This is a genomic window from Gracilibacillus sp. D59 (genome assembly GCF_052246695.1).
Taxonomy (GTDB): domain Bacteria; phylum Bacillota; class Bacilli; order Bacillales; family Amphibacillaceae; genus Gracilibacillus.
In genome coordinates, this window is record NZ_JBQQCK010000013.1 from 1 (window position 1) to 57,671 (window position 57,671).

Genomic DNA, 57,671 nt, shown 5'->3' on the forward strand with positions numbered 1-57,671 from the left:
GCCTTGAGCTTCCTTCCGATTCCACGTCACCGTGGACACCGTTGCTTTTGGCTATGTGCTTACCGCTACTAGGTCGCACTCAGGACTTTCACCCGTTAGAGTTCGCCCATGCCGGGCGAACAAAAAGAGGACAGTGATTCTGTCCCCTTGGTTTTATTGATATTTTTTGAATGCGAGTGTAACGTTGTGACCACCAAAGCCCAATGAGTTGCTGATGGCGATATTGATATCTTTTTCAATCGCTTTATTTGGTACGTAGTTGAGATCACATGCCTCGTCTGGTGTTTCATAATTGATTGTTGGCGGTAAAATACTATCTTGTATTGCTTTGACACAAGCAATAGATTCAATAGCACCCGCTGCACCTAATAAATGTCCTGTCATTGATTTTGTTGAGGAAACATTCATCTTATAAGCATGGTCTTTAAAAACGGTTTTAATTGCTTCCGTTTCAAAAGAATCATTGTATTCGGTACTTGTTCCGTGTGCATTAACGTAATCTACGTCTTCTGGAGATATTTCAGCTGTATCAAGTGCTTGCTGCATAGCACGTGCTGCTCCTTCTCCTTCTGGTGCTGGAGACGTAATATGATAAGCATCACCAGACGCTCCATACCCAACGATTTCAGCATAAATGGTTGCACCGCGTTTTTGGGCAGATTCTAATGATTCGAGAATTAATATACCTGAACCTTCTCCCATTACAAATCCATCACGGTTTTTGTCGAAAGGTCTGCTTGCCGTATTAGGATCATCATTAAAGGACAATGCTTTCGCCGTTGAGAAACCTGCAAAAGCCATAGGCGTTAATGGTGCTTCTGCACCTCCAGTAATCATGTAATCGGCATCTCCACGTTCTATAACCTTAAAAGCGTCACCGATTGAGTTTGCTCCTGAGGCACAAGCAGTTACGGAGCAGTTGTTAATCCCTTTTGCACCCAATTGAATAGATACCTGGCCAGCTGCCATATCCGGAATTAGCATTGGTACGAAAAACGGACTAACACGACGATATCCCTTATCCATAAATTTTCTAAACTGTTCATCATATGTCGACATACCACCAATACCAGAACCAATCCATACCCCTACACGACCGGCATTTTCATCCGTGATTTCAAGGTTGGCATCTTCTACCGCCATTTTGGCAGCAGCTACTGCGTATTGTGTAAATAAATCCATACGTTTAGCATCTTTTTTCTCCATATATTCTGTTGGATCCCAATCTTTCACTTCTCCTGACACTTTAGCAGGAAAATCGTCTATATTGACTTTAGTCACATAATCAATTCCAGAAGTACCAGATTTTAAATGATTCCAAAATTGATCGACGGTATTCCCTAAAGGTGTCACGGCACCCATACCAGTAATAACCACTCGATTTTTACTCATTATCGATTCCTCCCTTTTATTCTATTTACCCCATTTTAATGCAACAGCGCCCCAAGTTAAGCCTCCACCGAAACCAACTAAGACAACTAAGTTATTATCCTTTATTTTACCGTTTTTCACACCCTCAGATAAAGCAATAGGTATTGATGCTGCAGAAGTATTACCATATTTATTAACATTGACAGCCATACGATCTTCTGCAATACCCAACCGCTGTCTAGCAGCCTCCATGATACGGATATTTGCTTGATGAGGAATTAAATAATCTACATCCTCTTTAGCATAACCTGCTTTTTCGACCACATGTACAGATGATTCAGGCATTTGTCGTACAGCGAATTTGAATACTTCTCTTCCATTCATAAAAATATAATCATCATTTTGTGCTAAGTGTTGTCCACCGCTACCATCGGCTCCTAGCTCAAACGATAATACCCCTTTATCTTCACTCACAGGCCCCATTACAGCTGCACCTGCACCATCTCCAAAAAGAACACAAGTATTTCGGTCAGACCAATCTGTGATTTTCGATAATTTTTCAGCACCTACTATTAAAATGTGTTTATATGATTCCGTTTCGATAAATTGTTTTGCGGTAATCATTCCATACATAAAACCAGCACATGCCGCACTTACATCCATTGCTGCCGCTTTATGAGCTCCTAATCGGTCTTGCAATTTGCAAGATACAGTTGGAAAAGGTTGATCTGGTGTAACGGTTGCGACTAGAATTAAATCGAGATCTTCTCCCACTATACCTGCTTCTTCCAAAGCTTGTTCTGCTGCTTTATATGCCATATCAGATGTATCTTCATTGTCATGAGCAATTCTTCGCTCTTCAATTCCTGTTCTTGTTCGGATCCACTCGTCACTTGTTTCAACGATTTGCTCCATATCTTTGTTTGTTAACACTTTTTCCGGCACATAATGACCTGTACCTAGAATACCTGCTTTCATATTTATCCTTCCTCTCAAGGAATTGTTATCAATTATTAAGACTTGGTACTAATTTTATAGCATGATCAGTTTTTTTTCAAGTTTATTTTATTTATCACGGTGCTAATCGTCCGTAAAACCCCCACTGATTAAAGTCTCACTTTATAGTTTTACCTCACTTGCTTAAATATAATGAAAACTTTCCCAATGAACCCAAACATCCTAATGGTTATTCCCATAAGTTAAAAATAGGAGGGATGAGATATGGAAGAGCAAAATCGATTTGATGATTTAATGTTCGGTAAAAAGCAAAAGCCAGAGCCAGAAGAAGCTGAAGAAAGTGAAAAATCATTTGATTTATTTCAGACGGTAGAATTATTAAATGACACTTACCAGAAATTATCTCCGATCAAAGATATTTTTAAAAATATAAAAAAATAGCTGTCATATTCATTCGACAGCTATTTTTTAATTTGATGAGGTAATAAACCTGTTTCTTTATACTCTTCAATAAGTTCATTCAAATGGTCTGTAAAACTTTCTGATAAGTGTTCACTATAAGGTCCCATTGTAATAACTTCCTCTTTAAAACCGAAGTTATAAATGCCACCTTCTAACTCACCTTCTAGTAATTGCTCTATGGCATACAAATATAATTTATCGACGTGCTGAACCGTACTCGTTAATACAGACTGACTGCCAATGGGTTGCTGATCATTAACATACCCGATTGAATATATACCGTCATTCATAGCAGACTCAACAATTGAAACACTATAAGCATCACCGGCAGGATAAATAATATCAGTTTTTTGACTTATCATCTTTTGGTAATGCTCCAAAGCAAGATCCTTTTCATCCCAATCATAAACATATTGGATATCTACGTTTACATCTTCATTTTGGTAGAGAACGCCCTCATAAAAACCCTCTACCTCTGGCTGCCATTCATATGCTGCTATGATACCCACACGATTTGTTTCCGTCATTTTACCTGCAACCATACCAGCAAAAAATCCCATTGCTAAAGAATTAAAGTTTAAACTAATCAAGTTATCTGCTGAATAACCACCATTCACATAGATAAATTGAATATCAGGATAAGATGCTTGTAAACGATTAAAAAATTCACCAAAAGTACTGCTGTGCCCTATAATAACCTGCACTCCTTTATTTGCGAATTCTTCAACAGCTATATTTACTTGCTGCTGTGTCTGTACTCCCTCACGGAAATAAACATCCATATTATATTCATCTTGTATTTCAAGCAAACCCCTGTACCCTTTGCTCCCCCAACTTTGGTCATTTATCGTGTTTTCTATCAGCATTCCTACACGCTCTATTTTCTCACCGCTTGCATTGTAGCTGCAGCTAGATAATATCGGAATAATTATAATAAATGCTATAGTGAGCAAGATAAGTATTTTTTTCAATATCCGCACTCCTTAAACAATGGCATAGACGATCAGACTATCCTTAGGACTATTTTATCGTTTACTCGACATTCCGTAAACCGAGAAAACATTACAAATAGATTACAATCGTATTGAAACCCTTATAACACTAGCACAAAACGATTACAATTTTTCTTTTAGCCAAGATTTTTGTTTATTTTATAATTGAAATTTGATAGAATAAATATGGTGAAAACGTAAGGGTATACATAATTCATAATAAATGGTATGAAGATGCATAATAGATAGAGAGGTGAGACAATGAAATATTTTGCAACCATTTTTTGGGCAATCATTATTTTAGCCGTTGTATCATATGTATTAACAAGTATGGGTGGCCAAGATTTTAACATAGCTTCTGCTATTTCGCTCGCAGCTATTTTTAGTATCGCTGCAATTATCTTAGGTGACGGCATCTTGACAGAAGAGGAAGAATAAAAAAAGTCTGATCACTTTCGACTTTACTACTACAAACCCTTGTCAACAACAGTGACAAGGGTTATCTTTATGAAAGGCCGATTTTAGGGGGATACATAAAATGGAAGAAATATTTATATTGATCAAATATTTATTTTTAGGGTTATTACAAGGTTTTACAGAGCCAATTCCGATTTCGTCCAGTGGTCACTTAGTACTTGTCCAAGAAATATTCGATGTGGGTGTAGGTGACAACTTATCGTTTGAAGTTTTAGTCAATTTTGGTTCCTTAATCGCTGTTTTGATGATTTATTGGAAAGATATTGTCCATATTGCTAAAAATGGGATTAACTACATCATTACAAAAGATAAAGCTAATCATGATGATTTTATGTTTATCATTTATCTAGTTGTTGCAACAATCCCGGCGGCAGTAATCGGCCTATTGTTTGAAGATTATATTGAGGCAACCTTTGCGGGCAGAGTAAAAATGGTTGGTATTACTTTAATAATTACTGGTATTGCTTTATGGATCATTCGAAATTTACGTGGAAACAAAAATGATGGAGCTTTAACGATGAAAGATGCGATTATCGTTGGTTTTGCCCAGTCCGTCGCTTTATTACCTGGTATAAGCCGTTCTGGTGCTACAATTGTAGCGGCCATGTTATTAGGAATGAAACAAGAAACAGCATTACGCTTCTCATTCTTAATGTTTATTCCTGTAAGTGTTGGTACCATGATATTATCTGTCGATGAGGTGGTAAATGATCCAAATTTTAATACTCTTTGGATTCCATATTTAATCGCCTTTATCGCAGCGATCATTGCTACCTATTACTCTTTACGTTGGTTTATGAATATCATGGCTAAAGGGAATTTAAAATATTTTGCTTTTTATTGCTTTATCGTAGGTATTATTGCTTTCATTGCAGGAACGTCTTGAAGAACACCCCATTAGCAGTTTATTTTTTTGCACACAATTTTATGTTTTCTTCACTAAAAAAAGCGCCTTGCTAAAAGGGCGCTTTTTCTCTTATTAATCCGGAATACCAAGTGCGATTTTTGCATATCTTGACATACGGTCTTTTGACCATGGCGGATTCCAAACGATATTCACTTCCGTATCCTTTACTTCAGGAATATCATCCATTACACGTTTTACATCTTGTTCAATGTGACCTGCAAGTGGACATCCCATCGCGGTAAGTGTCATTGTAACAGTTGCAATACCTTCATCATCAAGGTCCACACCATAGACAAGACCTAAATTCACGATATCTATACCAAGCTCTGGGTCAATCACATTTTCCAGTGCTCCCATTAAATTCTCTTCTAATGCTTGATCCATCTCTCTATCCCTCCTTCGAACTCTTGTATTTATTATAAAACAAATCAGATACTTTTTAAATGATTTCTATCATAGTTGATATTCTAACCAATTTACAAATTCTAAAATCGCAAAATGACTAACTTTATGTCCCCGACCAATTTCTTTTAAGAAGCGAATATTTTCAGGATTTTTATAGTGATCAATTGCTTCTTCATAAAAACTATACGCATGATCAAATGGAACGACCATATCCTCTTCCCCATGCCAGAAAAATAGCGGTCTTCCGAATAATTTCTCCATTTGTAACGATAAATCAATTTCTTTTAATTCATCGATTAATAAAATAAGCTGATCATCAGGGATTGGCAGTTCTTTCTGTTGGGTTTTCATATAACTAATTAATTGTTCTGCATATGCGGTGATTTTCGGGGAGCCCATTAACACACCGGCTGTTTTAATCCACGAGAATTGTGTTAAGGCTGCAGCAGTCGTAATTCCTCCCATACTTGTACCTGCTAATCCAAAACGATTTCCTTCCACTAATTCCTTACTAACTAATTCTTGATAAATGCTTTCGATATCATCTAAATTTTGCTTAACAATATCAAAGAAACGTAATTCTCTCTCGATATCTGTAATATCCGTCTCTCTCTCTCCGTGTAACATTGCATCTGGTAGCAACACACGGTATCCTTTTTCCGCTAATAAGTATGCTAATGGTAAGTTATGCTCTTTAGCACTAGTAAAGCCATGTATGTAGGTTAATGTTGGCAAAGCATGACCTTTCTTTTCTTGGTCAACGACATGTAGTAATGGGATGTCGTTCCAAAATTCTTTACTTATCGCTATCATTAGTACAGTCCTTTCTCGTGTCTTTTCTTACTTTCATGATATAACTTCTTCATCCAACTTGCAAAATATAGAAATAAAAATATACAAGAACTTTACACCATAAAGAAAGATCTATAAACTATAATTACAATAGTGAGGTGAAAGTATGCAGACAAATAGACACTTGGTTGCGTTAGATTTAGACGGAACACTGTTAACTGATCAGAAGCAAATCAGCCCTTTTACAAAATCGGTAGTTCAACAAGCGATCGAAGAAGGACATATTGTCGTGATCGCCACAGGACGACCACATCGTGCAAGTATTATGTATTATCAGGAACTTGGTTTACAGACTCCGATGGTTAACTTTAACGGTGCTCTTATCCACCATCCAACTGATCACAAATGGGACGTATTGCACACTCCACTCCCAAATCGAACTGCAAAAAAAATCATTCAAACCTGTTACGATTTTGAAGTCGATAATATTTTTGCTGAAATTCGAGACAATATGTATTTAGATCAATTTGATCAAAAAATTATCGACATGTTTTCTGATCCAAATCAACAGGATTTAATTACAATAGGCAGTTTAAAAAATCATTTAAAAGAAGATCCTACATCATTATTAATCCACCCTAAAGACGATCATATTGAAGAATTACGTCAATACTTAGATGATAAACACGCATCAATTATTGAACACAGAAAATGGGGTGTCCCCTGGAATATAATTGAAATTGTCCGAAAAGGAATTAACAAAGCGGTCGGATTGAAGAAAATTGCACATTATTTCCATATTCCTGTCGATAACATTATTGCTTTTGGTGATGAAGATAATGACTTGGAAATGATTGACTATGCTGGAGTTGGTGTAGCTATGGGGAACGGAATCGATGAATTAAAGCGAATTGCAAAATATCAAACAAAAACCAATGAAGAAGATGGGATCGGTAATTTCCTTGCTGACTATTTAAAATTGGAAGCAAACGTTAAGGTTGGCAAAGATCTTTCAGAATAGAAATGCGTAATTAATCCATAATAAGCATGAACATCACATTGGTGTTCATGCTTTTTCCTTAAGATTTAGTTCGGTGGTGAAATGATACAAACAGCAAGGAAGACATTAACTGGAAGAAAAAAACTAATAAGGGAAACAGCATTATTCTTCTTCTAGTTTGTTTTCTGTTTTTCTTGTAACCACCACCAAGCAAAAGTCTACTGAAAAAGGATCATGATGGTAATCCAATCTTGATAAGCCTAGTGATTCGTACAGGAGGATTTTTTATGCAAAATCAAATGTTTCAGCAAGCAAGAAATGCCGTCAATCGCTTAATGAACCGTGCAAACGGGGCTTTGAATGAACAAGATAAGCAAGCAGCACAAAACGCGATTCAGTCTGCCTATACAAATGCAACAGCTGAGGAACAACAAGAATTACGCGAATTGGAGAACCAATTAAAGCAGAAGAACGAATTAAAGCAGAAGAACGAATTAAAGTAAGCTCCTCTGTATAAAGAAGGTATACGATCTGTATACCTTCTTTTTTTATCGAAAGAGTATGACAGACATGTTTTGAATTCCTTTCATAATCAATTACATTTTGATATGATTGTGATAAGGTACGTTTTACGAGGAGGAAAGACAATGAGTATACATGTAGAAGCTACACCAAATCCAAATGCAATGAAATTTACTAGTGACAAAATGATTTTTGAAGGTAACAATAGTATCTCGGTCATGCCTGGTCAAACGAGTGATCACGACATTTTAAATGAACTAATGAAACTTGATGGTGTCGATAACGTATTTGGCTTCCAACATTTTATTACAATCAACAAAAAAATGGATGTCGAATGGGACGAGCTTACCGGTAAAGTAGAAGAAGTCATAACAAAATATGGGTATTAAGAAAAGCACAGAGCGCCCGCTTAGAAACGTAGCGACTGGAGCGAATCAACTGAGATAAAGGAATCACGGTGAGCTTGCGAGCCGATGATGACTTTCACCTAAAGGTATAAGTGCGACTATGCCTCTGGTTATCACCAATCGGCAAGTCTTCTTTATCGTAGGGAGATTCGTGAAGTCGCCTAGTTTTTGGGCGCTCGGAGCTAGACATCCGCGCGAATTTTATACTTTCTTGTCTAAAGAGAAGGAATCAACCTTCTCTTTTTTCTATGGCGTTACTCCTAATTGTACTGGCAATTGTTCAGTGCGATTTTCTGTATACAGTAACATAACAACTGCCCCATTTTCTGGTAACAGCTCCTTTGCAATCGATACATTTATCTCAAATTCTTGCCAGCCCTTACCATCAACGGGAATTTCAGTTTGTTCGATAAAATAATTGTGACCATCTTCCACTTCGTAATACGTTTGACCAACACTGGTATCAACCTCACCTGTTACGGTATATTCACCGTTTTCTCCTTTCGCTTCCACAGAACGAAACGGACCTTCCGTACTATTATCAGCTTTCATTTCCTCTATTGAGACAGTAGTCGTTTGTTGTAGTGGTTCACCTTCAACTTGCTGGCCATTAATCTTATCAGGTAGAAGCGTCATCTCTACTTGGTACTCACCTGGTTCCAACGTTTGTGATATTTCCCAGGATTCTGACCATTTTTTTAATTCACCTGGTGCTAATGATTCTTCTACTAATGATTGTGTGAACATTTTCCCATCAGAATATTGATAAATTAATTGATCCGCTTGATACAACTTAATTTCAAATTGTTGACTTGATGTGAATGTTAAATCAACTGTATCCTTATTTTTGTTGATTAACTGAAATGAAAAGTCAATATTTGAACCTTGTTGTTCTGCAGCAACCTGTAATTCTAAATTATCCATAATAGCTGAAAGATCCTCCATTTCAGATGATACTTTCTCTGTGGAATCACCCATATCAGAATTCGTTGTATTTTCTGGCTTCGTTTCAGATGTGCCACAAGCCATTAACAAAAACAATGAAACAATCGATATGAGCAAGAAATATTTTTTCATATTTCTTCTCCCCCCTTACTAGTTTAGACGTCTAATGTGAAGAAAGGTTTCAATCATTTCTCCGAAAGAACCCATACACACCTGCCGTCTGAATGACATTCGTAAAGGCATTCTCGTCTACCTCGTGGATAATCCGTTCTAAATCATATAACTCGTACCTTGTTATGACTAAATATAACATATACTTATCTTCTTTTGTATAAGCACCCTTGACCGGCAATATCGTAATACCACGAATCATCGTATCATGAATTGCTTTTTGCAGTTCATCTGCTTTTTTTGTTACAATCATCGCTGTTACTTTTTCATGACGTGTATGTATACCATCAATAACACGAGTCGTTACATACAATCCTACTAATGTATATAGTGCATTCTCCGGTTCGTTTAAAATACCTGCGACGACGATAATCATCCCATTTATCGCCATTAAATAACCACCAATAGGCTTGTCCTTCATCCGAGATAAAACCATTGCGATAATATCAGATCCACCTGTGGAAGCACCCCATTTCAAGGTAATCCCCACACCGAGACCTGCAATAACTCCACCAAATACTGCATTAAGCAAAATATCATTAGATAAATTAACAATTGGCAGTACCTCTAAGAAAAAAGAGGTAGCAATAACAGATAGAAAACTGTAGATCGTAAACCCTTTTCCTACCATTAACCAACCAATAATAGCTACTGGTATATTTAAAATAAATAGAATAATACCGGTACTTGCAATATCAATTCCTAAATAATCCGAAAAAATGGTAGATAAAATTTGTGAAATACCTGTAAAGCCACTTGCATATACATTTGCACCAATTAAGAAAAAATTAAGTGCAACTGCGTTGAGTACCGCACCAACAATTACAATTATTATTCGTTTAGCCTCCATTAAAAACATGCCGTACTTCCCTCCTGTTAACGGAACCCCACATGATTCCATACCCTTTTATATGATTAATTAATCTTTTTTGCACAAGAATAAACTATACTAGAATCTGAACTCGAAACCAAGTGTTTTGAGTGAAAAATTTAATAAATTTGTTTTGACGTATCTGCCCGTTAAGCTTACACTTATATTAAGCTAAAACACGATCATCATACATGATCAAAAAGGAGGGGTTAGATTGACTGTAAAAATTCTCGCGGATTCTGCTTGTGATCTTTCATCTGAAGATGTAAAACAATTTGATATCGAAGTGTTAGCTTTGACAGTCCAATTAGATGGTGAAGATTATGAGGACGGTGTTTCGATCTCATCTAAAAAAGTATATGATGCAATGAGAGAAGGCAAGTCTCCCAAAACCGCACAAGTCAGCCCACAAGTTTTCAAAGATACCTTCGAAAAACATGCCAAGGCAGGAAACCAGGTCTTATATTTAACTTTATCATCCGAACTGTCTGGTACATATCAAGGTGCAAAATTAATGGAACAAGAGGTAAAAGAGGAATATCCTGATTGTGAACTACACGTTATCGATACGAAGTGTGCGTCATTAGGATATGGACTTGTGGTGCTTAGAGCTGCTGAATTAGCTCAATCAGGAGCAAGATTGGATGAAATACTTGAAGTGAGTAAGCATCACTATCAACATATGGAGCATATTTTCACCGTTGATGACTTAGAGTATTTGTATCGCGGAGGTCGTGTAAGTAAAACGGCAGCTTTTGTTGGTACATTATTAAAAGTAAAGCCTTTGCTTCACATGGAAGACGGAAAGTTGATACCTTTAGAGAAAGTCAGAGGTTCTAAAAAAGTTTACAAACGCATGATCGAAGTGATGGAAGAACGAGGTAAAGACCTCGAAAACCAACTAGTTGCGATCAGTCATGGTGATGCACTTGATACAGCAGAGAATATTGCGAAAATGATCCGTGAAAAATGGAATGTGAAGGATATAAAAATTAATATGATCGGTTCTTCCATTGGTGCACATGCCGGACCAGGTACAATCGCTCTATTTTTCTTGAATGATTCTCCAAAATAAAAAGAGCTGATAATTTTTACTGGACACTTTTTGGTGTTTTCTGGACACTTTGAGCGATTTACTGGACACTTTCCGGTGCTTTCTGGACACTTTTGCTCATTTACTGGACACTTTCATAAATTTTCTGGACACTTTTAACAATCCTTGCTTCCATTCGGAGCAGGGATTTTTTACGTATGTTGTTCTTTATTTTTGCCATACTAGGAGAAAAAGTTTCTAGGAGTGTAAGTAATGTCAGCAAATCAGAAAAAAGAAGTATTACCTAAGCAACATCAAGATCGACAACCTGGCTTTGAATATAAGATGACTCCGCTTCCTGTTTCCTTAAATGAAAATTATCAAGGGAGTAATAAACTAAAGGATAAAGTAGCGATCATTTCTGGTGGGGACAGTGGAATTGGCCGTTCTGTTGCAATTCACTACGCAACAGAAGGAGCAGATATAGCCATTATCTATTTTGATGAAGATCAAGATGCCAACGATACGAAAAAAATGGTCGAACAACAAGGTAGGGCATGTAGTTTATTTCGAGGTGATATCTCTCATAGTGATTTTTGTAAGGATGTAGTAGAAAAAGTGATAGGTGAACATGGAAAAATAGATATCGTCGTAAATAATGCTGCTGTTCAATATCCGCAACAGGATTTTCTCAAGATTACTGATGATCAATTAGAAAAAACGTTTCGAGTAAACATTTTTGGTTATTTTTATTTGACGAGAGCGGCACTCCCTCATTTAAAACAAGGTAGTGCAATCATTAATACTTCCTCCATTACTGCTTTCCAAGGTAATGAAAGTCTAATCGACTATTCCAGTACTAAAGGAGCGATCACGACTTTTACGAAATCACTAGCAAAATCATTGGTTTCACAAGGAATTCGCGTCAATAGTGTGGCACCTGGACCAATCTGGACACCACTTATTCCAGCAAGTTTTGATGAGAATCAGGTTGCCACCTTTGGATCTGATACAGAAATGGGGCGTCCAGGAGAAACATCTGAAGTTGCCCCAGCATATGTCTACTTAGCCAGTAATGATGCAAGCTACGTAACAGGTCAGACGATTCATGTTAATGGTGGGAAAATAATTTAAATTTAAGTAAGTAGTGCTCTTTTTTTGGCATAATGCACATAATTTGTTGGTTCACCTTGTTGATGAAGCGTCACTGATATATTTCCACGATGACATACTGAACTAGATCAACAAGTGTGAACCTCCCAAATACCATATTGAGGATGCCCAGCAGTGATGGTGTGCTCGTGATTAAAAAAAGTGGTGATACTCGATTGAAAGTTCATTGTACGACACTTCTAATTTCAATTAATTAATTGTTCCTTTAAATTTCTCCGGTTTTTTTACGTAACTTTCTATTATATAACCACACTCCGTACAAATAATATACTCTACTTCTGAACCGAAACTCATTTTGTTTACAGGTTGCATCACTGCATATCCATTATGCTTACCTAGTCCCAACTCCACTTCACCACATTTTGGGCACTCTTTTATTCCTTTATAATACATATAAGAATAACTCCTATCCTTTAAAAGGTTATAGTAGATATACGAGCCAAATTCACCTACGTTTCATTATTTTTTCACTGCTTCAAAAAGCCAACCACTAAAAGATAAAACCGTTTTCTTTTTCCGTTATTTAGTGTAAAGTATTATTTTTAAGAAACAAAAAGTGGAAGTAGGAGCATAATGAAACAGTCAGAGACAAAAAAATTAAGTTTATTTGCTTTAACATGGCCTATTTTTATTGAAATTTTATTACATATGCTAATGGGGAATGCAGATACATTGATGTTAAGTCAGTATTCTGATCATTCAGTCGCTGCGGTTGGTGTATCTAATCAAGTATTATCTGTTGTGATTGTGATGTTTGGCTTTGTAGCTGCAGGAGCATCGATACTCGTTGCCCAAAATCTCGGGGCGGATCAGCCGAAAACCGCTGGAAAAATTGCCGTTACCTCAATTAGTTTAAATTTATGGTTTTCGTTAGGATTAAGTATTATTTTATTTGTTTTCAGTGATTTTATTTTACGTTTAATGGATTTGCCTGCTGAATTAATGGATGATGCCTCTACTTATATGAATATCGTTGGCGGATTTATCTTTGTTCAGGCATTGATTATGACCGTTTCAGCTATTTTACGAAGCTATGGTTTTACAAAGGATACTATGTTTGTCACGATTGGGATGAATATTTTAAATGTGATTGGTAACTTTTTTGTGATTTTCGGTCCGTATGGATTTCCGGTACTTGGTGTCGAAGGGGTTGCCTATGTCACGATGCTTAGTCGTTTTATCGGATTTATCATTTTATTATTTATTCTGGCATGGCGCAGTGAACGACAGCTTCCTTTCAGATCCTTTTTCCGTTACGAAAAGAGTCACGTAAAGGACTTATTACAAATTGGCATACCTTCTGCAGGGGAACAGTTATCATACAATACAAGTCAGATGGCGATCACCTATTTTATTGCCCAGATGGGAACGATTGCGATTACAACAAAAGTATATGTACAAAACTTAATGATGTTTATTCTACTGTTCTCCATCGCGATTGGTCAGGGTACTCAAATTCTGATTGGTCACATGATTGGTGCGGGAGATATTGAAAATGCATATAAACGCTGTATCAAAAGCTTGAAAATCGCGATTGTGATCGGTACATTAATGGCAATTATTTTCTATAGTTTTAGTTCAACATTACTTGGCATTTTCACGAATGACGACACTATTATTGAAAAAGGTATGTTCCTTTTACTCGTAACGATCGTTCTTGAACCAGGTCGGGCATTTAACCTAGTCGTCATTAACTCATTAAGAGCTGCTGGAGATGTCAAGTTTCCGGTTGTAATTGGAATTGCCTCGATGTGGGGCGTCAGCGTTACTTTTGCATGGTTCTTTGGTATCTTTTTAGAATTAGGGTTACTAGGTGTTTGGATTGCCTTTATTGCCGATGAATGGTTAAGAGGTATATTAATGCTGGGAAGATGGCGATCCAAGGTTTGGGTAAAAAAAGCATTTGTCAAAAAAGAATCAGAAATTGCAACGGAATAATGAGTTTTCACTTTTGCAGTGGAAAATCAAATAGCAAACCAATATACATCAATTGGTTTGCTATTTTTTATGATTTTTCCCTAATATATTTTATTATAGTTTTGGAGCATTATAACTAGCTATCTCTGTTTTTTCTCGATTGACCTTCATTATAACCATTGTAATATCATCCTTTTGTGGAAGACCTTTTGTAAAGGATTCCAGGGAATGAGTTACAGTGTCTTCCAGTTCTTTAATGTCTAAATCTAGATTTTCCATTAACGTTTGTTCTAATCTCTCAAGCCGGTACATGTCTCCATTCTCGTTTTGTGCTTCTGTAATACCATCTGTATAGAAAAATAACAAATCCTCTTCTTCTAATTTTACTGTGTTTTGATTATATACTACGTCTGGAAGTCCACCTAGCATCACTCCTTTTGCAATGGGAATGTCTCGAAGTTGTTGGTTGGATTGAATAACAAGTGGTAAGCTATGACCTGCACTAGCATAACTTAATTCCTGACTTTCAGGATCCCAATCCGCACATAATACCGTGACAAATGATCCTAAAACTCGAAGGTCTTCATACATGGCATTATTCATCGCTGTAAGTGTATCAGCAGGTCCCTTTGTACTTTCGGCAGCACTCCGGAAGGCCCCTCTTGTTAAGATCATTAACATTGCCGCTGGAATTCCCTTTCCCATTACATCACCAATAATTATTCTCAGCTTTCCATTTGGTAATACATAAAAGTCATAATAATCACCACCAATTAATCTTGCTGGAATTGATATACCTGATACTGTTCCGTTCTTGATGGTAGGTTCATTTCCGTTCAATAATTTCATTTGTATGCTACGTGCTAATTTGATTTCTCTTTCTAGTGTTCTATCGACTTGTTGATTAGAAGTGTCTTTTTCAAAAGATAGTTCTCTTCTATACATTTAATCACCAACCTCAAGAAGGGATTCCATTATCTGATAAACACCTAAGGTATCAAATAAATCACTTATTTCATCATTCATACCATCTAAACTAACCTTGAATTTTTTATCGTTTGCTTCATGCACCAAGTTAATAATAGCCCCTATTCCAGTTGAATCGATAAACTCTAGCTTCTCGAAATTAACAATCACCTTTTTTGAACCAGTTTCTATTTCTTTAATTTTTTTAATGAAAGGGTCCATTGTAGAATAATCTAAGACCCCTGTAACGTATAAAGTACAAACATTGCCTTCTGTTTTTTTAGATACTTCTAATGTATCATACATGTCATGACCTCCTAATTGGATTTATCCTTATAATCCAATGTAAACTGCTCTAAATTCTCCAACAGTTTCTTTGAAATATCAGAGAGTGATTCTGATTGATTATGCAGTGATTTTAATAAGTCTGATAAAGTAATCGTCATTTCCGTTGTCGAATTGGAACTATGTGTTATTTGTTCCCGAAGCTGATTAATAAAGGTCAAAATCTCTTGATCCTCTACACGCTCTTCGGACATTTTTTTCTCAATTTGGTCAAGCACATAGTTCATCTCGTCCATTTGTTCTCTTGCTTCAGTTGTAGTAGACATCGACATCGTATAAACCTTATCAACAGAATTATTCGCTTCAGACTCTAGTAAATAAGCATGTTTTTCCGTTTGAATCGCTTGATCACTAGTTTCGGAAAGCACTCGATTTAGAGTATCAGCAAGCTTGTTAGTACTTTGTGATAAGCTTTCTAACTCACCTTTGTCTTTTACAGAACTTTGAACTGTAAAGTCTCCTTTTTCCATTTGAAGAATTTGATCAATAATTTTTTGGATGTTTTTATAAATATTATTAAAGAAACGAGTTGTAAAGAAAAGTAAAATAACTAAAGCCAAAATACTGATTCCGATTAATATAAATAATTGTTTATACATAGGAGCTTTCATTTTTCCATAATCTAAAGCAACATATAATACTTTATTTTCTTCAATAGGAATAAAGCTTTTGTAAATTTCATTACCATTATATTTCTTAATATAGTTCTCACCTTTAGCATCATGAAGCATGTTAACTAATATTTGCGTATCTTTTTCTTCCTCATAATTGAAATCACCATTTACAATTTTAGTTAAAGGTGGGTAAATATTTTCGGCTAATGAGGGATCATCATAAACTCGTGGATCCAGTACGGCTATTTCTTTAGCAAATTCACTTGTTTTTATGACTTCATCGATCCATTTTTCGGGACCAATATTTTGGGTGAATTGATACACTTCATTTGCTTCGATGTATGGATCAATTACATAATTTTCTTCAGGTATTAAATGGTAGGCATATTTATAAAACATAGGCGTATCTCCATGTGAGCCAGACTGTGCTGTAAATAAAGTTATCACATCTTCATCGGAATAACTAAGGACATCTTTTGCTTCCTCTGGCAAGTTTCCATCCATAAAAGCATTCAGAACTTCATATCCATACGGACTTACTTCACTTAATCTGAATCCTATCTCATCTTCATCTGTTGAACGAACACCTACAATCTCATTTTCTTGTTTTTGTAGTAAGCTGATACCTGCAATATCAAGTTCCTTACTAATTTCTATTAGTTCTTTATTAGTAATTTCATCAAGTGATTTTCCGTTTAATTTTTCAGCAATTGTTTGTGCGTATGATTTTAACTTCAAATCAATTTGATGCTCTATTTCATGAGTAGCTAAATTTGTTTCCTTAATACCCTGCTGAATAGAGGCAGAAATTGAATTTGCTTCGTTCCGAGCTCTCTCTTCAACATTGCTATACATCATAAAAAGCTGTATAATCCCTGAAAAGACAGCTATAATCAGCATTATCAAAAATACTCGAACTGAAAATTGTTTATTCAAAGAAGTATTCTTTATTATCTTTTTCACTATGTTCACCTTCATTATATAAAATTATGATTTTATTTCTTTATACTTTTTTCTTAATGTGTTTTTATCCGTTTTACCTGATGTTACTGGTATATCATCGATAATTTCAATATGATCTGGCACCTTATAACCTGCTATTTGCTTAGCACAATATTGATAAAGTTCATCAACATTAATAGTTATATCTAGTTCAACAAACGCCACAATTTCTTCTCCATATACATCGTGTGGAGCTCCTATCACTGCCGTATGTTTTACAGATGGATGAGATTTTAGCGTGCCTTCCACTTCACCAGGTATAACTTGTCTACCACCTTTTTTAATTATGTCTTTCTTTCTTCCTATAAGAATCACTTTATTATTCTCAGTAATTCTTGCTAAATCACCTGTTTTCAACCAACCGTCCTCTAATAAAGCTTTATTAGTGATTTCAGGTTGGTTGTAATAATGTGAAAATATCATTCTTGTTTTAACAACTAGCTCATCATCAATTATTTTAACTTGTGCATTGGGCTCTATATTCCATTCTTGTTTGCCTCTAAGGTCACAAGATAATATCGAACCACCTTCTGATAATCCATATAAATTTTTGAATTTTGAAGATTTCATTAGTGGATATTGATTTTCCTCACCTCTATTAACCATTTCACCAGCTAACATACATTCATCAATCGATTCAAACACTTCAGGATGAGTATGATTCCCCATATTGTATATAGCTTTTAAAATTGAAGGTGTGCTAAGTATCTTATTAACCTTTATTCGTTTCATCATTTGCACCATTTTAGGTATATCAAATGAATTCGGAATAGCAGCAGTAAATTTATATCGCATTGCGCAGAATATCGTTAATACACCAAAAACTACAGTTTGTGGTGGAATTACTAAGAATCGATCATTCTCTTGGCAATTTATTAAGAGCTGAATATCTTCTGTTCCTACCATAATTGCCTCTTGACTCATAACCACACCTTTTGGTATTCCTGTACTTCCTGAAGTAAATAAGATAAAGTGACGATCAAAATCATCAAGGACAGGTTCAACTCCATTATACTGCTTAGATTTCCAACCTTCCTCTTCATCAGAGGCTTCAAACACCTTACATTTCAAGTTGTTTTCGATAATACAATTTTCTATTAGGTTAGAATATTGTATTCCATTTCCGTCCTTAATTGTAAATATGATATGAGGCATTGCACTAGACAATATCGCAGTTAAATCGCCCTCTCTAAATTGCGGACTTAAAGGTACAACAGTCCCACCTAATTGATTAATAGCAATCACTAACGAAACATACGACTTTGTATTTGGTACTAACAAAGCAACCCTTTTTCCTGCTAGATTTGTATTTTCACCAATTAAATTCATAAAAAACTGAGTCATTTGTTCAATGTCATTTACTGTTATATCTTCCGTGAATGTACTAAAAACTATATCTTTAGTATTGTCATTAGTAAAACTAAATTCTGCTAATGTCTTCATATCTCTTTACCTCCAAATAATGAATGATATAGTTTACTTGGAGTAGAAAAACTATCAGAGTTAGTAAAAATTTTAAAATCACTTCCAGTATTGTTAGTAATTTCAACCAATAGATTCACCATTTGAAGGGAATCTATTCCTAAGTCGTTTTTAAAAGAAGCATTCCCTCTAATATCCTCTACAGATACATGACTTATCTCTGAAATTAATTCTTTAAACTGTTCGAATGTCATTAATAACCTCTCCTGTTAACCATTTTTTTGACAGCTCTCTGATTTCTTTTAACCGATAATTACAGCAGTGCCCTTCATCTGGATATTCCATTATATACTTGCCTTCTGGCAAACTATAATATAAAGAATAGATATCTTCTTCTTTTACAAGAACATCCTTCTTACCGTGAAAAATCAATACTGGTTTTGTAAAATTTCTGTCACCTATATCAGGCAACATCTCTAAAGATTTTTCGCCTATTTTTGACATTCTTCCTGAAAAATACTCTGGAAATGCAATATCTTTTGACACAGCTGGACTAACTGCAACAGCTTTACTGACTTTTGGATGCTCACTACCTTTGATAGACCACATTGCACCTGAGCTCGTACCAAATAAATAAAGGTCATTTTCAGGTTGAAACTCATTAGCAAACGTAATTACTTCATCTAAAAAGATTTGCCAACGATCTGTTGTTGCTTGTAATTCTTTAAACGTGTAAGTCTCACCTTGACCGGGTCCATCAAATGTAAAAGTAGCAAATCCTAAATCAACAAAATGTTGCTCATATGAAAATAGTTCTTCTTTTGTAGAATCAATTGGATTGATAATGATTATACTTCCCTTCGAACGAAAAGGAATTCTAACCCTTCCATAACAAGCAACATCTTCTACCACTACTTTTTCTCTTGAAGGTTTTACTACCAACAATTCATCTGCTTTAGCAAAAGTTTCAAGTGATTGTTGGTACCATTCTCTTTTTTCGTTATTTGGTTCTGGAAAAATCCAATGGGAAAGATTGAAATAGAGTGCCGAAAGTCTATAATGCCATTTTGCCTCTTTCCGATTACCAGTGTTATTAGCTAGTTCTGCCTTTTCATTATGTTTATTACCATGTTTATCAAAAAAAGCTATCCATTCCTGTAAATTAGTAACTTCTAATTTAAATTGATGGGCAACTTCTTTTTCCATACCATGTGCAACCCATCGATCCCAAAATCCAGGAAATAACCTTGCAGTTACAATAGTTTTATCAATTGTTTTATCTGAACTTACTTCCTTGTCACTCATCCTATTTCACCCTTCCCATCTAAAAGTAGTATTAATGTAGATCCATTAGAAGATGTTTCTAATATCACTTGCTCTGCCATCTTAATCATTAATGAGAATCCCTGGCCTAATGATTCTTTCGTTGAAAAACCCGCTAACAAGGTTGTCTTCGGTAAAATATTGAGAGGAAAACCTGGGCCATTGTCCTCTATAATGACATGAAATACGTCATCCTTTTGGTGAATGAACATTTTACCGTCGTCGGCATGCTTTATTACATTTGTTACGGCTTCAGAAATAATCAGGTTATAGCTCATAACTTTTGAATTTTTTAATCCAGCATTAGTAAATGCTTCCTTTGCAAGATTCCTTGAGTAAGAGATATCTTGCCGTTCTTTAATATCTGCTTCACATAAAAGGTTGCCTGTTTTATATTGTTTTATTTTCGCTTTATCAATCAGCAAAAAAGCTCCTTGTGTCGCAGAATAGATGACATCGCGATACACTTCCCATACTTGATCTTTCTCCTTATCCATTTCAGTGAGTGTTTTGCTAGCATGTACTTCATTTAATGTTCGTAACAATACATCACGAAAGGGCTTCGGATAATCTAGCTTTTTAATTTCTTCCTCTATTACATCATGATTCGTAATCCATCCTAGCCCTAGTTGTGCTAATTGATATAATTCTTTCATCTTCTCATCAGTGATGTTATCGATGGAATGTAGAGAAAATGATTGTAAGAATAGTTCTTCTTTTTTGTTTATGTCCATCCCATCTGCTAGTTGATATACAATCCAGCCAATAGTTGCTTGTTCGTTCATCTGCATAAAAGATTGAAAAGCCAAGGATGGTGATAGTTTCTGAGAAGTTTGTTGTTCTACAGCTTCGTTTCTTTTACCTCGTCGTTTGGTAAAAAGTCTTTTCATTTCCCATTTATCCTTTGTTATAGAATACCGTTAGGTGGCATAATCGTTATTTCATCAACCACTGCTTGTTGTGGTTGACAAATCAAATAGATTAAATGCTCTGCGATAGATTCGACGGGAATCATATTATCGACGTCTAAATCGAAAGATACATGATCCCAAAAAGAACTGTTGATTGCACCTGGTAAAACAGAAGTAATGCGAACACCTTCTCTTCTTAATTCTTGCTGCAGTACTTTCGTTAAGCCATGCACCCCAAACTTAGAAGCCGTATATCCTCCGTTCCCCGGCAAAGCAGTTGTGGCAGCTATTGATGCAAGGTTCAGAATTTGCCCTTGCTTCTGATCTCTCATCACCCTACCAAAATACTTGCATGTTAGATATGTTCCTCTTAGATTTACAGCGACCATGTTGTCAAAGTCTTCTGTTGAAGATTCAAGGATATTGTCAAAGGTACCAATCCCCGCAGAATTTATTAAGACATCAACTCGTCCAAATCGTTCCACACTTTTCTTAACAAAATGGTTTACTGAATCTTCGTCTGTCACATCCACCGGGAATGATGTAATATTTTCACCTTCGAATGATTGCTGTAAAGTTTCAATGTTTCTTGATCCTAGCACAAGCTTTGCGCCATGATTTGCTAGTGATATTGCTGTTTGTCTGCCGATACCTTTACTCGCACCTACAATCACGATCACTTTATCTTTTATCTGAGAGAAGTCCATTAAACTGACACCTCTTCTGTTCCTAAGTATTCAAAATAATTTTTCTCGGTTTCCCAAAGGCCTATTTTATAAAGGTTAGATATATGTGGTGATAACATATCATAAATTACTTTTGCCATTACCTCGGATGTTGGGTTCAGCCCTTCAAATTCATTTGTATCTAAATTTAAATGTTTATGATCGAATTTATTTAAGACAACATTCTCCACAATCTCGTCCAATTCAGCCAAGTCTACGATCATGCCTGTTACCTGATCTGGAATCCCTTTTACAAATACATCTAAATAATAATTGTGACCATGACCGTTTGGATTATTACATTTACCGAAGAGCTTTACATTCTCTTCATCCGATAACTGATCACTATGCAAACGATGTGCTGAGCTAAAATGATACTTTCTTGATAACGTAACCATATCTTCTTCCCCTTTCTCTGCATATAAATATGGATTTTCATGTAACCGGAGTTGATGTAACGTACAGCCTTTTAGCTGAGGAGCGATCGCTTCCCACAAATAGCCTACAATGTTTTCTGTTGTTGGAATGTGTGTCATAAAAAAAGGATGTTCTTTATTTAGAAATTTCCCGTCTAGTTCTTTCTCCACTAATCCACCTACTATTTGCTTGATATCTACCGTATTAACAACAATCCCTGATTTCTGATTTAGGTTGCCTTTTACCATTACTTCCAATTTATAATCGTGACCATGACCATTTATATTACTGCACAAACCGAATATTTGTTGATTTTTTTTTTCGCTCCATGTAGCAATGCGATAACTATGCATCGCAGAAAAGTCAATTCTCCTGGATAAATATAGCAACAGTGTCCCCTCATTTCTTACAGTTTTTATAAGCTCTTTAAAAATTCGTTAACTAAGGTCGCATCTTCCGTAAATACTCCTTTTTTGACCGTAGTTACTGTCGCACTTCCTGGTTTCTTGACACCCCTCGCACACATGCATAAGTGTTGTCCTTCCAAAGAAACGATTACGCCTTTTGGTTGTAGTACATTTTCAATGGCCAGTGCTATTTGATTAGTCATTCTTTCCTGTACCTGTGGACGCTTAGCCGTTAATTCTACTAGGCGAGCGAATTTACTAAGTCCAACGATACGTTTGTCTGGGATATAACCGATATGTGCTTTTCCAAAAAACGGAATCAAGTGATGCTCACAAAATGTATAATAATCAATATCTTTTACTAAAACGATGCCTTCATAGCCCTCTGAATCGAAAGTCGTAGTTAGGGCGGTCTCAGGTGGGGTTCCAACTCCTTCAAAAACTTCTTTGTACATTTTTGCTACTCGCTTCGGTGTATCTAATAACCCTTCACGATTTGGGTCTTCTCCAATTGCTTCTAGAATGGAGCGAACATTACTTTCTACATCAATAGCGTTTAACACCTGTTCTGTCATATAAACTCCCTCACTTTCTACGCTTCGATAATGCTATACGTTTGGATCACTAGATTCAGAAAGCAATTCCATGATCCTTTTTTATATTAAAAAAAGCCCACCAAAAAAGTTTGGTGGGCTCTCAGTGTGAATTAGTAAAAAAGGGTATACTAATCCATACTCAAATAAACCATCCTTTTCGGTAACCCGGCTGTCATAATCTTGAGACCTTAGACCCATAGGCTTTGCGTCCTCACCTTTCAATGAGTATGCCATTATCGAAGGTAATATTTTCGTTATTATCCTTAGGTATTATTACTTAGGTTTATTCTAATGAATATATGTGTGGGTGTCAATATATATTTTATTCCAGGATAGAATCTTTTTTTATAGTAATAAAGAACTAGTTGATTTACCGAAGTAAGGGAGCTATTTTCATAGCTCTCTCTAGCAAATCGTACATGATCATGTCACTTTGGTTTGTTCAAACATTTATAAAGTTAAAGCTTCAAAAAAAGTCGAGTTTCCCCTTTTTCATTTTGGGCCATCTGAATCGTGGAACATGCTTTACCATTGTTTCAAAGATTATCCCCCATTGTTGTTCCGATAAAGACGAAACTGGAAAATCATTTTTTATTCCAAGATTCCTTTTTAAGTGCTTTATTTGTGGTGGTGTAAATACCCCTCTTAATGCCAAATCAATAGATAATTGTGGGTTTTTAAGCACATAATCCGCCATTCCCCAAAAGATTAAATAATCTGCAATTGGTACAATCGGTCTTACTTTTCTATTTATTGTAATCAGAGCGGAATCTACTCGTGGTGGTGGAGAGAAATTTTTCCTTGAAATTCCTTTAACATACCGTATATCAAACCACATTCTCCAAGCGATAACATATGGATTTTTCACTAACCTTGATGTAAACCTTTTAGCTGCACCTTTTTCCATCACAATGACACCTCGTTGGAAATTACTTAATGGATTATTAAGAAGTTTCTTCATAATTGGTGTGGTAATAGAATAAGGAATATTTGACACAACAATAAACTTTTCCTTTGGCAAATATATTTTCAAAATATCTTGATGAATAATTGTAGTATTCGGACAGTTCTCTGTCTTTATTTCTAAAATATTTACAAACTTTTTATCATATTCTACTGCCAAAACCTTCCCAGCTCTTTGATTGAGGATTGTAGTTAAAGCGCCTTTTCCAGCACCTAATTCCAATACAGTTTCGTCTATATTCACCTTGGTTAGGTCTACAATATCATTGATCAATTTCTTATTATGCATTAAATGCTGTCCTAAAAAGTTTGGACTTTTCCCGTGGCTTCGTTTTTTTCTCTGATACTTAAGCTTTTTCTTGGTCATATTATATCTCCCTTTCTCAATTTAAAAATAAAAAATCACAGACAATCTGCCTGTGATTCGGAGTAAAGGGGAGAAGACCCATCCTTATTAGATTCCGGCGTATTAAAAGCCGCTAGCAAATAAACCTTCACAAAAGAAGGAAAATTAGACATAATTAAAGAAAGGCAGAATGATCTGCCTTTCTTTACATTACATATTTTTGTTATATGAAATGAAGGTTATTAAAAAAGGACAGACTGATCCCGTTTACTCTGTGTACAAAAACAGAGCCTTTGAACGTATTTAATTACTGGTTCAAAGTTTGGAAACGTAGTCTGATGTAATAAATCATTTTTTAATAATCCTCCTAAAAATTAACAGTACATTGTCATTATATACTCACTTTTAGAATAAGTCAAAGTAAATATTTATCTAGGAATGATTTATCACTGAATTTAAGGGACAGAAAGCCAGTTATTCTGTTGTTAGAATAACTGGTTTTCATCTAAAGCTTTAACTCATCCATTTGCTACAGTTCCACTACAGCTTGTGAGATCCGTCCCTTTACACCTAGCTTCTGCATGGTATTTACTAAATGATTTCAAGGCTTGTCCACCATAAAGTTCTGCTCGATTCTTTTCATTACCCTTACTGCTGACGCATTTTCCGATTTTTCACACCAACTGCCACAATAAACGCTATAAAACCACCAAGGATTACAACCATCATGGAGATAAAGAACCAGTTAAATCCGGTATCTTCTTCTAAAATAAAGACATTGCTGGTTTCACGTTCTAAAATCATTTTATGTGTACCATCATTTTGTTGTCTGACGATGTTATCTTCTAGCAAACCTCTCAGTTGCTTATCATCACCAATACCCTCCAATGAGGCAACCTGTGTTTCGGTGTCATTATTAATCGCAATATACATCGTTTGATTTTGATCACTTCTTTTATAAACAGACATAGCACCTGCTTGAGCAACTAGTTCTATGTCTCCCTGCTTTAATGCAGTTGATTCTTGACGGATTGACGATAACTTTTTCAAATGCTGAACAATTTCTTCATCTTCTTTATTCAACTCAGCCATGCGGTGATCTGGTTCATCTACACCATTATCCATAGGCACTTCCACTCCCTGATAGAGAAAAGAAGATCCAGGTAGAGTATAAAGTAAGGTAGAAGCAAGTTTCCATCTTGTCACAGGGTGAAAACCTTCCTTCACTGCTTCATGAGCCAACCGTGAAGTCATCGCAGATTCGACGTAGTGTACACCACCCATCTCTTGTGAAAATAATGGTTCAAGAGACTCTCCTGGTTGTTTTAGGATATCCACCGCTTGACTTTGGAAGTCATGATCAAGTGCATTCTCATCATCTTTTCCATCTACTAACAAAAATGCATCCTCATTTTCTTCTTGGATACGTTGTCGCAGTTCATCGATCAAGGATTGTGGTGTTTGTTCATTTACATAAACATGAAATCCGTCAATTCCCGCTGTCTTCATCCAATAAACCGCTGTTTCAAGAAAATATTGTTGCACGTCTTCATTTTCTAAATTGACGGTAGGCAATTCATCGTCTAATGGGTTTACAGAAGGTTCAGATACCCAATCAGATTGTTCATTTACCCAAATATGTTTATTATCAACATGTGTTAATACAAAATCTAGGATAACATTGATATCATATTCTTCTGCTTCAGCCACTAAATTTTGCAAATCAGCAATATTTCCAAACTGCGGATTAATACTTTGTGCCTCTAAAGGATCAAATCCATGGTAGGAAGCCGATGTCATTACCGGGCTTAAATTAATTGTAGTTATCCCTAATTCACTTAATTCAGGTATTTTATCAATAATACCTTGCAGGTCCCCGCCATGATATGCTGAAGGATCATCAATATTAATTTCTATATCATTGCTGCTGTCTCCATTTACAAATCTGTCTACTAAAATATAATAGATTCTTTCCCCTCTTTGTTCTTCAGCCATTACGGTTAAAGTCGGGAATAAACACAGGAATAGAACCATAATTAATAATACTTTTCTTATGTAGTGCATAGTGGTCCCCTTTTCTTTAAATTACTTCACCACCTATTATCCTAGACAATTATAGAAAGTCAAATCCCTAAATAGAAAATAAGATGAAACTTTTGTGACTAAGAAAAACAAAAACAATCGTCCCTACTCTGATTATTAGATAGAAAATAGATACAATCTGCGTACTAGTGAATACTTTACATTACTGCCTTTTATCCTGATGTAGGTAGAGTACTTAAATACGCTACGGAATGAATACTTCGCTTTACACGGGCAAGCCGTGCCCATGGAAAGCGAAGTATTCTGCCGGAGTGGTACCGTGACACTCCCTTCAAGAAAGATTGGAAGAAAACAAAAACTCTCTATCTTATCTTGATAGAGAGTTTTGATAGTTTTTCTTTACTTTTTCTCGTATTCGGTAAATGATAATTAGTCCAGTCAAAAAGAAGATTGGTATTAGATAATAGATAATGTTGCGCCAGTGAAGCGGAACGCGATGGGCAAATACCGCTTTAACATGCGTGCCCTGTTCATCCACTGCTATTGCATCACCAATGTCTGTGCCTTCAATTTCAAAATACTCTGTTCCTACCGGATAATGATTCGATGCATTGCCATAATACTTGCCAGTGTAGTCATCTGCTTGGGTGGTTACTTTTCCGATATATTTACCAATAAGAGATTGATCGATTTGTTCATCGGTGACCTGATATACACGGCCGTCTAATACAACAAATGAGTAATCCCACGTAAGTGCATATAATGTGGTAGGTATTAGAAAAAGAAGCAACATACTGATACATATTTTCTTCATAACCGTCACTACTTTCATCCATTTTCGACACTATAACATCATATATCAATAACAACTTTATTTTCTTGCAACCAGTATTCAATTTGTGCGATATGGGCCAACAACTGAGGCCCTGTCATTAATTGACCAAACCATGGTGCACTAATATTTGCTGCTTTCTGGTCAACCAATGCTTTTACTTTTGATCGATCTAGTATTTCGAATAACCGCGCATCCTTGTCATTGATGATTTCGTTCATCCAATTGATTACTGCTTCCGTATATGCCGGGTGATGTGTTTTCGGATATGGACTTTTTTTGCGGTAAAGAATTTCGTCTGGCAAGATACCTTCTAATGCTTTTCTGAGAATACCTTTTTCGCGATCACCGTATGTTTTTATTTCCCAGGGAATATTCCAGACATACTCAACAAGATGGTGATCACTGAACGGAACACGTGCTTCAAAGCTCGCACCCATACTCATGCGATCTTTCCGGTCTAACAATGTTGGCATAAACCACTGCATGTTCAAATAAAACATTTGTCTTCTTGCTTTTGCTTCTTCTTCTTCTCCTTCTAATAAAGGAGCTTCTTTCACGGTATCTTCATATCTTTGTTTTGTATATGCTTCTAGATTTAATTGTTGACTCACATCTGAACGTAATAGATTTTGCCTGACTTCTGATGATCGAATCCACGGAAAACCTTCGCGATTAAGATCATCCTCACGATAAAACCAAGGATACCCACCAAAAATTTCATCCGCACATTCACCGGATAATGCTACGGTCACTTGCTTTTTGGTTTGCTCACAAAACCATAACAAGGAAGAATCGACATCTGCCATTCCAGGTAGATCACGGTATCGTACTGCATCTTTTAATAAATCAACTAAACTGAGATTATCAATAACATATGTGTGGTGCTTCGTGCCCAGTGTCTGAACCATTTTATCAATATAGGTTTTGTCCTGATTAGGTTGGAAACTACTTTTCTTAAAATATTTGTCGTTATCGACATAATCGATAGAAAAGGTTTGAAGAGCATCCTTTTGATTGTTTTCGAGATATTGTGCTGCTATAGCTGTGATCGCACTGGAATCCACTCCCCCTGATAGAAAGGTGCCAAGTGGTACGTCAGATACAAGCTGTCTCTCTACAGCATCTACTAACAAACTGCGAACTTTTTCGGCAGTTTCTTCTACAGAATCTTCGTGTGGTTTACTTTCTACATTCCAATAACGTCTTGTTTTCCAACCATCGCGATTGAAGATGCCAACATGTGCAGCACGTAATTCTTTCATTCCATCAAACACACCATGCCCTGGAGTACGTGATGGACCAAGTGCAAAAATCTCGGATAGCCCTTCTTCTTTAATAACAGGATCTACTTCATCATGCGCAAGAAGAGCTTTTATTTCAGAGCCAAACAGTAGTCCATTTTGATGTTCCTTATAAAATAGTGGTTTCACTCCGAGGCGGTCACGAGCAAGAAAAAGTTGTTGTTTTGATTGATCCCATATAGCATATGCAAAAATACCGTTTAACTTCTCCACATGTGCCTCGCCCCATTCGATATAGCTTTTTAACAGGACTTCTGTATCCGAATGAGAATGGAATTGCCATCCTTGTTTCAACAGTTCACTGCGAATATCTTCTGTATTATAAAGCTCACCATTATAAACTAATACGTATCGATGCTGGTCTTTTGAACTGTTCATTGGTTGCTTACCACCAGCTGGATCAACAACAATTAAACGCTGATGACCAAAGCCGACATGTGTCTCGAAATAAAAACCTGTTTCATCTGGTCCCCGATGGCTGATCTTGTCTGCCATACGCTGTACTTGTTCTCGTTCGTTCTCGATGTTTCGGGTAAAGTCGATCCAACCTGTAATCCCACACATACTGTATTGACACACCTTTCCCTATCTTAGTAGCTCTTATTAATGTATGCAGCAGTAGTGAGAAAATGAACAAGGGATTGGGATTTGGAGAAGCAGGCTTATTTTATTAAGAAACCGTTTAGAAACGTAGCGACTTCAGAATCAACTAAGGGCGAATAGACCTCTGGCTATCACCAATCGGCAAGTCTTCTTTTTCGTAGGGCAATTCGTGAAGTCCCCTAGTTTTTGGGCGATCGGAGCTAGACATCCGCGCAAATTTTATGCTTTCTTGTCTTAAAATAAAAAAAGGACACGGACCTGTCTCCGTGACCCATTTTTTATCCAAAAAGTTGAGTTCCCATTGGTAGTCTTCCAAAACCTAGAACTAATACGATTATTAAGGCGATAATCAGTTGTGTCCATGCACCTTTTGCTGGCTTGGATTTGCTTGTTCTTACTAGCAGCATTTCCATTGAGCCGATTACCCAAAGTCCTGCCAGTAATTTCACGACTACTTCTCCGATTGTGCCTCCACCTAATCCTGTGTAGACTTCCAAGTTGCTTATAAAGAGAATAACACCTGTAATCAAAATCAATATTAAGTCTAATCGTAAAATCATATGTACGATTTTACCTGCTTTACTTCCGTTTTTGTACATGGCATAAGATACAATTAGTAGTATTAATCCCACTACCCATGCTGTTATGTGTAAATGAATCATCTTTTTCGCACCCCCAAATTATTTTCAATAAATTAATCATATCATGGATTGTGATAGATTTCATTGTTCATCTATCGCTTCACTAGATTGTTACCAATTTGTCATCCAACCGTTAGATGTTGCCTATTTGTTCATAGGCACCTTCGCCGTTAGACTTTCGTTTGTTTGGCAGTCTCCTTTTATAGATCAGACATCTCCATAGCCATTCTAAAGGTCCTCGTTTATATTTTTTCAGCCACAAATAGCTGAGAATAATTTGTACGGGGAATACGATAAGTCCGACTACAATTGTTTGAAAAGGTGTCAACTTACCATATAATCCAAATCCGATCGAATAGAAGATTGTCACACCGATAATTGATTGCATAATATAATTAGATAGTGCCATTTTGCCAACATAACCAAGTAGTTGGAAGAATTTTTTAAATTTATGGTACAGAAAGGCAATCGATGTGACATAAAAAATGGCAGACGCGATACCTCCGATTGTATCCTGTAACAAGGAAAACCATAATGGACTACCAAAAGTATATGGTCCTGCCTTAAACAACACAAACAGAATAAGAGAACCAAACCACCATTTCTTCATTGGCTTTTTATGTACTTGTAAATCATGCAACCACTTATTTCGAGCAAAAAGCAAACCAATTAAAAATATTGGCAATATATTAAAGAGTGTAAATAAGAAGTTAATCACCTGATTACCGTAGAGCCAGTCATTGGCATTTTGTGATAGGATATCACCCCAACTCCCTGCTCCATAATTTTGATTTGCATTTTCAATAGCAGTCCAATTCGCTACATTGCTAATATCTTCAAGCAAACTAGCTAAAAATAGCAATCCTGAATACAGAAGGGTTGGAATCAATAAAACACATAAACTCCAAACAACTAATGTGCTATTTTTGCGATTTAAAAATAACAGTAACAAAAATCCAATAATCGCATATGTAATGAGAATATCACCATACCAAATCAAAAATGCATGAATTAAACCGAAACCAAGCAAGATCGATAACCTGCGCACCATATATTTACGAGGGGCTTCCACATTTTTGGCAAGTAAATTTTCATAAATGATTTGTATCCCAAATCCAAATAAAAAAGAAAATAACGAATAAAAACTAGCTTGAAAAAAAATATCAATGATCACTTGCCACAATCCAGGTTCACCTGTCCCCCAAAAATTGTTACCATTTCCATACATAAAATATGGGCCATGAAATGACGGCAAATTCACCATAAAAATCCCGAAAATCGCAAAACCTCTAGCGCTATCAATCCATGGTAATCGTTTTGAATCTGCTAATGGTGCTGCATTATTCACAGTTTTTCACTCTCCCTAATCTTTATCACAGTGCTAATCGTCCGTAAAACCCCCCACTGATGAAAGTCTTACTTTATCTGCATTCATTTTAACTTATATAGCTAATGGAAACTAGTATGATTTGGAAAATCTCCATGCTATTTTCACAATCTTTTAATGAATTCATAAAATAAATATGGAATGATGTATCAACGTAAGGATGATGTCTATGCCAGCAATTGTTGGTGCTGTAAAAGTAATCAACATTGGTTCTTCAAGCGTTTTTCATATTGGTGATGTTTACAAAATACAGCCATATACGCAAGCCAAAACCTTCGCTGGTGGCGGTTCCTTTAATACAGGGGATGGAATACGTGTACACTTGGAAAATGCGCAGACAACAATGGTCGACGATGACGAATTTGATCAAAATTTAACTGGTATATAGTAGGTGATAGTGTGAATCTAACAATTAATCAATCGATCTATATTCATTTTTTAAAAGTCGGAAGTATCTCGAATTCGTCTGTTTTACAAATTGGCAGTACAGGGAAAATGCAGTCCGTCTCTCAACTATATAATACTGGAGGGTATGAAGCCCCTGCAGAAGAAGCAACACCAGAAGGCGGACCAGAACCATTAGTCCCTTTATCACCATTTTAATATTCTCTTAAGGAGTGATTTCGGATGGATTATCAAATGATGGTATATTATATTTGCCAATTACAACAGCAAGTCCAACAATTATATAATCAAATCAACTCCTTAGAGAATCGCATCCAGCAACTAGAGCAAAAACCAAACTCACCTAAAACAACGATCGAAAGTTTAGAGTATCATTTTGATCAATTAAAAATTGAACGGTTAGATGGAACGCTTCATATCGGGCTTACACCTGAGGATTTGCAATCAATGGATGAATTTTCTTTACCTGATCAAAACGGCGGACCATTACCTCCTGTACATCAAGCATTAGAACAGTATGTTAACCAAGACTTACCAGGCTATTTAGAATCTTTGGAGCAGCAATATCATTTCCCTTTAGATCCAAGCTATCGACAAACATTATTAAATGATGTCAGACAACAGCTTGCCAGTAGGATTGCTCACTATCAAGAAGCCAATCTTCCTCCAGAACAAATGAATCAGCATATTCTGTCTAATGTAAAGAAAGAATTACAGATAGGTCTAAAAAAATGGTTCGAAAACCAGCAAAAGGAGTAAATAGTCATGTATTATAAAGTGAATAATTGGAATTTAGGCGTTGGAAACATATCTATTGTCGGTGTTTCAACTTCTTCTCTTTTTATTGTCGGAGATAGTCATGAAATACGATTATCTTCATTATTTGATACACCACCTGAATCTTATATTGTTGGTGAAGAAAGTACCAACAGAAATGATGAGCTGATGGATCATGTTTCCCAGAACGACTAGAGTGAAACAAATAAAAATGCATAGTTTATCCTATAGTTCTTCATTTCAAATTGGCGATGCAAAAGAAATAGAACCTAACGCGGATGTACTTGCGGTGCAAAAGGAGGGTGGCGTCTCCTCTGACAAAGGATTTGAATTAGACCAATATCCAATCTTCAACACAACCATTCCAACCACTCCTGATCCAGAATTTGTAGTGGGTGAGCATTGCCACCATCAAAAAAATATTTCTGTGTCAACAATGGATATTATGGCGGTCTCAACATCCTCTGTTGTTCAATTAGGTAGCAATAAAAAAATTGATTCATTTTCTCGCCTAAAACATATTCGGATATTAAAGGATGAAAATGAGGACAATGGATAGCTGTATCTCATAAACTAAAGAATACAGTACTAAACAGAAAGGTTGTGATAGTTTTGCCTTCGATTGTAGGTCCAATCAAAATCAACAGTGTTGGTGGTGGAGTAGTCAATTTTGGGGACACCTTTTATTTATCACCAAAAAGCGCATCAAAAACTGCTTCTGGTTCAGGTGCAAATAATAATGGGGATTTCTTAAATACCAATACTGGTTTTAATATTACTAATTCAGTTGACCCTGATGCTGTAGATCAAATTGTAGGTGGAAATGCATAAGGAGTGGAACTACTCCTTATGCTACACCTTTACAAGCAAACCTTTATCAAAGAAATATAAGTACTTTTCAGTGACTGGTTGCTTCCAAATTTGTTCTAATGCTTTAGCATAGAGATCAATTTGTATTTGGTACCGATTTTTTAACTTTTCCTCTACTTGTGGACTTACATCTTCTTGGATCTGATCGGTTTTATAATCCAGCAGAACCAAGCCTTGATCAGTTTTGATAACACTATCAATGACACCTTGTAGGAAGATTCGCTCTTGATGTTCTTCCTGCCAATTCGGATATACTTCTTGTGCAGGTAACGTTAAACTGAACGGAATTTCTCGTTCCACTTGTTCTGCTTCTACCAACCGCTTACCGATATCAGTTTCAAAAAAGGATAATATCGCCTGTATATCAATCACATTTGCCTCGTCAGCTGTGATGATTTCGTTTGCTTCTAACTTGGCAATAAATTCTCGTAATAATGAATCTGTCCAATCGTTTGTTAACGGTAGATGCTGCATGATCGTGTGCATCGCTGTACCAATTTCTGCCCGTGTCAGCTTTTGGTCTGATTGCATAAAACGAGGTCTTTTTCGAATTGGTGCACGAAAGGGTTCAATGATTTGTTGATCACTATAGCTGTCTTTGACTTCGTGTTGTCGTTTCATTTCGGTTACCGTTTGTTTGGCACGGTAAAAAATCGAATCTTGGTATGGGTATTGATATTCTAATTGACTGGCTACTTTTGCTTCTAAACTTTTATCCTCAAGCGCTAATCCTTCCCACTGATGTATAGCTGTTTCTAATGCTTCTATCTGTTCGCGATTACTTTCATCAATCGTTTGGTATTCACTTTGATGGATGCGATCAACCTTCCAGACAGAAACATCTTCTGCTATTTCATTTGGGATAGTTAACGGTTGCTCATCCTCTCTTAAAATCTCACCATTTTGATGACGAACTAAACTGGCACCAACCCAGTCTAGGTATGATAATGATTCTAATCGGTAATAGGATGGAAGCACCCAATCCTGATGGGAAGTAATACTTGCCCATTTCTTTTTCTTCTTTTCTAAAGATCCTACTGTCCCAATTAAAACAACTTTTTCCTTCGCTCTTGTTAACGCAACATAAAGGACTCGCATCTCTTCTGCCAGCATTTCCCGCTGCATTTGTTTCTTTATCCCATGATAAATTAACGTTGGGTACATAATTCGTTTCACAGGATCAATATATTTAGTCGCAAAGCCTAATTCTTTGTGTAGCAAATACTTTGCCCGTAAATCCTGCTGGTTAAATTGCTTATTCATTGCACCGACAATTACTAATGGGAATTCCAAACCCTTACTCTTATGAATTGTCATAATTCGGACTACATCTTCCTGTTCTCCTAATGCTTTTGCTGCACCTAGGTCGTCACCTTTTTCTTCCATACGCTCAATAAAACGTAAGAATCGGAATAGTCCTCGGAAGGAAGTAGACTCATAGCTTTTGGCGCGATCATATAATGCCCGTAAGTTTGCTTGGCGTTGTCGACCACCAGGGATTCCGCCGACAAAATCATAATATCCTGTTTCTTGATAAATATCCCAGATCAAATGAGATAATGCTCCTTGTCTGGCTTTTCTACGCCACTGCTTCAGTTGTTTCATAAAGTGCTCGATTGACTCATGATCCGTTGCTTTAACGTATTCTTTTAAAGCCTCATAATAGGTTGCACCTTTTTTAGCTAGACGAATTTTCGCTAGCTGATCTTCGTTTAACCCGACAATTGGGGATTTTAATACAGATGCAAGCGGAATATCTTGTCTCGGATTATCGATAACCTTCAGCAAACTGATCATCACTTGGATTTCGATCGCTTCCAAATAACCTGTTGAAAGTTCTGCATATACTGGTATCCCTTGCTTCTTAAATTCTTCCATAATGGTTGGTGCCCAAGTCATCGACCGTAATAAAATGACAATATCTCGGTACTCGACTTTTCGTGGTTGACCTGTTTTTTTATCCATAATTTCTGTCGGCTCATCGCCATCTGTACCAATCCATTGCTTGATTTTGGTCGCATAGGCACGGGCTTCAAGCTGTGCCTTTTCCAAATCTTCCTCGTTCTCATGATCTTCTTCTGGTTCGTCATTCTCATTGGTTTCTTGATCTATTATGACTAGTTCGGTATCAATGTCAGGGAAAGGAACATTCTCATAATCTTTATTTCCATAGATTAATTCTGCATCCTCATCATAGTCAATATCACCGACTTTTTGATCAAATAACTGTCTGAAAATGTAGTTCGCTGCCGTTAGTACTTGTTCACGACTACGAAAATTTCGCGCCAGGTCAATTCGATAACCAGGATCATCTTCTGCAGCAAATCGTTTATATTTTTCGATAAAAAGGGTTGGTTCGGCATGACGGAAGCGATAAATACTTTGCTTCACGTCGCCAACCATAAACATATTGCCACTGTCTTCCTGATTCGATACCAATGATAAAATCGTTTCCTGCACAATATTGGTATCCTGATACTCATCGACCATCACCTCGGTAAATTTTCGCTGCATGTCTAATGCAACAGATGATGGTGTTCCACTTTCTTTATTATCTAACAAAATATCTAAAGTAAAATGCTCTAAGTCAGCAAAATCAACAAGTCCTTTCTCTTTCTTTGCATCTTGATATGCCGCTTTAAATTGCTTAATCATTTTAGTTAGTTGAACGATAGTTGGATGAAGCTCCTGCATATCACGAAGATGATCAGCTAAACTTCTCGTAAACCAATCTTTTGCGATATTGCCCCATCTTTTCTTCATTTGGTCACGCAATGCTTTAACTTTATCTTTTTTGTCTTCTGCACATTCCACTTTTTTTCGAGATAATGCTTTGAATTTCCCTTCGGCAAAAAAGCTGCGTGCTTCTTCCCAGGAAATTTGGATGGCACCTTTTGCCTGTTGGATCATTTCCTTATCGATATCGATCGCTTCCGCATAATGGTAAGGGCCATCACTTTCTTTGGTTACATCAAGAGCTTCATCTGCTAATCTCTCCATTACTTCGAGTTGATCGATTACTTCTTGTTTCAATAATTGTAGCCAAGGAATCTCTTCCTCCGTCATTTCCGTATCAACCTGATAGATGGTTGCCATCTGATCAAGCCAATAATCAGGATTCGGATGCTGGATGGAGAATTCATACATTTTTAAAATTAAAGATTCCACTTCTAAATCATTACGATCATTACTGAAACGGTCGACAACAGCAAAAAAAGCTTCCTGCTCTGCTTCATCCTCATCTCCATACCATGCTTCAAACAATTGCTCTAACACATCTTGGCGAATTAAATCGGCCTCAATGTTGTCTGCGATCCGGAAATTCGGATCGATATCGATCTGATAAGCATATTTGCGTACTAATTCCATACAAAAAGCATGGAGAGTAGAAATCGATGCATGCTGTAATAATGACAATTGTTTCTTCAAATGATTAGAAGTCGGATTATTCTCTAGTGCCGTTTCAATTGCTGCTCCAACCCGATTCCGCATTTCCTGTGCCGCTGCATTTGTAAAAGTTACGACAAGCAAGGTGTCGATGTCGATTGGCTGTTCTTTATTTAATAATTTTTGAATGATGCGTTCGACAAGGACAGCTGTTTTACCTGATCCGGCTGCCGCTGCTACTAATATATTTTGACCTGATTGATAGATTGCTTCTTCTTGTTCTTTAGTCCATTGCGGCATTATCCTTCCCCCCGCTTAATTACTTCGATTACTTCTTCATCTTTCATCTCTTTTAACCTGCGATAATTATTTTCTGCCAATGTCGGATCAAATTGACAGACCGAACGGAATTCACAGAATGTACAAGCTGTTGCCTGTTGTTGCTGAAATGGATTGAGATCTACTTTTCCCTCTGTTATTGCTAATCCTGCGTTTTTCATTAATTGATGGATATATCCTTGCAACTGATCAAAAATTTCGCGCTCGGCAACATTTGACCCTTTATAGAAGGAACCACTTTTACTGAATCCTGCTGGAATGATATTACTTCTTCCCGACTCCAATGTGGTATCCATCATCCGGACAACATCTTCCTGATCGACAAGCAAGCCTTTCATTTTGAATTTTTTAAATATTTCTTGTTCAATTTTATCTTCTGTCAGAAAATCACTTGCCGAAATCATTGGATTATGGACGTGAAAATAGAGCACACCAGCTGGAGATGCCTTGTGTCCTAGCCAGCTTTCCGCATTTTGTAAAACGACATCTAAGTACGCTAACATTTGCAGTGCCAGTCCATAATAAACCTCAGTTAAGTTCAATCCTTTTGAACTGGATTTATAATCAATAATTCGCAAATATAATTGCTCATTCTCCATCGCCTGATCGACACGGTCAATCCGACCGCGTAACAATAATGTATAATCGTTAGGTAAATTGACTTTCAGCGGTTCTAATTGATCTGGATAGCCAAATCCAACTTCTAAACCGACAGGCGCAAAGTTTGTTTTTCGTGCCTGTTCACTTAAAACATATGTCGCCCTTGCAATTACGTGTTCCAATTTACGTTGAATGTATTGATAACGATTCGAACTGTGTAAAATCTGATGCTGTAAGACCGGTGCTAACTCACCTACAGCTCGATGGGCATACTTCCTCGCTTCTTGATCATAAATATCGGCAAACCCGTGACCTTCCTTTTGAATCCATTCGGTAATTTGCTTTAATGCCTCATGGAACAACTGGCCAATATCTGGTGCATCAAGCTTATAGGTCGGCCGATCCTGTAGTCCTAAGCTGTATTTGGCAAAATGTTGATATGAACAACGATGATACATTTCCAGCCTTGATACACTTGCTTGGATTTCTTTCTCATATAGCTCATCAACTGTCTCATCCGCTAAATCTGTCGGTTTATTTTGATAAAAGAGACTCTTCAATACACGTTGGTGGATCCCTTGATGCTCGGATTTTTCGATATACCAGTTTAATACATAATCCCAAATATCATCGATCGGATAGCCTCTTAGCTTTCTCGCTAATTGTGCCGTTAATGCACCTCTCGTCTTATTCGGTGTCGTTACAAAACGGCTCGCCTCCGTCATTTCTTCCGGGTCTTGTAAAAACAAGTGCTCGTCCTGTACCGGAAAGATTTCTTCCATCCTTTTAATTAACGGAGATGCTACTTTTTGTTTGCCTTCCTCATTACTAATCGGATAGCTCACCCATAAATAATCAGACGGAAGCGTAAACGCTAGATACACGTAAAACCAGTCATCCAATAACTGACGTTTACTTCCTTCTGCTAATTGCAAGCCATGTGTTTGCAGTAAGGCTCGTTCCTCTTCTGAAATCAAGCCATCTCCACCAGGCTTCATCGGCCAAGTCCCTTCATTTACACCTAACAAAAAGGCAGCCTTAATACCATGCATCCGCGAACGATCGATGGAACCAACGACAACGTGATCAATACTTGGCGGCACGTGAGAAAATCTTAGTGAATCAAAACCGGACTCCAGTACATTACGGAATGTTGGCAGGTCCATCGTTTCTGCCCCAGCAACTTCGGTAATCTCTTCTAACAATTGGATTATCGCATCCCAAACCTGGTCTTGCTCACGCCCTTTTTCCACTCGCCCTTCTTCATCATATAGATCACGCATTTGTTCCAAACGACCAGGTGCACCAATTGCTTCTAGCCATTCAAACAAGGCTATTGTTTTTTCTTTAATTGTTGGTAATTCTCGCAGCTGCTGATCAATATCTGCTAATGCTGCTGTTACTTTTTGCCGATAAGCATTAATTCGCTCTTGTGTTGCTAGTTCACGATTGGTTTGTGCCGACTGATCAAAGCCTTTAAAGCGTTGGAATATCCATGGTTTGTCACTTAACCACCTGCTTCTACCACGAACCCCATATTCTAAAACATAATTCTCTAACTCATCGATCGCCTCTTGATCTAAGCGATGCTTGCCTTCCCCTTTTGGAATAAACCCTGCCTTTAACAAGCGAAAGACTGCATCATAACGCCAGTTACCTTCAATGACATCAAGTAGTGACCGTACCGTTTCAATCAATGGGTGATTTAACATCGTTCTTTTTTCGTCAACAAAAGTTGGAATATGATAATCATCAAAAACAGTTGCAATCAGATCGTGATATACATCAGGTTCGCGAATAAGAATAGCAATATCCCGATATCGATATCCTTTATCTCTTACTAAACGAACAATCTCCTGTGCTGTTCCTTCGACCTCAGCACGTGGATGCACCGCTTCTGCAATGCGAATTGGTGCTTGTTCCGGAAAGATTTGAACAGGGCGACTGTCAAAATGCTGATCTAAGTGAACAAATGGTGCTATTGTATTTTCGTTTACTGTTAATGATCTGACTTCTGTTTGGATCATATTCTCTTCTGCTAATTGCTTTAATTGATAATAGGTTTCCTTTGTTTGATAGAACAGGTCTAACGGTACAACCTCAGGATCACTTACATCATCAATCGTTAGTGTCACTGTTACATTTTTTGCTTTTTTCAGCATGGCACCGATGACTAACAATTCCTGTGGTGTAAATTGGTGAAAGCCATCTATGTAAACTGTTGTGTCTTCTAAAAAGTTAGTCATTTCTAGTTTCTCCACTAACTGCTGTAATTGATCTTCACTATCCATATAGTGTCCTTTTAAGGCACTTGTCAGTTGTTGGTAAATATAAACTAAATCATCTAATTTATGTTGTAACGCTTCTTCGCCAATTGTTTTGTGTCGGAATCGATTCATTTCTTCAAGCTGTGTACTGATCAATTCCGGTGTGACACAATAGCGTTTAAATTCTGTGATCATATCCTCCAGTTGCTCGATAAAGCCTTGCTTTTCGACTGCTTTCTGGAATACCTTCCACTCATCCGTTCTTTCTTCGACAATTTTGCGAAGCATCATTTGCATCCCTGTTGATGTGATGTATTTCTTTGTTGCTCCGCCTGTCAACTGCATAACGCGCCAAGCTAATCTAGAAAAACTATAGACTTGTCCACGAATTGAACCATTTATATCAGGATCATTTAATAACGCATATTCCTGTTGGAAGGTCATTTGGTCTGGAACTAAATATATAATCGAGGGTCCTTGAGGATTTTGCCTGAGTTCTTGTCTTATCTCTTGCAAGCACTGCTCACTTTTATTCACCGTTGCACTTCCAATTAAAAATCGCAACAAAGAAAAACACCTACTTTCTCTATCTTCACGTCTATTTTACCATAAAGTGATACTTCCATCAGTGGGGTTTTTATGAACGATTAGCACCGTGATAGATTATAGTAAACAAACGTTTTGTGGTAAAGGGTAATAATTCTGCAGTCGACATTCCTTGTCCATTATTGTATTGTTCCTTGCTTTCTGTTAACATTTGTTTAAGTTCAGGATTTTCATCAGTCTCTGGCTTGATTGACCACTCTTCTTCTTGCAAAACTAGTGTGCACTTTCCCTTACATTTCTTATTTCAGATAAGCACCCGGTTCTTGAAGGATTGAAATCGAGATAATATTATATAAATTATCATTACAAGCCAATAATAAAATTATGATTAAAAGACCTATAACTTTCGTTTTCTTTACATGGGAAGTTTTTAATATATCTTATTTATCATCGAGAAAATAGGTTTTCGATAAAAGATAATAACTCCACACATGAAATGGTGTGGAGTTCATTCGTTTAATCGTGTTTTCTTGCTTCTTTTTCCTCAGAAGCTTGTACGACCGGTTCATCCCAAGGATGGTTCGGGTAGATCCCTTCTTCAATTACTTTCCTCAATAACGCTTCATCCCTAGGAATAGAAAATTCTATACGAAGTGAAGTGACTGTCGTTTTATCTCCTACAGCTCCTTCTGCAGGAACCGCCTGATCTGATGGAACAAACTGCTCCATTCCCTCCTTTGATTGCCACATGACGTTTCTGTAATTTCCGACTTTCAACTCATCAATAGACAGAATCCCCTTTATTACTGAATCCACATATTTCGGGACGACATATGTTTTGACGCGGTAAATATCCACCAATTTCAATCACATAACCTCCCTTACCTTCTTTAATCACTAGTATAATCCATAATCCATTTTTGGAAACGTTAATATCCTAATCGAACCATTTTTTCGAAATGAGATAGACATAAGAAAACAATTATTTGCCTATTGAGTTTTCTATTGAAGTACTGTTAAATAGGTAAGGAAGGGAGATGAACCAAATGTTCAGAAAATTTATGTCTATCTCGATTCTATCCGTAGTTTTTTTTGTTGTATCAATAAGCTTTGCTTCAGCAGCAGAAGCTGAAGATTTCGGACCTTATCGATTCACGACCGATGATGGTCGATGGGATGGTAAATTATATGCGCGTAGTGGGCAAACTGTCTATGTCAAGATCGACAACTGGACTTATTCAAGAGTTTCTGTTCGTTTATGTAGTTCACAAAGTGGCAATTGTACTTCCTTTAAAACACCAACCTGGCCTTATGGTTCCGTTATTTTTACGAATATGGCTTCAGGTACGTATTACGGGGATGTTATCAGTCACGACAGTCCATATGCTGCAGGAGAAGTTACCTTTACCGTACTACACTAAAGGTTGATTATGTTCAAGGTCTTACCTATATTCCTCTTACTCCAAATAGTGTTGCTGAAATTTGAATTTTCTTTAGATTTAAGTTCCAACTCGTCTTTCTTAACTGGGGGCCCACCAACAAATTGTGAATAAAATCTACTTAAGCAATAGAGGCTTTAAAACAATAAGTATCACCGAAATGATTAAACTTTTTTATAAAAATTTTATACTTAGTTAGAAAGGTTAACTCCTCTTTGATCAATCTTTGTTCAAAAAGGAGTCTTTTTCGTTTGCTGATAAATCAGGGTTTGTGACTTCATTGTAATTAAACTTTATTAAAATGCTACAGTAAAATATGTTATATTATGAGGTTTTTTAGATATTATTAAAATAAGGGGGCAGAAAAATGTATTGGGAGACACTTCCTAATTGGGTTTGGGGAATTTAATAACAACATTAGAAATAGCTATATTTTGTGTTGTAAAAAAAGAAAATGAGAAGTATATCCGTCTTAGCTATTGTATTTACTGTAACAATTCCAATAGTTAGTCTAATAAATAGTATTGGAAGAGGAGAAGGAAGGAAGGAATTTGAACACTTAATAAGTCAATTACAACAGGGGGCTATTTGGTCTGTTTTTACAATTATAGGTTATTTGTTTTTATTGGTTTGGTGGATTTTATTCCTGCTTAAAAATCGAGACAGAAAACCAAGTTATAGTTTCAAATAAAACATTTTGAAGACCTCTATACTTATATTTAGGGTTAGATAGGTTAAACAGTTGATAATAAAAGGATCACACATTTTAGATATGTCTAATATGTATGGTCCTTTATTTAATTTCTTCTTAAACTAACGCACCCCGTCAGAATTCCTGTAGTGCGTTAATTTCGACTTTGAAAAAAATAGAGCCCCTCAGTAAGATAAGAGTATAGACACCACTCTATTACTCAAATTCTAAGGAGGAACTCTTATATGAAGTTTAAAATGCAAGACAAACAAAATCAACTAATTGAAAGAATTTCTATCAACATCTCGTTGTTGGTGTAGACATTGCCCAACAAACACATGTAGCACGAGCTGTAAATTATCGTGGTATTGTGGTCGGTAATCCCCTGTCTTTTGAAAATAACGAAGATGGATTTGCAAGGTTACTAGATTGGATAAACCAGTTAAAGAACGTCAAAGGTCTTAATACTGAAATCGTTGGCATGGAACCTACAATTCCATCTAAAAAAGCATTGTATCCCTTTAATTCATTCTCCATTTTTTTATATCCCCTTAAAAACGTATCTTCAGTAAACCTCCCCATACCAATCCAACTCTAATTTGTATAAAGAAATACCTTACAATAGAGTTTTAGAGCAAGCCACTTTTTATATTAACTAAGTGCGTTCCAGTTTGGTGTTATACATTCATCGATTTATATTTCTTGTCATTCCAATCGAAAATTTCTTAAATCCAAAAGGCTCATAATAGGACTCCAAATTTTCTACACACATAAGTTGAGGAATAACTCGACTTTGCTCGCAATGTTGAATTATTCTTTTTAACATTTCTTTGCCGATACCTTTGGACTGATACTTCGGTAGCACACATACTCCACAAATAATTCCAGTAATCACACCATCTGATATAACACGTCCCATACCCACTAATTGTTGTTCTTCAAAAGCATAAATTGCATACCAACTTTGATTACACATATGTTCTAAATCATTAACTGTTAATTCAAGTGAATGCCATCCTAAAGATTCATATAAGGTAAGTAATTGCTTAAAATTTTCAGGGGGTTCAATTGTATAATGTATGGTCTTTTCCATATAAGCACTTCCTTTTATTTTTGGTTAGTACAATAATTTATATATCTACATATCTTCTTTCACAATGCTGCCACTTTAGTACAATAACCGAGTTGTTAATATGACAAATCCTTCTTTCGTTAAAGCACCCTTTAGTGGAACAATTGTGTTCAACTGTTACCATACCGACAACCTTGTTCTTGTGTCATTATTTTCTGTAATGTATTGGAGGTTATCAAACCCTTTTATTTGTGCATTATCATATAATCTTTCGAGTTGCTCCCTTTCCTTACAATAAATGGTGGCATAAATAGAATCAACGACTAATAATACGAGTTCACAATCGCTATTCAAAAAATCTTCATACGTCTCAATATCCTCTTGATTTTTTCCTTTTGAATAGGCTTTTAAATCTACAAAAATGAGATAATACTCATTATCTTCCAATAGTTCTTTAAGGAATAAGCCATCCATACAGTTTATCTCATTTGTGAAAAGTGGTTCGCCTAACTCATCATCCTCGACTATATATGACTCCTCACCCCCACTTCTCCATATGTATTTATGAACTTCCAAGGGTTTTAAAACTTCTCCAAGAATACTTCCATATTCATTAGGAATTTCAAAGCTGATTCCTCGTTTCAATTTTATCTCCTGCCTTTATAATTGACCTGCTTGTATGCGAAATAAGCGTTCCTTCTTGTTCCAGAAACGCTACCTTTAGTTAAACAAAGTTCGCTCTATTATGATTTTCAAAACCTATAATTACTTCATATAATTCTTTCATAGAGCTAATTGTAAAGTCAGCATCGTTATTAAGTACCTCTTTACTTTCTTTATTATATAATATGGTATTTATTCCAATTGCTATTGCAGGAACAATATCCTTTTCATAATCATTACCCACCATAATACATTCTTCATGTCTAAGATTTAATTTTCGAATTATATTATCGAAAAACTCAAGATTTGGTTTTGTAACCCCTAATTCACGAGAAGTAAAAAAGTATTGAAAATATTTTTGTATTTCAACCCGATTTAAAGCTACTCCCATTAATTCTGCACTTGAATTTCCAGCATTTGAAGCGACGCAACAGATATATTCACTACTTACTTTTTCTAATGCATCTTTTATGTCTGGAATAACTTCTACTTTTTCCCAATAAGCCATAGCACCTTTTGATTGAGGGAAATCTCGCATAAGAGTGTCTCCCCAATCGAATATTACTGCCCTAATCTTCTTTGTCATATATTATCCCCTTTTCCAAGTATATATTGATTATTATTCGATGCTTTGCTCAACTAACCTGCCAAATCGTAATATAAGGCTAATCAGATTTTTCTGGTTGACCATTTTTTATATGGTTTTATTATAACAGTAGCCGGGGTAGAACGTAACTGCCAGTGGGACTTAGATCCCGTTAGCTAAACAGTTCCCTCCCTACTTGTAAAAACATGATTGAGGCTGGTTGGGACACTTGGATCCCGTTTAACAAGCGAAGCTATGATATTACAAGAAGGATTAGGGGCACCGGCAAATATATTTTCGAGGAGGAGATTTTGTATGAATCCAGTCGTTGGTCTGGATGTTTCTAAAGGGGAAAGTCAGGTCCAAGCATTTTGGGATAAGAAAAAGCCATATCGTAGGAGCTTTAAAGTAGATCATACTAGTGAAGGGCTAGTAATACTTCAAGAATTTTTAAAGTATTTAAAGGGAATTACAGGACAGAACCCAGCAATTATTTTGGAATCTACGGGACATTACCATGCTTCTGTTGTTCAATTCTTGGAGGAGCATCATTATTTATTAATCATAGTGAACCCATTGGTCTCACATAGAGCGAAAAGTTCTAGTTTACGTAAAGTTAAGACAGACGCCATAGACGCCTATCATCTTGGCGAAATTTACTATAAGGAGGACTTAGAGCCTTATAAAAAGCGTGGAGTTCAACTCTTGAATCTTCGTAATCTAACACGGCAACATGAGAATATTACAGGGAATTTCATTAATACCAAACTACAGTTTCAGGCTGTTTTGGAACAAGTATTTCCTGAATATAGATGGGTTTTTGGAGAGCTATATTCTTTTGTTTCTTTACGGGTTCTCCAAGAATTTAAGGCATCTGAAGATATCTTGAAAACTAGCAAAACGCATAGCTGATTTATGTACGAGTTGTTCTGAAAAATGGGCTTATGAAAAGGCACAAAAGCTCAAAGAAGCTGCAGCTCGTAACCCTTTTAAAAAGACGTTGTACCAAAGTCATCTTTTAAGCATGGGAATGTATATTGATATGCTTCTTCAATTTAAAGAGCATCTATCAAAGTTGGAGGCTGAGATAGATACCCTTGCGAAAGAAATTGAAGAATATAAGATTATCAAATCTATCCTGGTATTGGAGAGAAGATCGCTGCCACGATCATTTCTGAGATTGGGGAAATAGATCGATTTAATCATCCAAAAAAGCTTGTAGCTTTTGCAGGAGTTGATCCTAGCATTTTTGAATCAGGTAGATTCACAGCCAGTATTAATCGCATCACTAAAAGAGGTTCTAGTCGCCTACGTCACGCCTTATATCTAGCTGTACGTTGCGCTATTCGTGACAAGCGCAAACAGAAAACTAGTAATGAAATAATCCCCCGAAATAAGAAAATGAGGGAATTTTATGATAAAAAACGAAGCGAAGGCAAACCCTTTAGAGTAACAGTTATTGCTTGTGTAAATAAGCTCTTACATTGGATTTATGCTTTATTAAAAAACAAAAAAACTTTCCAAGATATAGCTTAAAAACTATATCTAACTAAATCATACAAAACCTTCCAGAATGGTAATAATGGAAGGTTATTTGGCATGTGCAAATTTAGTATAACACATTAATTTTTATTTTTTTATTGAAAAATGTTGACAAACTATTAGCTGGTTTTGTTTAATAAAAAGGAAATATTTATCCTATAGTTTATTATTCCAATCTTTAAACTCCATCATTTTGAAGTCGATTTCCTCATCTATTTTCAGTGGGGTAATAAACTCTAATGAATTCCCATCTGGGTCTTTAAAATATAATGCAGCGTGAGATTGTGGATTATTTGGAAGTACAATTGGCTGTTGTTTTGGTTCAAATCCAAAGGCTTTTCTAACACCTATCCCTCTTTGTTCCAGCCATTCTTTTGCATCTATTAAATCATTTAATTCAACATGGAATGCAATGTGTCTTAATGAAGGATGGTAAGGAGTCTCAACTTTATCTGTTTCCCATAGACCAAGCCAACTCTTTCCCTTTTCAATCCAAAAAAATGTTACTGCTTCACCCTGATGTGCTAACTCTAATCCTAAGTTACTATAAAACTCAACTGATTTAGATATATTACTAACTGGTAAATGTGCTTCATAAATACCTTTAATCATATGTAAAAACTCCCTTCCATTTATGTTAAATATAGTATAATTCCACTTATTTGCTTATTCCAGTAACCTGCTTCGTTAGTTTAAGAACAATCCTTCACAAACTCTACATTTATTTTAACATAAAATTACAATTCCCTGCTTAGTTTACAAAAATCAACATTGCAAATAGCATACTAATTAACATAGGAATTATCACGTTAACAACAGCTATTGTCTTTATGCTATTTGGGTTACGATTTTGTATGATAATTCAAGTGTTAATATCCAATAATCGTTGATACATAAGGAAAAAAGAATAGACCAAATCAGATGCGATTTGGCCTTCTAATTAGTAAGCTATTTCGTATGTTTCTCCACCGAAACGAAACTACTTAATTAATTCATCAGTATACTTTTCTTTTAATCATTTTGCTTCTTTTCATTGTATAATACTGCGAAATTCTTTGTTGTTTTTTCTATATTGGTTCGGAGTTATTCCTGCCCTCTCTTTATATCTCCTATTGAAACTTGATGCCGACATAAAACCAACATAGTCCGCAATTTGATGGATCGGCATTTCGGTATCTGACAGTAGTTTATTAGCTTCAAATATTCTTCTTTGCAATATATATTCTTGAATAGTCACACCGAATTCCTTTTTAAAAAAGTGCGATAAATAATATTTATTGATATGTAATTTTTTTGCGATGATTTCTAGACGCCAATCTTTATTCCATACCTCATTAATTTCTTTAATGATTTTATCATGAACCGCTACTGGCTTTGTTGGTTGCTGCTCGATCGTCAAATGATGTCCCCTATTTTCATCCTTTATTTCTCGACAGATAAATAATAGCAATTCTAACAAATATATCTCTAATGCTCCTTTTTGTTGCCAATTGTCTTCACTTTGATCTTCTAGTAGTAAGTGATCCATAATTATTTGCAGTTTGTCTGTTTGCCACACAAATAAATCTAACATAAAATGCGGAGAAGGTAATTGATCTAGAAAATCATAAAATGTCTTTGAAATAGTATGATCAAAAGGAAGGAAATCTTCTGTAAACATAACAACTACTCGCTCATAAGCTACTTCTTCTCTTAAACTAACTCGGTGAAATTCCGAACTTTTAAAAAGAAGGATCGAGTTTTTTCTTAATCGGTAAACCTTCTTTTCAAAAACATACAATGCTTCTCCTTCCTTTAACCAAACAATTTCATAGCCTATGTGCCGATGAAAAATGGGCATCGGTGAGTGATCTTTCTTATAATGAATTAAAAAACCTGGTACATATTCATCTTGAAATGATTCAGTTGGTTGATGATTCTTTTCTTTCACGGAAGATCACCCCTTCCTTTACTATCTTACACAACGGTTTCTAATATAGTTACGAAACGCTTCTGCTTCTAATGTTGATAATTCTCTTCTACTATCATGGGCGATTGCACCAGCACCTTGATTGCAATATTCATATAACCTTGCATCCATTGGTGAAAAACCGCCCATTTCTGTCCACGCTTCAGCTTTAATATGTGCAGCCATCTTACATTGATCAAATAGTACACTTGCCACTGCATTTGGATCTCCTCCTGGATGCCAAGGTCTACCCAAATAAACGGTTTCATTTTCCATTTTATCTGATTCCTTTAATAAGTTACAAGCTTCGAACAGATAACCATATGGTGTGTTAATTGATGTACTTGCTGCAGTGATAAAGCCATTATTAAAAGTGTCACCTCTGTCTAATGAAATAATATCACACGCTTCAAAAACTGCTTGACCTCCACCAAAGATGAAGTCAACTGCTCCTTCGATTATGCAATCTTTAAAATAGTGTGTTCCTTTATCTACAAGCAATGTGTCTTGGTAACCTTTGAAGCGACAGTTTTCTATTTTTGTCTGGTCACTTTCGTCAGCAGTACGAAATGCCACGGCTTGGATGTTCTTCATTCTAGTTGGATCATTTTTATCCTTCTTGTGTTCAGTCATATAGTCAAAACCGTTCTCAAATGTTATATTAAGAGCTGTGAAATTGGCTTTTCTGACAATAACACTTGCACTATCAAAAGTACCGTATGTTGAGCCATCCTCTCTCTCTGTTCCACTAGCTACATCATAAGTAAGGATAGTTTTATCTCTATCCTCTCCAATAAATGTAATAGATGGCAACTCCACTTCTAACTTTTCGTAATAAATTCCTTTAGCAATAAAAACAATGCCAGATTCCCCTTCCATACTGTCTAAAGCATCTTGAACAGATGGAAATACTTTCTTACTTTGTATTTCTTCTTCAGTACTTTGTTGATCAACAATAACATCAATTGTTGATTGATACTTTTCCTCGATTTTAATGATACTGTAACTCATATTTTATCTCCTTTAAGAAAATGAACATATACAATTGATTATTCCAAAAAATGTTCTCCCTCACAAACTTGATAAGTTACTAGATTATTGCTGATATGCTGCATTATACTCTTTTATGACTTGCTCACCTCCATCTTCTTTCCACCTTTCTATTTCTGCGTGGAAACCATCCAAGTCAAGTTCTCCAAGCATATAGTTAACTGTAGCATCATCAATAATTTGTTGAAGTGACCCACCTTTTTCCCCATAAGTCTTTGAATCTAGCGGAGCGGTTGGATCATTAATTAAAATATTATTATTATCCATTATTTGCTCATATTGCTTAGCATATAGTTCGTTTTTCGGATATGGCTGAAGTGCTTCAACAGTTGATTCATCACCAATAACAAGGCCAAGTACTGGACGAACTTCACGCTGAGAAAGATCAGATGCAGATTCTATTACCTTTGCTTTTCCATCCACGACTTCATAGTGTGTTCCTTCTATCCCATAAGTTAACAAATTATAATTTTCTGGTTTCATTAATTCATTGAAAAAGGCTAATACTTTTCTCAAATCTTCTTCCGTTTTATTAGAAGATTTCGGAAATAACACAACTGTACCATAGCCTGAATTAGACCAATTACCAGGGCCATTATTAGGTCCTGAAATACGGTTTTGTACATCTAATGTTGCATCTGGAATAGTTTTTTGTAATTGATCTTGAAAACCTCCGGCAGCACAAATACAACTAATCAATGCTCCTGCTTTACCCGTAATTAACATATCATTTTGATCGCTTTGACTAGTAGCAGGGAAATCTAAGTTAACATAGCCATTCTCCCTTAATTTTTTAAAGAAATCCATTGTGTCGATGTAACTGTCAAACATGAATTCAGGTAATAATTCACCATCTTTCTCTCCCCAGTTATTCGGTGTTCCAAAATAAGAGCTAGTAAATTTAAAACCACCATACACTAAGTCTGAGGCGGCTGCTACCCCGATTGTATCATCTTTTCCATTTTCATTTGGATCATCCTCCGTAAATGCTCTAAACATTTCGAACAATTCATCCGTATTTGTCGGAGCTTCTAAACCAAGGTTTTCTGCCCAATCCTTACGGTAAATTAAGCCCCAACGAGATGCTGGACGTCCAGAATACAATGAGTATAACTTACCATTTACTTTCGTATTATTCAGTACATCCGGGTTGAGATTACTTAAATATTCGTAATCTTTTAGGAATGGCTCAATGTTCCAATATTGTTCTTCATTAATCGAGTCTTTCATTTTTTTAAAGGAATCCTGGTTTTTAACAAATAGGGCTTGTGGAACAGTACCAGTTGCGATAACAGCATTCATTTTCTCATCATATACTTCATCCATTACCCATGTGATGTCTAATTTCGTATTTGTTGATTCTTCTATTTTTTTAATAATAGGATTATCAGATGCCGGTGCTTGAGCCGATGTTAAATTTGCCATAATAGTAATTTCTTCAGATCCACCAGCACTCGAACTGCTTGAACAAGCAACACTTAGTATTATAAGTAAACCAAATAGACCAGTTAATAAAAAATGGGATTTCTTCATTCTGAACTCCTCCTCAAAATAATAATGCTGATAATGAACTTTGATCGATAAACACTTTCTGTCACACTCAATGAACGTTAACTATGCTACCCATACCAGAGATATAGACTCACTTTGGAAAGCGCTTCAAACAAGAGTGTATCACATTCTTATATGTATTCCATTAACTATCATTGTTAAAAAAGTTTACCAATATTGCTATTAATATTTTTGGAAGATTGTTGTTAAGAGGAGTAAACTTGGGAGATTACCGATTAGATTTGTTTTATGGACAGAATATAATACACAGCTTTTTCGTGATCCCATAATTGAAAAGCACCCTACTAACTGTGTAGGGTGCAATCATTTCAAAGGTTAATATATTCCTTTTGCATCAGCAGGCAAATCTCTTATATGTTTAAGATATTTAGTCATGTTTCTATCATCATTAACTGGGTATGTGAAATGGAAATGTTCAGCCACCTCTTGTGATAAAGTTCTAAACAATTCACATGTAACAAAAATGGATTCCCACATATTATCGTAGTCTGAATCTGAGTATGTTGCTTTGTACATTGTCCAATATGGCTCAGGAAGGTAATCTTTATAATATTTTCCTAATTTCCCTGTTGATACTTGAAAATCTTCTTTTACCCCAATCCACCAATTGACCATTTTATCCAATGATTCTCTTGTTGTATATTCGAACATTAGCTTTGCATATGGAAGTTCATCCCGCCATATCCCTTTTGCTACGTTTTGTAAACACCACCAAAATTCATTTGTATAACTATTAAATTCATTCTCGGTCGGTATTTGCACATGGAAATCAATATCGGTAGGCGCAGGAATAGTCGGTAATATATAATCTTTATCCAATAACGGCATTGTGAGCTTATCTTTTCGATAACCTTCAAACATGTTTTCCTTTGTCTCAACATGAAGGTCTATCCGGTTCCCATCTGTAAAGAGCATTAAAAAACCATATGAACGATTCAAATCCTGTTCTTCACCAAAGTCATTCTTATCAGGTTCTTGTATCATCAGTAATTCTCCAAAATCATTTATCCATGTCTGATCTTTAACAAAAGAAGAAGTTCCTTTAACCACATAGACAATATCATAATCCTGAAAAATATCTTTAGGTGCATTAGAGTTTGTTCTTGAACCATTCATATAAACTGCTCGAATACGGTCATCTTCCTTGGCTTTCGTAATGATTAAGTCCATCATTTGTTTCTCATTTCTCATTTATTAGCCCTCCTCATTTTTAAAGTTGTTTTTAAATGAACCATACTTGGAGGGGCTCGTGCGTGATATAAACCATTTTTGATAATAAATGTTTATAATTTGTTTAGGGCTTTTTTCATTTAAATCGTCCTTTCTTTACAAGTTCATTCAACCTATCATCCAATTTTAATACATTTTATGCTCCCACTAATCTACTATTATCGAGCTAATCTAGGGTTTTACCACTACCTATATTCCCTGCTTTGCCCTTTCTAAAATAGTTTTAATAAAAGGTTCCTTTTTCTTTGTATATGTATGTCGATCATATTTATATTCTGAAGCTAGAACCTTCTTTAAAACTTCATATTCTTGAGCTGCTTCTGGATGTAATCGGAGATAATCTCGGAATAATAGTTTTTCGATCCACTGACTACTATCATATTCACAAATATGTAAATGAGAAGTGCCCTTCCCCCACTCACCCTTCCTAAAAAATCTTCTGTCCTTAAACTCTGGTTTTGGAACATATTCATAATCAATTTCTTTCAAAGGATATACAAAATCGGATACTTCATCTAAATGTTGCACACCTAACAGAATATCAATAATTGGTTTTGCTGCTAATCCTTTTATGGAAGTGCTCCCGATATGCTCAATTCTAACAACTTTATCGCCCAAGATTTCTACAATTTTATCTCGTTCCGTAGCAAATTGTTCTGTCCACTTAGAATTATAATTACAAATATTAATAATGGGTTTTGTCATTTATAAATTCTCCATCATATAATTTTTCGCCATGAAATATGCATTGGCAGTAAATAACTGACTTTTTATCTTATTACCTAGTAACTGATCTCCAAAATGATCGAAATCAAACAACCTCACTTTAATCTCTTCCGTATCATCTAAATCTTGTTCTTCCGTTTTAAACGCTTCCAATATTAGATAGGTTTTTACTTTATTGTTTTGTATGGCTGGATTAACCATAAATTCACCTAAGAATATCGGTTTGTTGAGAGAAGTATATCCTGTTTCTTCTTTCACCTCTCTAATTAAACCTTCCTCATGTGTTTCATTATCCTCTCTTTTTCCAGCAGGTACTTCTAAGAAAAAATCTCCCCCTGCGTGACGGTATTGTTCTACTAACACAATCTATTGCTCTCTAGTGATGACAACTCCATTCACCCAATCGGAGTATTCATTAACATAATAATCATCAATCACCATTCCATTCGGAAGTTCACAACTATCTCTTCTGATATTTCCAAATCGACTTTTATGTACATACTTTGATTTTAATGTTTTCCATTTCTCCATTTTTTCTCCCTCTCTTGATTAAATTTCTTGTATCATTTCTACCCTATTACCAAATGGGTCCCTAAATTCAAAACGTTTGAAGTTTGGTATTGGTACCGAATCACATATTTCAATATCTTGTTGTTCCAATACCTCTCTCCAATAATCTATATCTTCCACCTGGTAAGCTATGTGTGCTTTTGTTTTTGTTCTGTCCACACCATTTTCTGTTCCTACATGTATATCTCTATCACCAACACGTAACCAGAAGCCCCCACGATCTTTTAGTGCGTCAGGCTTTTCGACCTCAGGTAATCCAAGTACATCACAGTAAAATTTTTTCCCTTCTTTCTCTGCATCCTTTGGAATCGTTATTTGAGCATGATGTAAACCAAGAATCATGGAAACTCCTCCTTTTTGTATTCGAACCATTTATCTTGATAACGTTCTTTCCGTTAAAAATCGATGTCATATTCCATTCTCTTCGCAGTTTCTTGAGCAACTCTTTGTCCGTAAAGACGGGCAATGAGGTAAAAAGACATATTGATGCCTGCGGAAATTCCTCCCGAAGTAACGACATTGCCTTCATCTACAAACTTCACATCACGTTGAACAGATACTAATGGAAACTCCTTTTCCAATCTGTCTTGATCCATCCAATGTGTTGTTGCCTTTTTCCCATCTAACAATTCAGCTTTCGCAAGAAGTAGTGCACCTGTACATACAGATGTCATATGTTCCACTTGTGAGTACTGTTTTTTAATCCACTAAATCACTCTAGGATTATCTATTTCTATCTCTTCTGCGCCGTATCCTCCCGGCACAATAAGAATATCCAAGTCAGGATGCTGATGGAAATGATAATCTGGTTTCACATTCAAACCATTTCTCGCTTTAATCATCTCGCCATCTTCTGAAATAGTAATCACATTAAATGGTTTATTTTTTGTATTAGTTAAAGAGGTTAATGAGAAGACTTCAAATGGCCCTGCAAAATCCAATACCTCAACTTCATTAAATAGCAAAATGCCAACTGTACGCTGTGACATATTCTTCACCACTCTTTCCACTGCATTTCATTAAAAAAGTAGATTGCTAGATATAATTTTGCACCATATTTTCCTCACTATAATATTCTTCAAGAAACTTCCCTATTTCTTGATTCATTTTCACTAAATACTCTTCTGAAGGAAAATGGCCGATATCATAACTTTTAAATGCAATTAAATTTGAAATTATTTCTTGAGCTCGATTGTGTAATTTATTTTCAGGAAAAAATACGTCTTTTTTACCGGCCATCACTAACGTCGGTGCTTTATAATTTATTAATTCTTCTTTTTCTGTTAATTTAGGCATTTCTTGTTCTAATTTCACATATTTAAACACATCTCCGATTATTTCTTTATCGATATTTTTCATACTATAATCGGACATGTTATTTGCTATACTTTGAAGGCTTTTCTGTGATGAACTGAGGTTATAACGAAGAAGTGGGATTAAAATGTTTTTAATCATGCTAATTTTAGAACCTAGCTTGATTCCTGCCGGTGCTACTAGTACAGCACAATCGATTTTTTTAGGTAAAAATGTTGCTAAACGTAATATAATACCTCCACCATAAGACGGACCCATAAATGCACATCTATCGATTTGATAGTGATTCATTAATTCCTCAATCCAACGGGCAAAGCTTTGGTCTTTTGCTGACATTCTATTTTCGGCACTAAATCCTGGATGACCAATCGTATCTGGTGCGTAAATGCGGTATTGCTCTGCTAGTGGTGAAAACCATGACAAGGTCATTGGATTAATACAGTTACCGCCTTGCAAAATGAAAATAGGCTTGGCATTTGCTGGACCGGCCATAAGCACATGTGTGGTCCCAAAGCTAGTATCCACATATTCCCGTTCCACATCGAATGGGAGTGAGTCGAGGTATTTTTCGTATTTATCAGCTAATATTTGTTTACCTTCTTTACTTTTGTAGATGGATTTCATCTTTGCACCCCACATTTTATTCAATTGTAATTATCTATATTGATTTTTCGTAGGCCTCTAGCTTAACAATAGCAATGGATGGCCATCTCACTTCTATCATCTGTATTATAGCACAAAATTCCATAAATGAAGTCCACTCCAGAAATGGAAGTGGACTTCTAATTAAAGCGCTTACCTATTTTTAGTTAATAAATTGAAAGTTAAGCTCTGACATCGGCCAATAACGAATATCTACTTTTCCTACCACTGTTTCCTTCTCTACAAAACCAATATCCCTGCTGTCATAACTTTTCGTCCGGTTATCTCCTAATACAAACAATTTTCCTTCTGGTATAACTTCTTCACCGGTTATTTCTTCTAATGTAAAATCTTCTGTGAGTATCTCATTCGGTTTCCGATATGGATCTAAATATGGTTCCTCAATTGCTTCACCATTGATATACAACATATCATCTCGATAAGCAATATGATCGCCTGGTTTACCTATTACCCTTTTCACATAATCTTCTTTTTTATTCGCATGAAAAACAATCACATCAAAACGGTTGATATCCATTAAATCATATACCATTTTATTGACCATTAGCAAATTGCCATCATGTAGTGTTGGCTCCATTGACTTACCATTCACAACATAACTTGCAAATAAATAAGACCGGAAAAAGACTGCCAACACGAGAGCAACAACAACAATTCGCACAATCGACCAGATACGTTTCTTATCCATAGACCTTCCCTCCATAGGGACCCTCTTTATTACTAATTTACCCCCATTTGGAAAATTCTAATCCTTTTTACCTCCACTTTTTTCCTTATCTCTTTTTTGCAGGCGCTTCTCTATATATTTTCCTGCTATCCAGAGAATGGAGATTCCTATTGCTAATACTATGGTTTTCACAGGATTTTGTGCAAAGGAGACAATACTATCTCCGATGGAAGAAATGGTTAGAATCATCACACCTTTTCCTAATAATACGGCCAATACAAATTGGTAAAAGCCTACCCCTGAAATAGCAGCCACCAAATTAATTACCGCAGATGGGGAAAATGGAAAACATAGTAAAAGGAATAAAGGTCCGAATCCATGACGCTCTAACCAATTGGTTACTTTTGTGACCTGTTTATTTCTACTAATCCATTGCAATAGCCGGATATGCTTGAAACGACGAACTAGCATAAATACAGCAATTGCTCCAGAACTAGCTCCTGACCATGACAAAAGAAATCCCTCAACTAAACCATATGCCGCCGCATTTGTCATCACAAATACGATAACCGGTAAAAAGGGAAGAAATGATTCAATAAAAGGGAGTAAAAAACCAGGAATAGGACCTAAACTTTCATAGCTTTGCAATAAGAAGTTCATTAACTGTCCAAATTCATTTGCTTCGACTAGTTCTTTAATCTCTTCCACATCAATATTATCTAAATTACTTATATTATATGTAATCATACCTTGTTTAACTCCTTCAACTGACTAAAAAACATGAGTTATTCTCATTTTAATATTTTTTTCGCTGTTTTCCTAATCTTTCACATAAATCCTTGATTTTCTACCTAACTTTTTTACAATTTTGTTGCATTTTTTAAGGATTAAGCATATACTAGAACAAACGTTCCCTTTGGAGGAGGAAATGGAAAATGAGATATTTAAACGAACAAGAGTGGAAATTAGCATCACGTTTTCTATTTTTATCAATGGCCTTAACGGTTATTAAACATGATTTACAAAAAATGAATCAACTATCCCCTTTTAAAATAAATGAACCATATATTGCGTTATTAGAGAAGATGGAGAAAAACGCAACCGAAGAGCGAAGAAAGTTGCGAAAACAAATGCAGCAGGAGAAAATTAAAGTCGTCGCAGCAGAAAAGAATGATTCGTTCACTTCTTATTTATTCCTCTGCAAAGGTAAAGAGGAAAAACGCAATTACTTTAATCCAGCTATTCGTAAAAAAGTCGAGGTGATTTTTGAAGAATTACTGGAACACGCTCATGAATCAACGCCTTCTTCAAAAGAAAAAATACAATTATAAAGTGAGACTATGATCTTGACCCCCACTGATCATTAGCGAAACTTATCAGGGTGCTAGCGTCTGTTATCCCTAAACTTATCCTTGTTCTACTTGAAGCTTGAAGTGGGGGTCTTACAAGACGGTTAGCACCGTGATAAAAAAAACAGTGAACCTTTCATCTCCGTTAA

At 36.0% G+C, this 57,671-nt stretch carries 60 protein-coding genes, 4 pseudogenes and 1 riboswitch; of the genes and pseudogenes, 19 read left to right on the plus strand and 45 right to left on the minus strand.

The features are described from left to right. Window positions 1-153 precede the first annotated feature (153 nt). Together fabF and ACTWP4_RS18215 are read right to left on the minus strand one after the other, a co-directional pair. On the minus strand, window positions 154-1,392 hold the full coding sequence (gene fabF, locus ACTWP4_RS18210) for a beta-ketoacyl-ACP synthase II (RefSeq protein WP_443130209.1): 1,239 nt from the start codon (window positions 1,390-1,392) through the stop codon (window positions 154-156). A 21-nt stretch (window positions 1,393-1,413) separates the two neighbouring features. Then, window positions 1,414-2,349, minus strand: coding sequence for a beta-ketoacyl-ACP synthase III (locus ACTWP4_RS18215; protein WP_443130210.1), 936 nt, complete (start codon window positions 2,347-2,349; stop codon window positions 1,414-1,416). Between the two features lie 243 nt (window positions 2,350-2,592). On the opposite strand from ACTWP4_RS18215, the gene ACTWP4_RS18220 reads away from it, so the two are divergent. Next, window positions 2,593-2,769 carry a hypothetical protein gene (locus ACTWP4_RS18220; protein WP_443130211.1) on the plus strand — a complete coding sequence of 59 codons (177 nt, stop codon included), beginning with the start codon at window positions 2,593-2,595 and terminating at the stop codon, window positions 2,767-2,769. Window positions 2,770-2,789: 20 nt separating this feature from the next. On the opposite strand, the gene ACTWP4_RS18225 is transcribed toward ACTWP4_RS18220, so the two are convergent. Next, the gene (locus tag ACTWP4_RS18225) at window positions 2,790-3,761 is read right to left on the minus strand and encodes a BMP family ABC transporter substrate-binding protein (protein ID WP_443130212.1); all 972 of its coding nucleotides are present in this window, start codon (window positions 3,759-3,761) and stop codon (window positions 2,790-2,792) included. Between the two features lie 282 nt (window positions 3,762-4,043). Between ACTWP4_RS18225 and ACTWP4_RS18230 the strand changes: the two genes are divergently transcribed. Both ACTWP4_RS18230 and ACTWP4_RS18235 read left to right on the plus strand, forming a co-directional pair. Further along, on the plus strand, window positions 4,044-4,220 hold the full coding sequence (locus tag ACTWP4_RS18230) for a DUF2929 family protein (protein ID WP_443130213.1): 177 nt from the start codon (window positions 4,044-4,046) through the stop codon (window positions 4,218-4,220). A gap of 100 nt (window positions 4,221-4,320) precedes the next feature. Beyond that, window positions 4,321-5,145, plus strand: a complete 825-nt coding sequence (locus ACTWP4_RS18235; protein WP_443130214.1) for an undecaprenyl-diphosphate phosphatase — start codon at window positions 4,321-4,323, stop codon at window positions 5,143-5,145. A gap of 93 nt (window positions 5,146-5,238) precedes the next feature. Here the strand turns inward: ACTWP4_RS18235 and ACTWP4_RS18240 are convergent, their stop codons facing one another. Then, entirely contained in the window at window positions 5,239-5,550 is a 312-nt protein-coding gene (locus tag ACTWP4_RS18240; RefSeq protein WP_443130215.1) for a metal-sulfur cluster assembly factor, read from the minus strand. Window positions 5,551-5,619: 69 nt separating this feature from the next. Further along, entirely contained in the window at window positions 5,620-6,384 is a 765-nt protein-coding gene (locus ACTWP4_RS18245; protein ID WP_443130216.1) for an alpha/beta fold hydrolase, read from the minus strand. 145 nt (window positions 6,385-6,529) lie between these two features. On the opposite strand from ACTWP4_RS18245, the gene ACTWP4_RS18250 reads away from it, so the two are divergent. The 3 genes from ACTWP4_RS18250 to ACTWP4_RS18260 all read left to right on the plus strand — a co-directional run bounded on the left by ACTWP4_RS18250 (window position 6,530) and on the right by ACTWP4_RS18260 (window position 8,274). Then, a complete protein-coding gene (locus ACTWP4_RS18250) occupies window positions 6,530-7,384 on the plus strand; it encodes a Cof-type HAD-IIB family hydrolase (RefSeq protein ID WP_443130217.1) in 855 nt (284 codons plus the stop codon). 266 nt (window positions 7,385-7,650) lie between these two features. Beyond that, window positions 7,651-7,866 (plus strand): DUF3813 family protein, encoded by a 216-nt coding sequence (locus ACTWP4_RS18255; protein WP_443130218.1) that lies wholly within the window; start codon window positions 7,651-7,653, stop codon window positions 7,864-7,866. Window positions 7,867-8,010: 144 nt separating this feature from the next. Next, window positions 8,011-8,274 carry a NifU N-terminal domain-containing protein gene (locus tag ACTWP4_RS18260; RefSeq protein WP_443130219.1) on the plus strand — a complete coding sequence of 88 codons (264 nt, stop codon included), beginning with the start codon at window positions 8,011-8,013 and terminating at the stop codon, window positions 8,272-8,274. 264 nt (window positions 8,275-8,538) lie between these two features. Here the strand turns inward: ACTWP4_RS18260 and ACTWP4_RS18265 are convergent, their stop codons facing one another. Further along, a complete protein-coding gene (locus ACTWP4_RS18265; protein ID WP_443130220.1) occupies window positions 8,539-9,369 on the minus strand; it encodes a BsuPI-related putative proteinase inhibitor in 831 nt (276 codons plus the stop codon). Between the two features lie 49 nt (window positions 9,370-9,418). Next, window positions 9,419-10,267: a YitT family protein gene (locus ACTWP4_RS18270; RefSeq protein WP_443130221.1), complete on the minus strand. Its 849-nt coding sequence runs from the start codon at window positions 10,265-10,267 to the stop codon at window positions 9,419-9,421. Between the two features lie 226 nt (window positions 10,268-10,493). Here ACTWP4_RS18270 and ACTWP4_RS18275 point away from each other — a divergent pair, with 226 nt between their 5' ends. Continuing rightward, window positions 10,494-11,354 (plus strand): DegV family protein, encoded by an 861-nt coding sequence (locus ACTWP4_RS18275; protein WP_443130222.1) that lies wholly within the window; start codon window positions 10,494-10,496, stop codon window positions 11,352-11,354. A 231-nt stretch (window positions 11,355-11,585) separates the two neighbouring features. Then, the gene (locus ACTWP4_RS18280; protein WP_443130223.1) at window positions 11,586-12,446 is read left to right on the plus strand and encodes an SDR family oxidoreductase; all 861 of its coding nucleotides are present in this window, start codon (window positions 11,586-11,588) and stop codon (window positions 12,444-12,446) included. Window positions 12,447-12,674: 228 nt separating this feature from the next. Here ACTWP4_RS18280 and ACTWP4_RS18285 read toward each other — a convergent pair whose 3' ends face one another. Continuing rightward, complete coding sequence (locus tag ACTWP4_RS18285; protein ID WP_443130224.1) at window positions 12,675-12,878, minus strand: transcription initiation factor TFIIIB; 204 nt, start codon at window positions 12,876-12,878, stop codon at window positions 12,675-12,677. A gap of 180 nt (window positions 12,879-13,058) precedes the next feature. On the opposite strand from ACTWP4_RS18285, the gene ACTWP4_RS18290 reads away from it, so the two are divergent. Continuing rightward, window positions 13,059-14,423, plus strand: a complete 1,365-nt coding sequence (locus ACTWP4_RS18290; RefSeq protein WP_443130225.1) for an MATE family efflux transporter — start codon at window positions 13,059-13,061, stop codon at window positions 14,421-14,423. 93 nt (window positions 14,424-14,516) lie between these two features. Here ACTWP4_RS18290 and ACTWP4_RS18295 read toward each other — a convergent pair whose 3' ends face one another. From ACTWP4_RS18295 to ACTWP4_RS18375, 17 genes and pseudogenes are all read right to left on the minus strand, one after another. Further along, on the minus strand, window positions 14,517-15,347 hold the full coding sequence (locus tag ACTWP4_RS18295) for a PP2C family protein-serine/threonine phosphatase (protein WP_443130226.1): 831 nt from the start codon (window positions 15,345-15,347) through the stop codon (window positions 14,517-14,519). After that, window positions 15,348-15,674 (minus strand): STAS domain-containing protein, encoded by a 327-nt coding sequence (locus tag ACTWP4_RS18300; protein ID WP_443130227.1) that lies wholly within the window; start codon window positions 15,672-15,674, stop codon window positions 15,348-15,350. It abuts the gene before it with no gap. Window positions 15,675-15,685: 11 nt separating this feature from the next. After that, window positions 15,686-17,290 (minus strand): methyl-accepting chemotaxis protein, encoded by a 1,605-nt coding sequence (locus tag ACTWP4_RS18305; RefSeq protein WP_443130228.1) that lies wholly within the window; start codon window positions 17,288-17,290, stop codon window positions 15,686-15,688. 24 nt (window positions 17,291-17,314) lie between these two features. Further along, window positions 17,315-18,772, minus strand: coding sequence for a class I adenylate-forming enzyme family protein (locus tag ACTWP4_RS18310; protein WP_443130229.1), 1,458 nt, complete (start codon window positions 18,770-18,772; stop codon window positions 17,315-17,317). Next, window positions 18,769-19,005, minus strand: coding sequence for an acyl carrier protein (locus ACTWP4_RS18315; protein WP_443130230.1), 237 nt, complete (start codon window positions 19,003-19,005; stop codon window positions 18,769-18,771). The genes ACTWP4_RS18310 and ACTWP4_RS18315 overlap by 4 nt, the downstream gene beginning before the upstream one ends. After that, window positions 18,986-20,056, minus strand: a complete 1,071-nt coding sequence (locus tag ACTWP4_RS18320) for an alpha/beta hydrolase (RefSeq protein ID WP_443130231.1) — start codon at window positions 20,054-20,056, stop codon at window positions 18,986-18,988. The genes ACTWP4_RS18315 and ACTWP4_RS18320 overlap by 20 nt, the downstream gene beginning before the upstream one ends. Further along, on the minus strand, window positions 20,053-20,964 hold the full coding sequence (locus tag ACTWP4_RS18325) for an ATP-binding protein (RefSeq protein WP_443130232.1): 912 nt from the start codon (window positions 20,962-20,964) through the stop codon (window positions 20,053-20,055). Before ACTWP4_RS18325 ends, ACTWP4_RS18320 begins: the two co-directional genes overlap by 4 nt. Window positions 20,965-20,981: 17 nt before the next feature. Continuing rightward, window positions 20,982-21,692: an SDR family oxidoreductase gene (locus ACTWP4_RS18330; protein WP_443130233.1), complete on the minus strand. Its 711-nt coding sequence runs from the start codon at window positions 21,690-21,692 to the stop codon at window positions 20,982-20,984. Beyond that, window positions 21,692-22,516 carry a 6-carboxytetrahydropterin synthase gene (locus ACTWP4_RS18335; RefSeq protein ID WP_443130234.1) on the minus strand — a complete coding sequence of 275 codons (825 nt, stop codon included), beginning with the start codon at window positions 22,514-22,516 and terminating at the stop codon, window positions 21,692-21,694. Before ACTWP4_RS18335 ends, ACTWP4_RS18330 begins: the two co-directional genes overlap by 1 nt. A 26-nt stretch (window positions 22,517-22,542) precedes the next feature. Next, on the minus strand, window positions 22,543-23,109 hold the full coding sequence (folE, locus tag ACTWP4_RS18340; protein WP_443130235.1) for a GTP cyclohydrolase I FolE: 567 nt from the start codon (window positions 23,107-23,109) through the stop codon (window positions 22,543-22,545). 177 nt (window positions 23,110-23,286) lie between these two features. Next, window positions 23,287-23,372, minus strand: a riboswitch (cyclic di-GMP riboswitch). A gap of 224 nt (window positions 23,373-23,596) precedes the next feature. After that, window positions 23,597-24,460: a 23S ribosomal RNA methyltransferase Erm gene (gene erm / locus ACTWP4_RS18345; RefSeq protein WP_443130236.1), complete on the minus strand. Its 864-nt coding sequence runs from the start codon at window positions 24,458-24,460 to the stop codon at window positions 23,597-23,599. A 508-nt stretch (window positions 24,461-24,968) separates the two neighbouring features. Continuing rightward, a pseudogene (locus ACTWP4_RS18350) lies at window positions 24,969-25,040 on the minus strand (helix-turn-helix transcriptional regulator); the annotation flags it as partial. Between the two features lie 47 nt (window positions 25,041-25,087). Beyond that, window positions 25,088-26,503, minus strand: coding sequence for an alpha-amylase family glycosyl hydrolase (locus ACTWP4_RS18355; RefSeq protein WP_443130237.1), 1,416 nt, complete (start codon window positions 26,501-26,503; stop codon window positions 25,088-25,090). Between the two features lie 346 nt (window positions 26,504-26,849). Further along, on the minus strand, window positions 26,850-27,296 hold the full coding sequence (locus ACTWP4_RS18360) for a hypothetical protein (RefSeq protein WP_443130238.1): 447 nt from the start codon (window positions 27,294-27,296) through the stop codon (window positions 26,850-26,852). Between the two features lie 38 nt (window positions 27,297-27,334). Beyond that, entirely contained in the window at window positions 27,335-29,182 is a 1,848-nt protein-coding gene (gene asnB, locus ACTWP4_RS18365; protein ID WP_443130239.1) for an asparagine synthase (glutamine-hydrolyzing), read from the minus strand. A 317-nt stretch (window positions 29,183-29,499) separates the two neighbouring features. Beyond that, on the minus strand, window positions 29,500-29,883 hold the full coding sequence (locus tag ACTWP4_RS18370; protein WP_443130240.1) for a YisL family protein: 384 nt from the start codon (window positions 29,881-29,883) through the stop codon (window positions 29,500-29,502). Between the two features lie 112 nt (window positions 29,884-29,995). Then, the gene (locus tag ACTWP4_RS18375; protein WP_443130241.1) at window positions 29,996-31,210 is read right to left on the minus strand and encodes a DUF418 domain-containing protein; all 1,215 of its coding nucleotides are present in this window, start codon (window positions 31,208-31,210) and stop codon (window positions 29,996-29,998) included. 208 nt (window positions 31,211-31,418) lie between these two features. Here ACTWP4_RS18375 and ACTWP4_RS18380 point away from each other — a divergent pair, with 208 nt between their 5' ends. The 6 genes from ACTWP4_RS18380 to ACTWP4_RS18405 are packed head-to-tail and all read left to right on the plus strand — an operon-like array spanning window position 31,419 to window position 33,262. Continuing rightward, entirely contained in the window at window positions 31,419-31,637 is a 219-nt protein-coding gene (locus tag ACTWP4_RS18380; protein WP_443130242.1) for a spore germination protein, read from the plus strand. 11 nt (window positions 31,638-31,648) lie between these two features. Further along, window positions 31,649-31,852 (plus strand): spore germination protein GerPB, encoded by a 204-nt coding sequence (locus ACTWP4_RS18385; protein WP_443130243.1) that lies wholly within the window; start codon window positions 31,649-31,651, stop codon window positions 31,850-31,852. A 24-nt stretch (window positions 31,853-31,876) separates the two neighbouring features. After that, a complete protein-coding gene (gerPC, locus tag ACTWP4_RS18390; protein WP_443130244.1) occupies window positions 31,877-32,413 on the plus strand; it encodes a spore germination protein GerPC in 537 nt (178 codons plus the stop codon). Between the two features lie 6 nt (window positions 32,414-32,419). Continuing rightward, window positions 32,420-32,626, plus strand: a complete 207-nt coding sequence (locus tag ACTWP4_RS18395) for a spore gernimation protein GerPD (protein WP_443130245.1) — start codon at window positions 32,420-32,422, stop codon at window positions 32,624-32,626. 1 nt (window position 32,627) lies between these two features. After that, window positions 32,628-32,990: a spore germination protein GerPE gene (locus tag ACTWP4_RS18400; RefSeq protein WP_443130246.1), complete on the plus strand. Its 363-nt coding sequence runs from the start codon at window positions 32,628-32,630 to the stop codon at window positions 32,988-32,990. A 53-nt stretch (window positions 32,991-33,043) separates the two neighbouring features. Next, a complete protein-coding gene (locus ACTWP4_RS18405) occupies window positions 33,044-33,262 on the plus strand; it encodes a spore germination protein (RefSeq protein ID WP_443130247.1) in 219 nt (72 codons plus the stop codon). A 21-nt stretch (window positions 33,263-33,283) separates the two neighbouring features. Here ACTWP4_RS18405 and addA read toward each other — a convergent pair whose 3' ends face one another. From addA to ACTWP4_RS18425, 4 genes are all read right to left on the minus strand, one after another. Further along, a complete protein-coding gene (addA, locus tag ACTWP4_RS18410; RefSeq protein WP_443130248.1) occupies window positions 33,284-36,988 on the minus strand; it encodes a helicase-exonuclease AddAB subunit AddA in 3,705 nt (1,234 codons plus the stop codon). Continuing rightward, window positions 36,988-40,461, minus strand: a complete 3,474-nt coding sequence (gene addB, locus ACTWP4_RS18415) for a helicase-exonuclease AddAB subunit AddB (RefSeq protein ID WP_443130249.1) — start codon at window positions 40,459-40,461, stop codon at window positions 36,988-36,990. Before addB ends, addA begins: the two co-directional genes overlap by 1 nt. A 70-nt stretch (window positions 40,462-40,531) precedes the next feature. After that, window positions 40,532-40,711: a hypothetical protein gene (locus ACTWP4_RS18420; RefSeq protein WP_443130250.1), complete on the minus strand. Its 180-nt coding sequence runs from the start codon at window positions 40,709-40,711 to the stop codon at window positions 40,532-40,534. A gap of 245 nt (window positions 40,712-40,956) precedes the next feature. Further along, a complete protein-coding gene (locus ACTWP4_RS18425; protein WP_443130251.1) occupies window positions 40,957-41,307 on the minus strand; it encodes a hypothetical protein in 351 nt (116 codons plus the stop codon). Between the two features lie 179 nt (window positions 41,308-41,486). Here ACTWP4_RS18425 and ACTWP4_RS18430 point away from each other — a divergent pair, with 179 nt between their 5' ends. Together ACTWP4_RS18430 and ACTWP4_RS18435 are read left to right on the plus strand one after the other, a co-directional pair. Continuing rightward, window positions 41,487-41,861 carry a hypothetical protein gene (locus ACTWP4_RS18430; RefSeq protein WP_443130252.1) on the plus strand — a complete coding sequence of 125 codons (375 nt, stop codon included), beginning with the start codon at window positions 41,487-41,489 and terminating at the stop codon, window positions 41,859-41,861. A gap of 954 nt (window positions 41,862-42,815) precedes the next feature. Beyond that, window positions 42,816-43,063, plus strand: a pseudogene (locus tag ACTWP4_RS18435) (IS110 family transposase); the annotation flags it as partial. Between the two features lie 192 nt (window positions 43,064-43,255). On the opposite strand, the gene ACTWP4_RS18440 reads toward ACTWP4_RS18435, so the two are convergent. The 3 genes from ACTWP4_RS18440 to ACTWP4_RS18450 all read right to left on the minus strand — a co-directional run bounded on the left by ACTWP4_RS18440 (window position 43,256) and on the right by ACTWP4_RS18450 (window position 44,891). Beyond that, complete coding sequence (locus ACTWP4_RS18440; RefSeq protein ID WP_443130253.1) at window positions 43,256-43,663, minus strand: GNAT family N-acetyltransferase; 408 nt, start codon at window positions 43,661-43,663, stop codon at window positions 43,256-43,258. Window positions 43,664-43,819: 156 nt separating this feature from the next. Further along, window positions 43,820-44,287, minus strand: a complete 468-nt coding sequence (locus ACTWP4_RS18445; RefSeq protein WP_443130254.1) for a DUF2691 family protein — start codon at window positions 44,285-44,287, stop codon at window positions 43,820-43,822. 79 nt (window positions 44,288-44,366) lie between these two features. Then, complete coding sequence (locus ACTWP4_RS18450) at window positions 44,367-44,891, minus strand: HAD family hydrolase (RefSeq protein ID WP_443130255.1); 525 nt, start codon at window positions 44,889-44,891, stop codon at window positions 44,367-44,369. Between the two features lie 315 nt (window positions 44,892-45,206). On the opposite strand from ACTWP4_RS18450, the pseudogene ACTWP4_RS18455 reads away from it, so the two are divergent. Further along, window positions 45,207-46,427: pseudogene (locus ACTWP4_RS18455) on the plus strand (IS110 family transposase). A gap of 162 nt (window positions 46,428-46,589) precedes the next feature. Here the strand turns inward: ACTWP4_RS18455 and ACTWP4_RS18460 are convergent. The 13 genes and pseudogenes from ACTWP4_RS18460 to ACTWP4_RS18520 all read right to left on the minus strand — a co-directional run bounded on the left by ACTWP4_RS18460 (window position 46,590) and on the right by ACTWP4_RS18520 (window position 56,920). After that, window positions 46,590-47,045, minus strand: coding sequence for a VOC family protein (locus tag ACTWP4_RS18460; RefSeq protein WP_443130256.1), 456 nt, complete (start codon window positions 47,043-47,045; stop codon window positions 46,590-46,592). Window positions 47,046-47,463: 418 nt separating this feature from the next. Next, the gene (locus ACTWP4_RS18465; protein ID WP_443130257.1) at window positions 47,464-48,363 is read right to left on the minus strand and encodes a helix-turn-helix domain-containing protein; all 900 of its coding nucleotides are present in this window, start codon (window positions 48,361-48,363) and stop codon (window positions 47,464-47,466) included. A 21-nt stretch (window positions 48,364-48,384) separates the two neighbouring features. After that, on the minus strand, window positions 48,385-49,392 hold the full coding sequence (locus ACTWP4_RS18470; protein WP_443130258.1) for a pectinesterase family protein: 1,008 nt from the start codon (window positions 49,390-49,392) through the stop codon (window positions 48,385-48,387). Window positions 49,393-49,476: 84 nt separating this feature from the next. Beyond that, window positions 49,477-50,964 carry an extracellular solute-binding protein gene (locus tag ACTWP4_RS18475; RefSeq protein WP_443130259.1) on the minus strand — a complete coding sequence of 496 codons (1,488 nt, stop codon included), beginning with the start codon at window positions 50,962-50,964 and terminating at the stop codon, window positions 49,477-49,479. 354 nt (window positions 50,965-51,318) lie between these two features. After that, window positions 51,319-52,194 (minus strand): aminoglycoside 6-adenylyltransferase, encoded by an 876-nt coding sequence (locus tag ACTWP4_RS18480; RefSeq protein ID WP_443130260.1) that lies wholly within the window; start codon window positions 52,192-52,194, stop codon window positions 51,319-51,321. Between the two features lie 228 nt (window positions 52,195-52,422). Beyond that, window positions 52,423-52,938 carry a GrpB family protein gene (locus ACTWP4_RS18485; protein ID WP_443130261.1) on the minus strand — a complete coding sequence of 172 codons (516 nt, stop codon included), beginning with the start codon at window positions 52,936-52,938 and terminating at the stop codon, window positions 52,423-52,425. Then, window positions 52,939-53,322 carry an NUDIX hydrolase gene (locus ACTWP4_RS18490; RefSeq protein ID WP_443130262.1) on the minus strand — a complete coding sequence of 128 codons (384 nt, stop codon included), beginning with the start codon at window positions 53,320-53,322 and terminating at the stop codon, window positions 52,939-52,941. Window positions 53,323-53,325: 3 nt separating this feature from the next. Then, entirely contained in the window at window positions 53,326-53,490 is a 165-nt protein-coding gene (locus ACTWP4_RS18495) for a hypothetical protein (protein WP_443130263.1), read from the minus strand. A gap of 18 nt (window positions 53,491-53,508) precedes the next feature. Then, window positions 53,509-53,871, minus strand: a complete 363-nt coding sequence (locus ACTWP4_RS18500; protein WP_443130264.1) for a VOC family protein — start codon at window positions 53,869-53,871, stop codon at window positions 53,509-53,511. Between the two features lie 53 nt (window positions 53,872-53,924). Next, window positions 53,925-54,518: pseudogene (locus ACTWP4_RS18505) on the minus strand (DJ-1/PfpI family protein). Window positions 54,519-54,564: 46 nt separating this feature from the next. Next, window positions 54,565-55,467 carry an alpha/beta fold hydrolase gene (locus ACTWP4_RS18510; RefSeq protein WP_443130265.1) on the minus strand — a complete coding sequence of 301 codons (903 nt, stop codon included), beginning with the start codon at window positions 55,465-55,467 and terminating at the stop codon, window positions 54,565-54,567. A 181-nt stretch (window positions 55,468-55,648) separates the two neighbouring features. Continuing rightward, complete coding sequence (gene lepB, locus ACTWP4_RS18515) at window positions 55,649-56,194, minus strand: signal peptidase I (protein WP_443130266.1); 546 nt, start codon at window positions 56,192-56,194, stop codon at window positions 55,649-55,651. Between the two features lie 57 nt (window positions 56,195-56,251). Further along, window positions 56,252-56,920: a TVP38/TMEM64 family protein gene (locus ACTWP4_RS18520; protein ID WP_443130267.1), complete on the minus strand. Its 669-nt coding sequence runs from the start codon at window positions 56,918-56,920 to the stop codon at window positions 56,252-56,254. A gap of 188 nt (window positions 56,921-57,108) precedes the next feature. Between ACTWP4_RS18520 and ACTWP4_RS18525 the strand changes: the two genes are divergently transcribed. Continuing rightward, window positions 57,109-57,504: a hypothetical protein gene (locus ACTWP4_RS18525; protein ID WP_443130268.1), complete on the plus strand. Its 396-nt coding sequence runs from the start codon at window positions 57,109-57,111 to the stop codon at window positions 57,502-57,504. The last annotated feature ends 167 nt before the right edge of the window (window positions 57,505-57,671 follow it).

Bases quoted from the DNA above. Each gene is read 5' to 3' on its own strand.
- fabF (WP_443130209.1), bottom strand. From the start codon at position 1,392: ATGAGTAAAAATCGAGTGGTTATTACTGGTATGGGTGCCGTGACACCT.
- ACTWP4_RS18215 (WP_443130210.1), bottom strand. From the start codon at position 2,349: ATGAAAGCAGGTATTCTAGGTACAGGTCATTATGTGCCGGAAAAAGTG.
- ACTWP4_RS18220 (WP_443130211.1), top strand. From the start codon at position 2,593: ATGGAAGAGCAAAATCGATTTGATGATTTAATGTTCGGTAAAAAGCAA.
- ACTWP4_RS18230 (WP_443130213.1), top strand. From the start codon at position 4,044: ATGAAATATTTTGCAACCATTTTTTGGGCAATCATTATTTTAGCCGTT.
- ACTWP4_RS18235 (WP_443130214.1), top strand. From the start codon at position 4,321: ATGGAAGAAATATTTATATTGATCAAATATTTATTTTTAGGGTTATTA.
- ACTWP4_RS18240 (WP_443130215.1), bottom strand. From the start codon at position 5,550: ATGGATCAAGCATTAGAAGAGAATTTAATGGGAGCACTGGAAAATGTG.
- ACTWP4_RS18245 (WP_443130216.1), bottom strand. From the start codon at position 6,384: ATGATAGCGATAAGTAAAGAATTTTGGAACGACATCCCATTACTACAT.
- ACTWP4_RS18250 (WP_443130217.1), top strand. From the start codon at position 6,530: ATGCAGACAAATAGACACTTGGTTGCGTTAGATTTAGACGGAACACTG.
- ACTWP4_RS18255 (WP_443130218.1), top strand. From the start codon at position 7,651: ATGCAAAATCAAATGTTTCAGCAAGCAAGAAATGCCGTCAATCGCTTA.
- ACTWP4_RS18260 (WP_443130219.1), top strand. From the start codon at position 8,011: ATGAGTATACATGTAGAAGCTACACCAAATCCAAATGCAATGAAATTT.
- ACTWP4_RS18265 (WP_443130220.1), bottom strand. From the start codon at position 9,369: ATGAAAAAATATTTCTTGCTCATATCGATTGTTTCATTGTTTTTGTTA.
- ACTWP4_RS18270 (WP_443130221.1), bottom strand. From the start codon at position 10,267: ATGTTTTTAATGGAGGCTAAACGAATAATAATTGTAATTGTTGGTGCG.
- ACTWP4_RS18280 (WP_443130223.1), top strand. From the start codon at position 11,586: ATGTCAGCAAATCAGAAAAAAGAAGTATTACCTAAGCAACATCAAGAT.
- ACTWP4_RS18285 (WP_443130224.1), bottom strand. From the start codon at position 12,878: ATGTATTATAAAGGAATAAAAGAGTGCCCAAAATGTGGTGAAGTGGAG.
- ACTWP4_RS18290 (WP_443130225.1), top strand. From the start codon at position 13,059: ATGAAACAGTCAGAGACAAAAAAATTAAGTTTATTTGCTTTAACATGG.
- ACTWP4_RS18295 (WP_443130226.1), bottom strand. From the start codon at position 15,347: ATGTATAGAAGAGAACTATCTTTTGAAAAAGACACTTCTAATCAACAA.
- ACTWP4_RS18300 (WP_443130227.1), bottom strand. From the start codon at position 15,674: ATGTATGATACATTAGAAGTATCTAAAAAAACAGAAGGCAATGTTTGT.
- ACTWP4_RS18310 (WP_443130229.1), bottom strand. From the start codon at position 18,772: ATGAAGACATTAGCAGAATTTAGTTTTACTAATGACAATACTAAAGAT.
- ACTWP4_RS18315 (WP_443130230.1), bottom strand. From the start codon at position 19,005: ATGACATTCGAACAGTTTAAAGAATTAATTTCAGAGATAAGTCATGTA.
- ACTWP4_RS18320 (WP_443130231.1), bottom strand. From the start codon at position 20,056: ATGAGTGACAAGGAAGTAAGTTCAGATAAAACAATTGATAAAACTATT.
- ACTWP4_RS18325 (WP_443130232.1), bottom strand. From the start codon at position 20,964: ATGAAAAGACTTTTTACCAAACGACGAGGTAAAAGAAACGAAGCTGTA.
- ACTWP4_RS18330 (WP_443130233.1), bottom strand. From the start codon at position 21,692: ATGGACTTCTCTCAGATAAAAGATAAAGTGATCGTGATTGTAGGTGCG.
- folE (WP_443130235.1), bottom strand. From the start codon at position 23,109: ATGACAGAACAGGTGTTAAACGCTATTGATGTAGAAAGTAATGTTCGC.
- erm (WP_443130236.1), bottom strand. From the start codon at position 24,460: ATGACCAAGAAAAAGCTTAAGTATCAGAGAAAAAAACGAAGCCACGGG.
- ACTWP4_RS18355 (WP_443130237.1), bottom strand. From the start codon at position 26,503: ATGCACTACATAAGAAAAGTATTATTAATTATGGTTCTATTCCTGTGT.
- ACTWP4_RS18360 (WP_443130238.1), bottom strand. From the start codon at position 27,296: ATGAAGAAAATATGTATCAGTATGTTGCTTCTTTTTCTAATACCTACC.
- asnB (WP_443130239.1), bottom strand. From the start codon at position 29,182: ATGTGTGGGATTACAGGTTGGATCGACTTTACCCGAAACATCGAGAAC.
- ACTWP4_RS18370 (WP_443130240.1), bottom strand. From the start codon at position 29,883: ATGATTCATTTACACATAACAGCATGGGTAGTGGGATTAATACTACTA.
- ACTWP4_RS18380 (WP_443130242.1), top strand. From the start codon at position 31,419: ATGCCAGCAATTGTTGGTGCTGTAAAAGTAATCAACATTGGTTCTTCA.
- gerPC (WP_443130244.1), top strand. From the start codon at position 31,877: ATGGATTATCAAATGATGGTATATTATATTTGCCAATTACAACAGCAA.
- ACTWP4_RS18395 (WP_443130245.1), top strand. From the start codon at position 32,420: ATGTATTATAAAGTGAATAATTGGAATTTAGGCGTTGGAAACATATCT.
- addA (WP_443130248.1), bottom strand. From the start codon at position 36,988: ATGCCGCAATGGACTAAAGAACAAGAAGAAGCAATCTATCAATCAGGT.
- ACTWP4_RS18430 (WP_443130252.1), top strand. From the start codon at position 41,487: ATGTTCAGAAAATTTATGTCTATCTCGATTCTATCCGTAGTTTTTTTT.
- ACTWP4_RS18440 (WP_443130253.1), bottom strand. From the start codon at position 43,663: ATGGAAAAGACCATACATTATACAATTGAACCCCCTGAAAATTTTAAG.
- ACTWP4_RS18450 (WP_443130255.1), bottom strand. From the start codon at position 44,891: ATGACAAAGAAGATTAGGGCAGTAATATTCGATTGGGGAGACACTCTT.
- ACTWP4_RS18460 (WP_443130256.1), bottom strand. From the start codon at position 47,045: ATGATTAAAGGTATTTATGAAGCACATTTACCAGTTAGTAATATATCT.
- ACTWP4_RS18470 (WP_443130258.1), bottom strand. From the start codon at position 49,392: ATGAGTTACAGTATCATTAAAATCGAGGAAAAGTATCAATCAACAATT.
- ACTWP4_RS18475 (WP_443130259.1), bottom strand. From the start codon at position 50,964: ATGAAGAAATCCCATTTTTTATTAACTGGTCTATTTGGTTTACTTATA.
- ACTWP4_RS18480 (WP_443130260.1), bottom strand. From the start codon at position 52,194: ATGAGAAATGAGAAACAAATGATGGACTTAATCATTACGAAAGCCAAG.
- ACTWP4_RS18485 (WP_443130261.1), bottom strand. From the start codon at position 52,938: ATGACAAAACCCATTATTAATATTTGTAATTATAATTCTAAGTGGACA.
- ACTWP4_RS18495 (WP_443130263.1), bottom strand. From the start codon at position 53,490: ATGGAGAAATGGAAAACATTAAAATCAAAGTATGTACATAAAAGTCGA.
- ACTWP4_RS18500 (WP_443130264.1), bottom strand. From the start codon at position 53,871: ATGATTCTTGGTTTACATCATGCTCAAATAACGATTCCAAAGGATGCA.
- ACTWP4_RS18510 (WP_443130265.1), bottom strand. From the start codon at position 55,467: ATGAAATCCATCTACAAAAGTAAAGAAGGTAAACAAATATTAGCTGAT.
- lepB (WP_443130266.1), bottom strand. From the start codon at position 56,194: ATGGATAAGAAACGTATCTGGTCGATTGTGCGAATTGTTGTTGTTGCT.
- ACTWP4_RS18520 (WP_443130267.1), bottom strand. From the start codon at position 56,920: ATGATTACATATAATATAAGTAATTTAGATAATATTGATGTGGAAGAG.
- ACTWP4_RS18525 (WP_443130268.1), top strand. From the start codon at position 57,109: ATGAGATATTTAAACGAACAAGAGTGGAAATTAGCATCACGTTTTCTA.